The following is a 56,520-nucleotide window of genomic DNA, read 5'->3' on the forward strand; positions in this document are numbered from 1 at the left end:
CGTCGGGCTCAACCCCGAGCACCTCAACCGCTACCCGCACCAGTTCTCCGGCGGCCAGCGCCAGCGCATCGGCATCGCGCGGGCGCTCGCCCTGCGGCCCAAGGTGATCATCTGCGACGAGCCGGTGTCCGCATTGGACGTCTCGATCCAGGCGCAGGTGATGAACCTGCTCGGCGACCTCCAGGACGAGTTCGGGTTGTCCTACGTGTTCATCGCGCACGACCTTTCGGTGGTGCGGCACCTGTCCAACCGGGTCGCGGTGATGTACCTCGGCAAGATCGTCGAGATCGGGACGGACGAGGAGATCTACGAACGACCGTCCCACCCGTACACCCAGGCGCTGCTGTCCGCGGTGCCGGTGGCGGACCCGTCGGTCCGCGGGCAGCGGCAGGTGATCCGGCTGACCGGGGACGTGCCGAGTCCCCTGGATCCCCCGTCCGGGTGCCGGTTCCGCACGCGCTGCTGGAAGGCGCAGGACCGGTGCGCCACCGAAGTCCCGGAGCTGGTGCCGAGGACGGACGGGCATTTGTCAGCTTGTCACTTCGCGGAGCAGAAGTCGGTTGTTCCGTAACGTACGTTTGGCCGTTGTAAGCACAATGTCCGATCTATACGGTGCAGGAACCGCTTTCCCGAGGAGGAGAATCGTGAAGAGACCCAGGCTTCTCGCCGCGGCCATGGCCGTCCCGCTGTTCGGGGCGATCTCGGCCGTCGCGGTCCCGGTCGCGTCGGCGCAGCCCGCGCTGTCCGGCCCGGCCACCGAATTCACCGTGCTCGCCAAGGACACGCAGAGCATCGGCGCCGTCCAGCAGGCGATCAAGGCCGCGGGTGGCACCGTGCTGGAGACGAACACCGCCGTCGGCCTCGTCAAGGCCAGCGCACCGGCCACCGGGTTCACCGAGCGCGTCTCGGCGAACCGGGCCGTGTTCGGCGCGGCCAAGGCCCAGGTCATCGGCTCGCTGCCGAAGAACGGCAAGAAGGCCAAGAACGACAACGCCGAGAAGGAAGGCCGCGGCACGGCGTCGAAGAAGGCGGCCGCGAACAAGGCCGTCGGGATGGACCCGCTGGACGACCAGCTCTGGGGCCTCAAGTCCGTCCGCTCGGACCTCTCGCGCACCAAGCAGCCGGGCAGCAAGCAGGTCAAGGTCGGCGTCATCGACACCGGCATCGACGGCACGCACCCGGACATCGCGCCGAACTTCGACGCGGCCGACTCGCGCAACTTCACCAAGGACATCCCGTTCGACGTCAACGGCGTCGAGGTCGACGGGCCGTGCGAGTTCCGCGGCTGCGTCGACCCGGCCAACCACGACGACGGCGGCCACGGCACGCACGTCGCCGGCACCATCGCCGCCGCGGCCAACGGCTTCGGCGTCTCCGGTGTCGCACCGAACGTGACGCTGGTGAACATCCGCGCCGGCCAGGACTCGGGCTACTTCTTCCTGCAGCCGACCGTCGACGCGCTGACCTACGCCGGCGACGCCGGCATCGACGTCGTCAACATGTCGTTCTACACCGACCCGTGGCTGTACAACTGCCAGGCGAACCCGGCCGACTCGGCCGCGGAGCAGGCCGAGCAGCGCACGATCATCGAGGCGACCCAGCGGGCGCTGAACTACGCGCACCGCAAGGGCGTCACCATGGTCGTCGCGCTGGGCAACCAGCACACCGACCTCGGCGCGCCGCAGCCGGACACCACGAGCCCGGACTACCCGGCGAACGCGACGCACCCGCGTCAGGTCGACAACAGCTCCTGCCTGAGCCTGCCGGTCGAGGGCAACCACACGATCGGCGTCAGCGCGTTCGGGCCGTCGCAGGCGAAGGCGGACTACTCGAACTACGGCACCGAGCAGATCTCGGTTTCCGGGCCGGGCGGGTACTTCCGCGACGGTTTCGGCACGCCGTGGTTCCGCACGGTCGAGAACGAGATCCTGTCGACGTACCCGAAGAACGTGGGTGTCGCCGAGGGCAACATCGACGCGGCGGGCAACGTGACGCCGGAAGGGGTCGCGCTGGGCGTGCAGAAGGCGACGGCGGCCGACGGCCGGGTCGGCTACTACCAGTGGCTCCAGGGCACGTCGATGGCGACGCCGCACGCGACGGGCGTGTCGGCGCTGATCGTTTCCCAGTACGGCAAGAAGACCCACGGCGAGTTCGGCCTGGACCCGGACAAGGTCCAGCGCGTGCTCGAGGGCACGGCGTCCCAGATCGCCTGCCCGGTGCCGCGCACGGTGGACTACCTGGACGAAGGCCGCGGGCCGGAGTTCACGGCGACGTGCGTGGGTGACCCGTCGTTCAACGGCTTCTACGGCCACGGCGCCGTCGACGCCTACGCGGCGGTGACCCACGGGTCGCAGTACCTGAAGTAAAGAAAGTTTCAGGGAACGCCCCGGGAAGCCAACCTTTCCGGGGCGTTCCGCGTGTACACCGGGATCGAGGGGGGATTCCGGGGTGGATGTGCGTGAGCCGGCGTTGCCGGTGGACCCGAGGTTGCCGGGCGAACCGACGCTCGCGGAGGTGACCGTCGCGCGGATGTGGCTGGGACGGCGCGGGGTGGTGGTCTGGCTGCCGACCCGCGTGCTGGCCCTGCGCCTCGGCGCGCGCGACGGTCGGACCCGGGGGCTGCCCGTCCACGCGATCGTGCTGCCGATGCTGGGGTGGTTCGGCTGGGTGTGGCTCGAGTCGCTCGAGCTGCCGGGGAGGGTCGCCTTCCCCATCGTGCTCCACGCGGTTTACCAGGTGGTTCGCTGGCGGCAGGCGCAAGGCCGCGAGCAGGTGGCCGAGTGGTGGGCGGGTACGTCGCCGCCGGCCTTGAGCACGGCGGCGAAGCTCGTCGGCGGCTGGTACCTGGCCTCGACGGCCGTCACGTTCGTCGGCGGCGCGGCGTTGTGCGCGGCGGCGTTCACGACCGAGTCGTCGATCGCGGTCGCGGCGCACACGCTCGCGCTGGCGGCCGGTGCGGGAGCGACGGCATTGGTATTGGGCCGGGTGCTGCGCGCCCCGGTCATCGCGGAGGACGCGGCATCCCACCTGGTCGACGGGCTGCTGCGCGCGGAGGACGCGTACCGGTTCGCGTCGCCGGCGCCGTACGTGCTGGTCGTGGCGTCGCTGCCGGTGGTCGACTGGCTGGAGCCCGGCCCGCTGGAGTGGTTCGCGCTCGCCTACCTGGTCGTCGTGCTGGGGCTGCAGCTGACCGGCTGGCTGCTGGTCCGCCGCCGGTACCGGTGGCTGCCGCCGGGCTTCTACGGCCGGTAAACCCTTTCGGCACCTCGCGCGTGTAGTGCGCGACAGGGGAGGGGTGCGGCCTGATGATCGTGATGTCGGCGGAAGAGCGGGTGGCGGCCAAGTGGCTCCGCCGCCGCGGCGTCCGGGTCGCCGAGCCGACCACGGTGCTGACCGCGCGGCTGAGCGTCCGCGGCGGGAAGCCGGCGCCGGAGGCCTTCACCGTCGTCTTCCTCCTGGGCGCGGTGACGTGCTTCGGGATCTTCGGCTACCAGATGCTGCGGCTCCTGCCCGGAGTGGATCACGGAGACCTGCCGGACGGCGGGGTCTGCTCGTTGATCGCCGCGTGGGCTTTGCTGCGGACGTGGCTCCACATCCGCGCCGGCGACCGGCGGGCGGCGGTGCAGCTGGGGGACCGGCGCCTGGACCGGCCGCCCCCGCCGTGGCCGGAGGTGGTGAGCGGCTGGTACCTCACCGCCCTCCTGATCACCTTCGGCGGCGGTGCCGTCCTCGGTGTTGCGCTGGCGGCCCGGGGTTCGGTCTGGGCGCTGTTCTGGCTCGGCTTGCTCGCGCTCGGCGCGGTCGTGGACGGGGTGATCCTGACCGGCGTGCTCCGGCGGCCCGTCCTCGCCGAGGACGAAGGCTCGCTGGCGGTCGACGCCGTGACGCGGAGGGAAGACGTGCTCCTCGCCCCGCCGTCGGTCTTCGCGGTGCCGGTGGTCCCCGACCTCGTGTTGGAGGATCTGCCGGGCAGCCCGTGGTTCCTCGGTTACGTCGCGCTCGCGGTGGCCACGCACGCCGTCGCGTGGTTCGTCCAGCGGCGCCGGGCGCCCGCATTGCCCGCCGGCGGCTACTACGGGGAGACCGGATGACCGAGCACGAATCAAGCCTGCGCTGGCTGGCAAGCCGCGGCCGGCCCGTGGCGCGGCCGACCCCGTACATCGGCGCCCTGCTGGCCACGCGCAACGCCGGCACGATCCGCGTCCTGCCGTGGTTCCTGCTGTTCGGGGTCCTCGCGCTCGTCGCCGGGATCGCCCACGCCCAGCTCTTCGGCGCGACCGCCAGCCTGCCCGCGTACGCTGTGTGCTTCGTCGCCCAGCTGACGATGTGGCGGGCGGTCAGGTCCCGGCAGCGGGAGCTGGCGAAGCACACGAGCCCGTGGCCCGGCCCGCCGGCGAAGCCTCTCGACGGCTGGTTCACCGCGTCCGCCGTGCTGGCCTACGGCGGCGGCGCGGCCCTCGCGGTTTCCCTGCTCCCGGCGGCCCGCGCCGCCGGCTGGCTGACGCTGCTCGGGATGAGCGCGCTCTGCGCCGGCGCGATCCTGACCAGCTTCCTGCGGGCTCCGGTGCTCGCCGAGGACGAGGCTTCGTTCGCGGTCTACCGCGGCCTGCTGGCGGAGAACCTCCACGCGGCGTCACCGTCCTTCGCGGCGGTCCCGCCGCTCCTGGACGTCGTCACGCACCGGCTGCCGCCGGCGTACGGGCCGTGGCTGGTCGCGTACGTCGCGCTGGTCGTGGTCACGGAGCTGGTCGCGTACGTCCGGGGCCGCCGGCCACTGCCACCCGGCCACTACGGCGACCCGCTGCCGCGCGGGACCGCCGTCGACTGGTCTCCACCGGAAGCCCGGTGAAGACCAGCCGGCCGGTCAGCGGTTCGAGGCCTTCTTGACGAACTTCGCGAGGTCCTTCGCCTGCTGCACCCGGGTCGGCTCGTGGACGTACATCATGTGCCCGGCCGGGTAGTACGCCGTGTCGATGTTGTCGCGCAGCTCCTCGGGGATCTGCAGGTGGGCCAGCACGTGCTCGGCCGCGAAGTAGGCCGTCGCGCCGTCGTAGTGGCCGAACGCCACGTGAACCTGCAGGTGCGGGTTCGCGCGCATCGCCGCGCTCATCGAGTCGACCACCGACACCGAGCGGCCCTCGAAGTCCGAGTACGACCACGCCTTGAACGTGTCCTCGTGGATGAGCTCGTACGGCAGGTCGTTCTCGTACCCGAGCTCGGCCCGCACGTAGTGGTTGAACGACGCCGCGTACGCGCCGATCACGCGAGAGATCGACGGGTCGTCGCTCATGTGCTCGCGGCCGCCGTCGGGCTCCCAGGTCGTGAAGCGGCCGTCCATCCGGCCGACCGTCAGGCCGCGGTCGCGCAGCAGCTCGGTGAAGAACCGCACGTGCTCGATCCGCAGGTTCACCCGGTCCACATAGGACTCGCTGAGCCCGGTCAGCGACGCCAGCGTGGCGACCGCCTCGGCCCGGTCCTGGGTGGACAGCCGCGCGCCGCGCGAAAGCACGTACGGCAGCTCCTTCGCCGCGAAGTCCTCGGCGTCGGCGAGGACGTCGTCGAGCGGGCGCTCGCCGTGCAGGCCGTGGTAGTGCGCGATGGCCGCGTACGTCGGCACGTACAGCGAGTACGGCAGGTCGTTGCCCTCGGTGAACCGCAGCGTGCCGAGGTCGAGCACCGACGAGATCAGCAGCAGCCCGTTGAGGTACAGCCCGTGCCGCTCCTGCAGGTGCGCGGCCAGCCCGGCGGCGCGCAGCGTGCCGTACGACTCGCCGGCCAGGAACTTCGGCGACAGCCAGCGCTGGTGGCGTGACACCCACAGCCGGATGATCTCGCCGACCGACTCGATGTCGCCCTTGAAGCCGTGGAAGTCCTTGGTCTCGCCGCCGTCGGACGCGCGCGAGTAGCCGGTCGACACCGGGTCGATGAACACGAGGTCGCTGTGCGCCAGCAGCGTCTCGGGGTTGTCGGCCAGCCCGTAGGGCGGCGGCACGAGGTCGTCGACGTCACCCGAGAGCACCCGGCGCGGGCCCAGCAGGCCCATGTGGAGCCAGATGCTCGACGAGCCGGGGCCGCCGTTGAAGGCGAACGTCACCGGCCGCGTACCCGGGTCGGCGTCGTCGAGGGTGTAGGAGGTGAGGAACACCTCCGCCTTCGCCTTGTGCCCCTCCGACTTGCCGTCCTTGACGATCTCCTTGCGGAGGACGATCCGGCCCGCCTTCGCCGTGTACGCGAGCTTTTTGCGCTTCACGGTGATCGTGTGCTGGGTCGTGACGATGTCGTCGGTCGGCTCGGCCGGGATCTCCGTCGCTTCCGAGGGAGATCCAGCCTTCTTCTCGGGGGCCTCTTCGGGGGTCGTGTCCGCCATGGACCCAACCTAGTTGTGGCAGGGTGACTTGGTGCACACCGGGGACTGGCCGAAGACGGCCGAGGACGCGCTCGCCGTGCAGGAACGGCTGCGCGGCCGGGTCGACCTCGCCGACGACCTCCCGGAGCTGCCGCCCACGGTGACCGGTCTCGACGTCGCCTACGACGGCGCCGACGGGATCGCCGCGGCCGTCGTCACCCTCGAGACCACCGGGCTGACCGTGGTCGAGCAGCGGACGCACCGCGCGCGGGCCGTCTTCCCGTACGAACCGGGCCTGTTCGCCTTCCGCGAGCTGCCACCGCTGCTGGCCGCGCTCGAGCGGCTGGACCACGAGCCGGACGTCCTGGTCTGCGACGGCCACGGCCTCGCCCACCCGCGGCGCTTCGGCCTCGCGTGCCACCTCGGCGTGCTGACCGGGCTGCCCGCCTTCGGCGTCGGCAAGACGCGGTTCGTCGGCTCGCACGCCGAGCCGGGGCCGTCCCGGGGCTCGGCGGAGCCGCTGGTCGACGCCGGCGAGGAGATCGGCGCGGTGCTGCGGACCCAGGACGGCGTCAAGCCGGTGTACGTCTCGGCCGGGCACCGGATCGCCCTGGCCCACGCCTGCCGGCTGACCCTGGCGCTGACCCCGCGCTACCGGCTGCCCGAGACGACGCGGCGGGCCGACCGGCTGTCCCGGACGACGCTGCGATGAGGTCCCTGGCCGAGCTGGACGCCGCCGTGGCCGGGTGCCGCGCCTGCCCGCGGCTGGTGAGCTGGCGCGAGGGCGTCGCGGGCACCAAAGCGGCCTTCCGCGGCGAGGAGTACTGGGCGCGGCCGGTGCCGGGCTTCGGGCCGCCGGACGCGTCGATCGCCGTCGTCGGGCTCGCGCCCTCGGCGCACGGTGCCAACCGCACCGGCCGGATGTTCACCGGCGACCCTTCGGGTGACTTCCTCTTCCGCGTCCTGCACGAGGTGGGGCTCGCGTCGCAGCCGACGTCCGAGCGGATCGGGGACGGCCTCGAGCTGTACCGCACCCGGCTCGTCTCGCCCGTGCGCTGCGCGCCGCCGGAGAACAAGCCGACGCCGGCCGAGCGCGACACGTGTCGTCCGTGGCTCGCCGAGGAACTGGTGCTGTTACGTCCGACACTGCGGGCGATCGTCGTGCTCGGCGCCTTCGGGTGGCAGGCGTTACTGCCCGTGCTCGCCGAGGCCGGTTGGCCGGTGCCGCGGCCGCGTCCGGCGTTCGCGCACGGGGCCGTCGTGGAACTGGACGACCTGCGCCTTTTCGGCTGTTATCACGTGTCGCCGCGGAATGTCCAGACTCGGCTCGTGACCCACGCCATGGTGGCCGGCGTCTTCCGGGCCGCGGCCTCGGTGACTGCGCCGAACTGAATCGTTACGGAAACCGCAGCGACCCTGGTCACAGCGAGATGGGGTCCCCGAGCGAGGCGCTCCGGAAGGTGTCACCATGAGGACATGGCTGCTGCGAAGTCGAAGTCGGAACCGACTCGGATCCTCGTCCTCGGTGGTGGGTACGTCGGGCTCTACACGGCGTACGGCCTCCAGAAGATGCTCCGGGCCAACGAGGCCTCCGTGACCGTCGTTGACCCGCAGCCCCACATGACCTACGCGCCGTTCCTCCCGGAGGCCGCGGCCGGCGCGATCGAGCCCCGGCACGTCGTCGTGCCGCTGCGCCGCGTGCTCAAGCGCTGCCACGTGCTGACCGCGCGCGTCACCAAGATCGAGAACGACAAGAAGTCCGTCACGGTCGAAGCCGCCGACGGCCACATCGAGCAGCTCGGCTACGACGTCCTGGTCGTCGCGCTCGGCGCCGTCGCGCGCATCCTGCCGATCCCGGGCCTGGTCGAGCAGGGCATCGCCTTCAAGACCATCGGCGAGGCCATCTACCTGCGCAACCACATCATGACCAAGCTCGACGAGGCCGCCAGCACGCTGGACCCCGAGCTGCGCAAGCGCCTGCTGACGTTCACCGTCGTCGGCGGCGGGTTCGCCGGCATCGAAGCGCTGGCCGAGCTCGAGGACATGACCCGGTTCGCGGTCGAGAACTACTACCCGAACATCCAGCCGGCCGACGTCCGCTGGGTGCTCGTCGAGGCCGCCGGGCGCATCCTGCCCGAGGTCCGCGAGACGCTCGGCGTCTACACGGTCGAGCAGCTGGAGAAGCGCGGCATCGAGGTCTACCTGTCGACCGCGGCGAAGTCGTTCGAGAACGGCCACGTCGTGCTTTCGGACGGCACGGAGTTCGACACCGACACGCTCATCTGGACCGCCGGCGTGAAGGCCAACCCGGTGCTGGCCAACTCGGACCTGCCGCTCGACAAGCGCGGTCGCCTCGAGGCGACGGCCGCGATGCAGGTCGTCGGTCACCCGGACGTGTGGACCGCGGGCGACAACGCCGCGATCCCGGACCTCTCGCGCACCGAAGAGGACCCGACGGCCACGTGCCCGCCGAACGCGCAGCACGCGGTTCGCCAGGCGAGGCTGCTGGCGAAGAACATCATCAAGGTGATCCGCGGCGGCAAGCCGAAGGACTACTTCCACAAGAACCTCGGCGCGGTCGCGAGCCTCGGCCTGCACAAGGGCGTGGCCGACGCGCTGAACCTGAAGATCAAGGGCTTCCCGGCGTGGCTGTTCCACCGCGCGTACCACCTCAAGGCGATGCCGACGTGGAACCGCAAGATCCGCATCCTGTTCGACTGGATCCTCGGTGGGCTGTTCCGGCGTGAGGTGATCTCGCTCGGGCAGATCAACAACCCGAAGGACGAGTTCGCGCGCGTTTCGAAGTCCTGACGTTCTTTCGCGGAGAGCCCCGGTCCTGGTGACCGGGGCTCTTTTGCGTGCCCGGCCGGTATTCTCGGCCGGTGAAACCGCCGATCCAGTCCGACCCGCCGACGCCGGGACTGTCGCCGCTCGAGCTCGCCCAGGACGTCCTGGCCCGGATCGAGAAGGCCAACGAGTACGCGCGAAACCGGAAGTCCCGCTTCCGGCGCCGGGCGGTGTCGATCCGGCTGGTGGCGCTGGCGCTGTCGGCGACGTCGACGATCATCCTCGGGCTGCAGAACCTCGACGGGTGGACCGGGACGGCGTTCGCGCTCGTCGCGATCGTCACCGTGGTGAGCGCGCTGGAGCCGTTCTTCGCCTGGCGGTCGCTGTGGGTGCTGATGGAAGAGGTGCAGTCGCGGTTCTACCGGCTGCGCGACGACCTCGGCTTCTACGTCGCGTCGACGCCGCCGGAGCAGCTCGACGTCGAGGTGATCCGCGCGAAGTTCGACGACTACCAGCGCGTCTGGGATCTCGTCGGGCAGCGCTGGCTGGAGTACCGCCGCGCCGACGAGTCGTCCGGGAAAAGCGGCGGATAAGGGCTTTTTGGGGCTATTGCGGGGAAAAATCCGGCTGTGTGCCGGTGAGCGACATGGTCTGGACAACTGGGCCGGTGAGCGGGTAAACCCTTTCTTCACAACGCGGAATAAGTCCGCTCCGGCTCCTCTCCCCACGGTCCCCCTTGGAGCTTTGCCATGCCCTTTTCCCGTACCAAAGCGGCACTCGTGGCGGCGCTGCCCGTCGTCGCCGCGCTCGCACTGACACCGTCCACCGCCGCCGCGGCCACGCCCGCCTTCCCCGCCCACTACGCGGCGCCGTACCTGCAGATCAGCGACGGTGACGCCGGCCAGATGGCCGCGGACATGAACGCGACCGGCACGAAGTTCTTCACGCTGGCGTTCCTGACCCCGCAGTCCGGCTGCACGCCGGTCTGGGAGGCGAACGGCACCGGCGTCGGCTCGTTCAAGTCCCAGATCACCGCACTCCAGTCGGCGGGCGGCAACGTCATCCCGTCGTTCGGCGGCGCGGAGGGCGGCGAGCTGGCCCAGACGTGCACGAACACGTCGAGCCTGACCGCGGCGTACGCCAACGTCGTCAACACCTACGGCACGCCCCGCCTGGACTTCGACATCGAAGGCGGCGTCCTGAACGACACGGCGTCGAACCAGCGCCGCAACTCCGCGCTGGCGGCGCTGCAGCAGCAGAACGGCGCGGTCCAGGTCGACTACACGCTGGCGGTCGACCCGACGGGCATCCCGTCGAACGAGCTGGATCTCCTGCGCGACGCGAAGAACAAGGGCGTCAAGGTCAGCGTGGTCAACCTGATGGTGATGGACTTCTACGACGGCCAGCCAGTCCTGAGCGACGCCCTCTCGGCGGCGCGCGCCTCGGCGTCCCAGCTGTCGAGCCTGTACGGAATCTCGACCTCGGCGGCGTACGCGATGATGGGCCTGACCCCGATAGCGGGCCGCAACGACGACGGAGCGCAGTTCAGCCAGTCGGACGCGCAGCAGCTGGAGACGTTCGCGGCGTCGAACGGGGTGGCGGAGCTGTCATTCTGGGAGCTGCAGGACTACGACCGCGCGACGGGCTATGCGTACTCGCGCATCTTCAACGCCATCACGGGCGGCTCGACGACTCCGCCGCCTTCTTCGGGCGGAACGATCACGGGCTACGGCGGCAAGTGCGTGGACGTGGCGGGTGCTTCTACCGCCAACGGGACGACGGTCGATCTGTACACGTGCAACGGAACTGGCGCGCAGCAGTGGACGGCCACTTCGGGCACGTTGCGGGCGTTGGGCAAGTGCCTGGACGTGAACGCGGCGGGCACGGCGAACGGTTCCAAGGTCCAGCTGTACGACTGCAACGGAACGGGCGCCCAGCAGTGGACGGCCTCGGGCAGCCAGCTGGTGAACCCGGCGTCAGGCAAGTGCCTGGACGCGACGGGGCCGAGCTCAGCGGACGGAACGCCCCTGCAGATCTGGACCTGCACAGGCGCGGCGAACCAGTCGTGGACGCTGCACTGACCCGGCTGTAGTACGAGACGAGGCCGGGCCGTCGCTGGACGGTCCGGCCTCCTCGTGTCCGCCGGCGCGATCGCCTAGAGTGGGCAACGCCCTCGTAGCCCAATCGGCAGAGGCAGTCGACTTAAAATCGATTCAGTGCGGGTTCGAGTCCCGTCGAGGGCACCTCTGCGAGACTGATCGGCAGTGGTGAGCGCTTCCGAGTGCGGATGGAGTCATCCGGAGCTCTGCGACTCGGGCAGAGTACTGGCCGGTCAGAGTGGTCTTCCCGGGGTTGTGCGAGGTAGCGAGCCATCTCGTTCCGGGGTCTGAGGAAACGAATTTCAGTTTCCCGTGCTACCGCCGTCGCCGTTGCCGCCGAAGTGGAACGTCATGGAACACTCCTTTCAATCACCCTTGCCATGCGGTGGCGGGAATCAAGGCCACAAGATGGAAATACCGTAGTTTTCGCGCGGCTGACACTGCCCGGCAAAAGTGTGTTCGACGCCGCCGCCCAGAACAGGTAAGATCCGGGGATCGTCAGCCTGCGGCTGCACGCCCCGCTCGCGTTCGGTTTGCTCTGCGTACCACCAGCACATCTTGGGTAGGCAGGTATCGTCGAAACGGATCCGTATGGTCAGGCCACTGGCAGGAATCCTGCCGTCTAGCAGGACTCCTGGGGCAATGCCGTGGTGATCAACCTCGACATTGACCCAACGTCGATCTTTAGTTGTGTCCTCATCGATGGCTTCGGATGAGAAGAAGTGTTTTTCGCCACGTTGGAGCGCGCGATGGAACCTTAGCCTAGTGAGAGGAGCCTCCCCTTCGGGGGTGCCCTTCACCGGCTCGCTGCGGCAGTTCCACAGGCCAGCGACGGGCACGCTGGCGTGGTAGCCGGTCGATCCGGCCAGCGCGGTCGCGGTGTAGCCGTCCACGCCGTCCTCCTGCGCGGTTATCAGACGTTCGGTGATCCGACGGTAGACGGCTTTTCGTCTCATAAAGACTGTGGTGACGAATAAATTGAGAAAAACTGGTTGTGCGCCTCTGGATGGAGTCCGATACCCGAGCATCGAAGAATTGAACTCGTTGCCAATGCGTTCTTCTGTTGCTCGTGCGATCTCAATATACTGATGCCAATCTGTGGAATTTTGTGCCAGGTCGGACAATCGACTGTGGAGCATTGGTGCGAGTTTTTCGGCGACAGCATTCTTCCATGCTCGATGCATCGGCATGGTAGTGCTGGGTCGGGGGTTGCCGAAAACCCCGGGCAACTGCATGAGTTGATTAAATCGATCGTCAAGGCTTGACTTCCATGGTTCAGGTATCGCCGGAGGGCGGGAAAGCCGGAATGCGGCCAACAGCACGTTCCGTCGGCGTGACTCGGTCGACGACCCGACTCTGTCGATCTCGTGCACGAGCAGGCCCCACACGGCTAGGGCTCGCACTTCGGGACTTGCGCCGACCAAAGCGGCCGTTGGCGTGATCAGCGGCTCCAGCACTTCCGCAGAGGCAGTCCTCGGGTCTTCGATGGCGTGCGCGAGCAGCTTCGGGGCTCGAGAGTGTCTCCTGGTGGCAAGCCACCGCAGCGCTTGCTCGATGGGTGGCACCGACCGCGGGCGGCGGTGGATGCTGTGCGGCTCCGGCAAGATCCTCCGTTCGGCTCGAGTCGCTCGTTCGGCAATGCCACAGCAAGCGGCGGCAATGAGGTGCAACCGTCGGCGATGTCCGTGCACTGAAGTACGACCGACGGTTGCGAAAGATCAGATTCGCGCACTCGGTCTTGCGGACATGCGGACGTACCTTGAGTTGGACCGTTTTGCCAGTTGACCCTCCTCCTCGCGTACCGCCCTAGATCGGAGGACAACACCATCTTGTTACCCAGCGGAGCACTTTAACCCCATTGTCGGTCGGACGAAAGGACGTCGCCGATGAGCAAGGACATCAACACCTCGAAGTCGGCGAAGTCTTCCGGACGCGGCCGTGGTTCCAAGGATGCCTTGAACTTGGTCAAGAGCATCATGCTCGGCGTCGGCACTCTCTACCTGACGACACGGTCTGTCGTCGTGACAGTGATCGGCGCGGGGGTCGCAGTGATCTTGCTGGCCATAATCTTGGCCAGTCGCTGAGTGTCGCCGTTCGCGTTCTCGGTTACTCGGACGGGGCCAAAAGTATCGAGTGGGGAGTCGCCGATCGACCCTGGGCCGTCGGGGCCAGTGGTGCCTTCCCGGTCAGCCCTTCACGGTCACCGGGAACTTCGACGGCCCGCGCAGGTTGATGCGGCCGTTCCACTCCAGCTTGCCCGCGAAACCCAGCCCCGGGAACCGCTGCACCAGACGGCTCACCGCCACCTGGCCCTCCAACCGGGCCAACGCCGCGCCCAGGCAATGGTGCGGACCCGCTCCGAACGACACCTGGTGCCGCGCCTCCGGGCGGTCCAGTCGCAGCTCCGAAGCGTCCGGGCCGAAGAACCTCTCGTCCCGGTTCGCCGACCCCAAGCACGCCAACACGAACGTCCCCGCCGGGATCTCGCGACCCGCCACCGCGTACGGCGACGTCGTCACGCGGCGAGTTTGCTGGACCGGGGAGTCGTACCTCAAGAACTCCTCCACCGCGTTCGACGCCAGGTCCGGCCGGTCTCGCAGCAGGGCCAGCTGCGACGGGTTCCGCAGCAGCGCGTTGACGCCGTTCGCGATCAGGTTGACCGTTGTTTCGTGGCCCGCCACGTACAGCAACACCACCTGGGCCACCAGCTCGTCGCCGTCCAGGACCTGGCCGTCGTGTTCCGCCGCGATCAGGGCCGTCAGCAAGTCGTCCGCTGGGTTGCGACGCTTCCACTCGATCACCTCGCGTGTGATCGCCGTCAGCTCCGCGTCCGCCGCCATGATCGCGCGGGCCGTTTCCTCGTCGGCGACGATCTCCAGGGAGCGCACCAGGGTTCCGCTCAGCTCGCGGACGCGGGAGTGGTCCGTCGGGGGCATGCCCAGCATCTCGGAGATCACCGCGAACGGGAGCGGGAACGCCAGCTCCTCGACCAGGTCCGACTCGCCCTTCTCGGCCATGCGGTCCAGCGCCGCGTCGACGAGACCGACGATCTTCGGCTCCAGTGCCGCGATCGCGCGGCGGGTGAACACCTTCGTCACCAGCGAGCGCAGCCGCGTGTGGTCGGGCGGGTCGCGATCGAGCATCGACCGGTTGAGCGCGCCGGCGTCTTCGTCGGCGTCGAAGTACTCGAACGGCGACTCCGCCAGGTTCGTGACCTCCACGGACAGCCCGGCGCGAAGCAGCGCCGAGACGTCTTCGTAGCGCGAGACGAACCAGAAGCCCAGCGGGTGCTCCTGCGCCGGGTCACCGTCGCGCAGCTTCTTGTACTGCGCGTACGGGTTTTCGAAGAAGCCGGGCTCGAACGGGTTGAACAGCAGTTCGTCTACGTCGGTCATGGCAACCCCCACATGCGCCGTGTCGGTGACATACGCAGTGTATGTCCTATGCTTTGCGCATGTCGACCCTCAAGAGCCGGCGGGAGCAGTACTCCGAGGCCACCCGGGCCGCTCTGCTGGCGGCGGCCACGCGCCGGTTCGCCGAACACGGCTTCGCCGGTACGTCGCTGGAAGACATCGCCGGCGACATCCAGGCCACGCGCGGCGCGATCTACCACCACTTCGCCAGCAAGACGGCGTTGTTCGAGGCGGTCTTCGCGCAACTCGAGACCGAGGCGATGGAGCTGTCCGCGGCCGCGGCGGCGCGGGGGACGGATCCCTGGTCGGCGGCCTTCGCGGCGCTCGACGTCTTCCTCGACCGCTGCTGCGACCCCGGGTACGGCAAGCTCGTCTGGCGGGAAGCGCCGCTCGCGCTCGGCTGGCTGCGCTGGCAGGCGGCCGAGGAGCAGTACGCGTACGGGCTCGTCGAGCAGCTGATCAAGGCCCTGGTGGACGGCGGCGACATCGACGACCAGCCGCTCGAGACCACGACCCGCCTGGTGTTCGGCATGCTCGGCACGGCCGGGATGGCGCTGGCCGAAGCGTCCGATGTGGACAAGCCGCGGCTGAAGGCGGAGTACGCCGCCGTCATCGGGCGGATGGCCTCCGGGTTGCGTCCGGCCGTCGGCGAAGTGACCGCGCGATAAATCGTCAATTGCACTTTTTGACTGACCGATTTACACGATTCTCCAACTCTTTCGAGTTAATGGGGACACCTCGCGTAGCGCTTGTTGGGTCCGTGTAAGCTCCCGTCTCGCTTGACCGGGTGATCGCTCACCCGAATCGGTGGCCGCCTGCGGGGGTGTGCGGTTACCCCGTCGTGGTTCGGGCTCGGATAGGAGATTTATGCAGGTCAGGTCCACTCTTGTGCGTGGCGGGATCGCGGCTCTCGCCGCGGCCGCCGCGGTCATGATCGGTTCTCCGGCCGCTCTCGCCGACGATGGCGCCGCGCGCGGCCGCGTCGACGAGCACGCCGGCACGGTCGGCTACCGCCTCAACCTCGGCAAGGGCGGCGACTACATCGCCGAACTGTTCGAGATGAAGCTGTCGAACGGCAGCACGCTGAAGCTCTACTGCGTGCAGATCACCGTCGGCCTGCGCACCGACGTCGACATGGTCGAGCGCCCCTGGAACAAGTACCCCGCCGAGGGGCCGTTCACGGCCAACAGCGCGAAGATCAACTGGGTGCTGCACAACGGCTACCCGGGCACCGGCCTGGACGCGCTGGGCAAGGCGCTGAAGAAGGCCGGCGTCGAGGTCCACGACGGCGTCTCCGAGCGCGAGGCCATCGCCGCGACGCAGGCCGCCGTGTGGCACTTCAGCGACGGCGTGAACCTGGACGCCACCAAGCCGCTGGCCGAGGAGAACTCGGCCGACGCCAACGCCGACGTCGCCGCGCTCTACGCGTACTTCACCGGTGACCAGAACAAGGGCATCGGCGAGCAGCCGAAGCCGACGCTGAACATCGCCGCGGACAAGACCGAGGGCACGGCCGGTGGCAAGATCGGCCCGTACAGCGTCGCCACCAGCGGGGACGTCACCTCGCTGACCAGCCAGCTGCCCGAGGGCGTCAAGATCACCGACGCCGACGGCAAGGAGCTGAAGGGCACCGACGTCAAGGACGGCAGCAAGCTGTTCGTCGACGTCCCGGCGGGCACCACGCCGGGCAAGGGCGCCTTCACCCTCAAGGCCACCGGCGAACTGGACACCGGGCGCCTGTTCGTCGCCGACAACTACGCGAAGAAGCCGGCGCAGTCGCTGATCGTCGCCGACTCGGAGAAGACCGAGGTGACCGCGAACGCGCCCGCCAGCTGGACCGAGGCCGGCGTCCCGACCACCGCGCCGAGCACCACCCCGGCCGGCTCGAACGGCGGGGGCGGCGAGCTCGCCAACACCGGTGTCGACGCCGCGGTTCCGTTCACCGTCGGCGGCCTGCTGCTCGGTGGCGGCGCGCTGATGCTGCTGGTGAACCGGCGTCGCAGCCGCGCATAAGTACCAGTCAGTACCCGGAACGGGGCCGGTCCACTGTGGACCGGCCCCGTTTTCGTGCGCCAGGGGACCCGACCATCGGATTGCGATCATCGGGGCAAAAGCGGCGAACCCCCCGTGCATTGGTCTAGACTTTTCGCCCGGACGGCGAAGGGACGACGTCATGCGCGGTACGACCGTTCCGCCCGGGACGCCCTGCCCGCCACCGCGGGCGGGGGAGCTGCCGATGCACCGGCTGGAGGTGCCGGCCCCGCACGCGCCGCCGTTCGCCGTCGGCACGTTCGACGCGATCGGGCCGCTCTCGCGCGCCGAGTTCCCGCACCGGCACACCTTCCACGAGCTGGTGCACGTCACCGGCGGCACCGGCGCGCACGTCGTCGACCTGACGCGCCGGCCGCTGCGGCCGCCGCACCTGGGCGTCATCGCGCCGGGGCAGGTGCACCAGTGGGCCGATGCGCGCGGCCTGACCGGTCACGTCGTCCTGTTCACCGACGACTTCCTCCTCGACCACCCGGCCGACCGCGAGCTGCTGCGGCGGCTGAGCGAACAGCCCCTGCTGGAGCTGGACCCGGACGCCGACGCCGGCGTCACGCGGCTGGTCGCGGACCTCGTGGAGGAGCACCGCCACGGCGACGAGTCGGTCCTGAGGGCGCTGCTCCACGTCCTGGTCGCGCGGGCCGGACGGCTGCTGGGGACACCGCCGCCCGCACCCGCCGGAGCGGTGGCGGCGGAGTTCGCCCGGCTCGCCGGCCGCCCGGACCTCGGGCTGTGGTCGGTGTCCGCGCACGCCGCGCGCATCGGCGTCACGCCGGGCCACCTCACCGAGGCCGTGAAGGCCGCGACCGGCCGCACCGCCGCGCAGCTGCTGCGCGAGGCGCGGACGCGGGAAGCCCAGCGGTTCCTGCTCCGGACGGACCTCACCGTGCGCCAGGTCGCGACCCGCGTCGGGTTCGCCGACCCGGCCTACTTCTGCCGGTTCTTCCGCCGCGAGACCGGGCTGAGCCCGGGCGACTTCCGCCGCGGCGGGGAGAATCACCACGACTGACCGGCCCAGTCCATCGTCGCGCACCCGGTGCGCTGCCTACGTTCGAGGGGATTCCCGACGCCCCCACGAGGAGCAGGCATGGACGAGGACACCAAGCTCAGCCGCAAGACGGTGCTGCGCGCCGCGCTGGCCGCGGGCGTCGCCGCGCCGGTCGCCCTGATCGGCGGGCCGGCGCTCGCCCGCACCACCGCCGCCACCGGCGCCGCCCCCGAACTGACCCCGGCGTGCCACGACGGCGACGAGCCGACGATCGAGCAGACCGAAGGCCCCTACTTCAAGCCGAACTCGCCGGAACGGACCGACCTGGTCACGCCCGGCACCCCGGGCACGCGCCTGACGGTGTCCGGCTACGTGTTCGGGCGGGCCTGCCTGCCGGTGGGCCGCGTGCTGCTGGACTTCTGGCAGGCGGACGTCAACGGCGCGTACGACAGCGCCGGCTACGCGTTCCGCGGCCACCAGTACACCGACGCCCAGGGCGCGTTCCGCCTCTCGACGATCGTGCCCGGCCTCTACCCCGGCCGCACCCGGCACATCCACGTCAAGGTCCAGGCGCCCGGCCGGCCGATCCTGACCACCCAGCTCTACTTCCCGAACGAGCCGCGCAACAACACCGACACGATCTTCGACGCGCGGCTGCTGATGACCGTGCGGGACAACGGCTCCGCGAAGGAAGCCGCGTTCGACTTCGTGCTGAACGTCCCGCAGAACCCGACGTCCACGACGTCGGCGCCGCCCACCTCCACGCCGCCCGGGGGCACCACCTGGGCGGCGGGCACGGCCTACACGGCCGGTGCCCGGGTCACCTACGGCGGCCGGGGCTACGTGTGCTTGCAGGGGCACACCGCCCAGCCGGGCTGGGAACCCCCGGCCGTTCCCGCGCTGTGGCGGGCGGAGTGACCCCCTGAGGAGGGAGGGAACGGGCGGGCCCCGGCACGGGGCCCGCCCGGCTTCCGCACGCTAGGCGTCGACCCGGTCCGCGCGGGCCTGGGACATTCAGCGGTATGACGGACTCCGTGGGGTGGCTCCGGCGTTTCCACCCGGCGGCGCCCGGCGCGCCGCGGCTCGTGTGCTTCCCGCACGCCGGCGGCGCGGCGAGCTGCTTCCACCCGCTCTCGGCCACGCTGGCGCCCGCGGTCGACGTGCTGGCCGTGCAGTACCCGGGCCGGCAGGACCGGCACGCCGAACCGCTGGTGGACGACCTGTTCCTGCTCGCCGACCGGCTGGCGGACGTCCTCGCCGCCGAGGGCGCCGGACCGGTGGCGTTCTTCGGCCACAGCATGGGCGCCAGCCTGGCCTTCGAGGTCGCGCGGCGGCTCGGCACCGGGCTGCTGGGGTTGTTCGTGTCCGCGCGCCGCGCGCCGTCGGCGTCCCGCGTCGGGCGGGTCCACGAGCGGGGGGACGACGAGCTGCTCGCCGACGTCCGGCAGCTGGGCGGCACCGACGTCCGGGTTCTGGAGCACCCGCAGCTCGCCCGCATGGTGCTGCCGGTGCTGCGCAACGACTACAAAGCGGCGGACGCCTACCGCTACCGGCCCGGCCCCGACGTGAGCTGCCCGGTCTTCGCGCTGATCGGCGACCGCGACCCGACGGTCACCGAAGCGGAGGCGGGGCGGTGGGCGGCGCACACGTCCGGCCGCTTCGAGCTGAAGTCGTTCCCGGGTGGCCACTTCTACCTGAACGACCACCTCGGGGAGGTGAGCCGCCTGCTGGGCGAGCGGCTCACCGGTCGGGAAGGTGAGCCGCTCGCGTCAGGTCAGCAGTAGAGGTTGGCGCCGGGGTCGACGCCGAGGATGGACGTGATCTGGCGGTACTTGTCGACGCGGCTCTGGACCTGCGCCGGGTTGCCGCCGTTGCACTCGATGGAGCCGTTGATGCTGCGGATGGTCTCGCCGAAGCCACGGCCGTTGACGATCGCGTTGTGCGGGGTCATCGTGCCGGGGCCGCTCTGGGTGTTCCAGTACCAGAGGCCGGTCTTCCACGCGACGGCCGCGTTCTGCTCGACCTGCCAGGGGTTGCCGAGCAGGTCGATGCCGAGTGCGTCACCGGCGGCCTTGTAGTTGAAGTTCCAGCTGAGCTGGATCGGGCCGCGGCCGTAGTACGCGGCCTGGCCGGCGGGGCAGCCGTAGGGCTGGCCGTAGTCGCAGTAGTGCGGGTAGTTCGCCGTGTTCTGCTCGACGATGTAGACCAGCCCGCCGGTTTCGTGGTTGACGTTGGCGAGGAATGCCGCGGCTTCCTGCTTCTTGACCGTGTCGCTGCCCGTGTTGGCGAAGCCGGGGTAGGCGGAAAGGGCCGCGGTCAGGCCGCTGTAGGTGTAGAAGCCGTTGCGGCCGGGGAAGATCTGGTTGAACTGCGCCTCGCTGACGACGAACGAGCCGGGGTTGCCCGGGTTGCCCGGGTCGGTGCCGCCGCCGCAGGAGTAGGGCTCCCAGTACCAGGTGCTGATGATGGGGTCGTAGCCCGGGTTCGCGTTCTTGGCGCGGTAGTAGCCGCCGTTGGTGTACCTGACGACCGCGCCGACGTCGTACCACTGGCCGGCCACCCAGTTCGGGGCGTTGCAGGTGGTTCCGCCGCCGCCGCCGTCGCAGCTGTAGGGCTCCCAGTACCAGGTGCTGATGATCGGGTCGTAGCCCGGGTTGGCGTTCTTGGCGCGGTAGTAGCTGCCGTTGGTGTACTTGACGACCGCGCCCACGTCGTACCACTGGCCCGCGACCCAGTTGGGCCCGCTGCAGGCGGCGGCGGCCGCCTGCGGGACCTGACCGGTGGCGGCGGGCACGCCGAGCACGAGTGCGGCGGCGGCGGCGAATGCTGACAGGACCGCGACAAAACGTCTTCTCAAGACTGGCTCACTCCTTCGGCCACGACGGAGTCCGGACGCGGGGGCGCCCGGTGTCGGAGGGGGTGTGCTCGACCGGCCGGAACGAGGGTGACACCGGTCACTAGAGCAGATTGGTCTAGTCCAGTCAAGGAATCGGGCGGAGCGGGCAAGGGGTGTGCGCGAACGACTCCCGAGTTGAACCGTGCCGCGACAGGGTTCCGGCGACGGGGTTCCGGCGCTCGGGTGTGCGGAATCCGGTCGCCGCCACCGAATGCGGTGCTCCGGGTGCCGGACCCGCGTGAAGCTTCGGCGCCGGTCGTGTGGAACTCGGCCGCCATCGCCGCCGTATGCGGCGCCTCGGGCACCGGACTTGCGTGAGCCTTCGGCGGCGGGGTTTCGGTGCCCGGTCGCCCGCGGAATTCGGCCGTCGCCGCCGAATGCGTTGCCCCGGGCGCCGGACTTGCGTGAACCTTCGGTGCCGGCGCTACTCCGCCGCGGACTCTCCGGCGGGTTTCCGCGCCAGCACCCGCCCGTGCGGCACCCGCGCCGCCGGGTCGCGCAGCACCTGGGTCAGGATCTCGAACCCGGCCTCCTTCACCAGCTCGCTCACCCGCTCCACCGGCTGCCGGTAGGCGTCCAGCGAGAGCCCGTCGTGGCCCTGCCAGCCGGTCAGGTGCTGCCGCTCGTCGCCGACCTGGAACGCCAGCTGCAGGTGGCCGCCCGGGCGCAGGACCCGGAACAGCTCCGCGCACACCTCCGGCAACCGGGCCGGCGGCGTGTGGATGATCGAGTACCAGGCCACCACGCCCGCGAGACCACCGTCCGGCAGGTCCAGCCCGAGCAGGGACCCCTCGGAAAACCGCAGTTCAGGGTGGTCGCGGCGGGCCACGGCGAGCATCTCCGGCGACAGGTCGATGCCCGCCACTTCGAGCCCCGCCGAGGCGAGGTACGCCGTCACGCGGCCGGTTCCGCAGCCGAGGTCGGCGACCGGGCCGCCGCCGTCTTCGCGGACGAGGTCGGCGAACGCCGTCAGCAGCGCGCGGTCCTGGAGGTCTTCGGCGATCGGTGGCGAGAGGCGGGCGTAGCTCTCGGCGACGATCGAGTAGGCGTGGCGGGTGGTGGTCAGGAAGTCGGTCACGGCGCGCACGGTACCGGCGGGCACCGACAGTTTCCGCCATCTGTCCTAAGTGGACTCCGCGTGGCCGAGGTGGTCGAGCATCGAGCGGACGGCCTCGAACTCCCTGACCTCCTGGCGGCAGTCCGGGCACGCCGAAAGGTGCCGCTCCACCCGTGCCGTGTCGACGGCGTCGAGCAACCCCAGGCTGTACGCCCCGAGGTCGGTCCGGTCGTACCGGGCCATGGATCGCGTCTCCGTTTCCGCGTCCCGCAAGGGAACGCCCGCACTACCGGACGTCTCCAGAGTCCAGACGCGGACGCGGCACCGGCACTGTTCTCCGGTTTTCCACCCGATCGGCCGACAACTTGGGGCGGCGAACAGCCCATGTGAGTGAAAGCTGATCGTCACGGTACTCACCGGTCCGGACACGGAAAGCTTTTCCGCCCCTAATTTCGGAGTTTCCGCGTCATGGGTCGGGGGCGGGTTCGTCCGACCTGCGTCAGACCGGAATTTTCCGGCCTCGACCAGGGCGAAGGCGATCCGGAACGAGGAGAGCGAGAGAGCGATGACCGTACGGAGCCACCGGGCGGACCACGTCGTCGAAGAAGTCGGAGTGTGGCTGGCGGGGGAGTTCGTGGGGCGGCTCCCCGCCGCGGAGATCGACCACGTCGTCAAGGTGACGCGGCTCGACCTCGAAAGCAGTATCGCGCCGGAGGAGCTCGGGGAGATGCTCCACCGGCTGGGCCGGGCCCGGTTGCAGCGCATCGTGCAGCTGTCCCCGGCCGCCCGGGTGCGGATCCCGCAGACGCGCTGACGGCACTTTCACGGGAAAGCGGCGTTTCAGCGGGACGCGGCCGCTTTGATCGTCCGGAGGACCGGAGCCGTCTCCAGGGTGCGGACGGCGTCGAGCGCCCCCAGCCGCCGGGTCAGGTAGTGGTGCAGGGCCGCCGCGTCCGGGCAGAGCGCGTGCGCGACCAGGTTGGCCGGCCCGGTCGTCGCCGCGACGAGCGCCAGCTCCGGGTGGGTGGCCAGCTCCCGGGCCACGGCGTCGAGGTGGGCGGGGGCGACCGACATCCACAGCAGCGCGTGCGTGGTGGCGCCCAGCGGGGCCGGGTCGATTTCGAGGTCGAAGAACACCGTGCCGCCGGCCTGGAGGTCGGCCAGCCGGCGCGCGACGGTCGCCGCGGACCAGCCGGTGGCCGTCGCCAGCTCGGCCAGGCTTGCGCGGCCGTCGCGCTGCAACGCGGCCATCAGCGCGTCGTCGTCGCCGGTCAGCGGCTTGCCGTCACCGGAGAACTCCGGGGTCAACGCCGCGACCTGCGAAGCGTCGAGGGCGTTCGCGCGCCCGAGCCACGCCGTCGGGCCGCCGAGGTAGCGGTGCAGCAGCTGGTGCGCCGACACGGCCGTGATGCTCGCGGAGCGCGGGATGTCCCGCAGCAGCAGCGAATGGTCGCTCGTGGCCGGCATGGACACGTTCACGCAGATCTCGGTGCCGCCCGACACGAGCTTGACCCACGCGGTGTCGGCGCGCCGCGCTAGGGCGAGCGCGACGTCGCGCGCGGTGTTCGGGGTCGCCGTCAGCCGGACCATCCACTCGGCCTGCCCCGCGCGTTGCGGGTCCGGCAAGCCGACGACGCGAAGCGACGCTTCGGCGCGTAGTCGGCGGTAGCGCCGCGCCACCGTCTGCGTCGAGACGCCGAGGACGTCCCCGATCTTCGTGAACGGCGCTCGCCCGTCGAGATGCAGCGCGTGGATCACCGCGCGATCGACGTCGTCGAGGATGGTCATATCCCTCATCAAAGCGCACAGCGTGGAAGAAATCAGCCAGCCGTCCGCGAGAAGTGGAAGTCCCAGCCGGAGGCGGGACAAGGTCGGTGCCGACGAAAGGGGGCACCTCATGCCGACCACGACCCGCTACCGGCACCGCTGGGCCGCGCTCGCCGTGCTGCTCACCGCCGAAGCGATGAACCTGCTCGACGCCACGATCGTCCAGGTCGCCGGCCCGGTGATCCACGACGGCCTGCCCGGACCGGCCGCCGACATCCCGTGGTTCAGCGCGGCTTACACGCTGCCGTTCGCGGCCCTCCTGATCACCGGCGGCCGGCTCGGGGACGTGTTCGGCCGGGCGAAGACGTTCAAGATCGGCGTGACGGCCTTCGTGCTCGCGTCGCTGGCCTGCGCGGTCGCGCCGGACGCGGGCCTGCTGATCGGCGCCCGCGCGGTGCAGGGCGCGGCCGCGGCGCTGATCATCCCGCAGACGATCGGGCTCATCCGGGCGCTCTTCGACGGCGACGAACTCGCGAAGGCGCTCGGCACCATCGGCCCGGTGATGGGCCTGTCCGCGGTCGCCGGGCCATTGGTCGGCGGCCTGCTGACGCAGGCGCTGTCGTGGCGGGCGGTGTTCCTGGTGAACGTCCCGCTCGGCCTCGCCGTCCTGCTCGCCGCGCGGTTCCTGCGCGAGGACAAGGCCGCCACGCGCCCGAAGCTCGACGTCACCGGCACTCTGCTCGTCGCCGCGGGCGCCGGGCTGCTCGTCTACCCGCTGATCAGCCCGGGCGGGACGGCGTGGCCGCTGCTCGCGGCCGGTGCCGCGCTGCTCGTCGGGTTCGGGTTCCAGCAACGCCGGACGGCGGCGCCGCTGGTCGAGCCGAGCCTGTTCGCCCACCGCGGGTTCCCGGCCGCGCTCGCCGGGTCGCTGCTGTACTTCGCGGTGATGACCGGGCTGATGCTCCTCGTCCCGATGCGGCTGCAGCTCGGCGAGGGCGTCGACGTCCGCACCGCGAGCCTGACGCTGCTGCCGCTTTCGGCCGGGCTCGCGGTGTCGTCGTGGGTCGCCGGGTCCTGGCTGGTGCCGAAGTTCGGCTCCCGCGTGATGTTCGCCGGACTGGGCCTGCTGCTGGCCGGGATCCTCGCCGTCGCCGCCGGGGTGACGGCGGCGCTCGCGGTGTGCGGACTCGGGATGGGAACGTTCACGGTCCCGTTCTTCACCGCCGCGCTGCAGCGCGTGCGGCCGCACGAGACGGGCTCGGCCGCCGGGCTGCTCAACGCCGTGCAGCAGCTCGGCGGCACCCTCGGCGTCGCTCTCCTCGGCGGGCTCTACCTGAGCAGCGGCTCGGCGACCACGGCCTTCGGCGTCGCCGCCGGGCTGACCGTGGCCGCCGCCATCGCCGTCGTCCCGCTCAGTAGTCGTCGCGGCCGGTGAACTGCTGCTCCAGCAGCTCCGCCGCGCCCGCCACCAGCTCGAGGGGGTCGATGAACTCGTTGATGTCCAGGTGGATCAGCGGCAGCGAGTGGCGCAGCACGAGGTGGTCGCCCATCACCGCCAGCCCGCCCACGACCGTCGAGTTGCCGACCTCGGTCAGCACGTCGAGGAGGTCGACCTCGTCGTGGCGGGCGAACGGCGTCGCGATCTGGACCCAGTCCTCCTGCTGGTCGAGGATCTCGTGGGCGATCACCATGATCTGGGCCCGCTGCTCGGTGTCGGGGTCGTCGCCGAAGCTCAGCCGGATGCGGATCTCGTCGGGTTCGTCGCGCACCACCCGGTACGCCTGCCTGATGTAAGCGACCAGGTCGCCCCACTCGGCCATCAGGCGGCCCCGATCCGGTCGAGGTCGGCCAGGACGTCGGCCGGCAGTTCCAGCGAAGCCGCGGCGAGGTTCTCGCGCAGGTGCTCGAGCGACGACGTCCCGGGGATGAGCAGCATCGACGGCGACCGCTGCAGCAACCACGCGAGCGCGACCTGCATCGGCGTCGCGCCGACGCGGGCGGCGCAGTCGTCGAGGATGCCCGACTGCAACGGGCTGAAGCCGCCGAGCGGGAAGTACGGCACGAAGGCGATGCCGTCGGCGGCGCACTTGTCGACGAGGTCGTCGTTTTCGCGGTGCGCCAGGTTGTACTGGTTCTGCACGCAGACGACGGGCGCGATCGCCTTGGCCTCGTCGAGCTGCTCCGCGGTGACGTGGCTGACGCCGAGGTGCTTGATCAGGCCCTGCTGCCGCAGCTCGGCGAGCACGCCGAAGGGCTCGGCGAGCGACATCCGCACCGGGTAGTCGCCGGCGGCGTTGCCCAGGCGCAGGTTCACCACGTCGATGGCCTCGACGCCGAGGTTCCGGAGGTTGTCGTGCACGGCCTGGATCAGCTCGCCGGCGGACAGCGCGGGCGGCCACGCCTTGTCGGGCGTCCGCCGCGCCCCGACCTTGGTGACGATCGTCAGCGGGTCCGGGTACGGGTGCAGGGCTTCCTTGATCAGCGCGTTCACGGTGTGCGGGCCGTAGTAGTCGCTGGTGTCGATGTGGGTGACGCCGCTTTCGACGGCCTCGCGCAGCACGGCGACCGCGGTGTCGTGGTCACGCGGCGGTCCCCAGACACCGGGCCCGGCCAGCTGCATGGCCCCGTACCCCATCCGGGTCACCGGGACTTCCCCGCCGAGGCTGAAAGTGCCGCCCAGGTTTGCCATTCCGCTCCTCAGGTAGGTGGCGTTCCGCCGAGGAGTCTAGGGAGGATCAGCCGCACGCGCCCTTGCTGCGCAGCACCCGCGTCACCGACTCCTGCACCCGCGCCTTCGGCAGCTCGCCGAACTGGACGGCCTTCACGAGCCGGTTCAGCACCTCGTCCACCCGGCCGCCGGACGACCACAGCGCCTCGTCCGCCCCGGCCTGCAACGCTTTCAGCACGGCGTCCGGCAGCGAGTACTGGGCCGTGATCGCCTTCATCGCGCCGAGGTCGTCGGTCAGGACCAGGCCGGTGAACTTGAACTCGGTGCGCAGCAGCTGGTAGGCGGCCGGCGAGATCGACGCCGGGACGCCGCCGGTCAGGTCGGGCACGTCGAGGTGGCCGACCATCACCGAGACCGGGCCGTAGTCGGCGAGGTTCCGGTACGGCACCAGGTCCACCGTCCGCAGCTGCGCGAGCGGCGGGGTCACGACCGTGCCCTTGTGCGAGTCGCCCGAGCCGTGACCGTGGCCGGGGAAGTGCTTCAGCACCGGCTGGACCCCGCCGTCGCGCAGGCCCGCCGCGAACGCCGCGGCGTAGGTCTTCACGCGGTTCGGGTCCGGGCTGAAGGAGCGGTCGCCGATGACGTCGTCGTCCGGGGCGTCGGTGACGTCGGTGTCCGGGGCGAAGTCGACCGTCACGCCGCGAGCGCGCAGCTGGCGGCCGCGGTCGGCGGCCAGCGTGCGGACCTGGGCGGGAGTCTTCGTCGCGGCCATCTCACGGGCCGACGGGATCTCGCCGTCGAGGTCGTCGATGCGCTGGACGCGGCCGCCCTCTTCGTCGACCGACACGGCTACGGGCAGCTTGGCCGCGGCCTGGACGGCGTCGAGGGAACGATCTTTCAACAACGCTGTTGCGTTACCGCCGATGAAGATCCCGCCGACCTGGTTGTCGCGCACCATGGACACCGTGGTGCCCGGGTTGTCGCCGGACACCCCCACGATGACCAGCTGCGCGACCTGGCCGCGGACGTCGAGGCCGTTGACCAGCGACGCGCAGTCACCGGACCGGGTCAGGCTCGACGTCGGCGCCGGGGAAGCCGGCGTGGCCATCCGGGAAGGTGAAGGCGGCGGAGGAACCGGTGACCGGGGGATCGCCAGCCCGGCCACGGTGTCCGATTGGCAGCCCGTGACCAGGGAACTCACGACAGCGATGCAGAGCGCCACCCCCAAGGCGGCCGGACGTCGGTGGTTCATCGGTCCCTTCGGTCGTCGGTGTGCCCCACGACGGTAGTCGACGGCCCGGCTTCACGATGTGAAGAAGGCCTGCACCGCGGTTAGAGAATTCGTGAAGGCGACCTCAGCAGACTGGCACCACCGGAACACGGACAGTGGGGAGGGGTCGCGATGGACCAGGTTCGAGTGGCGGCGTGGGCGTCGGACCCGATCGCGCTGACGGGGCTGACCAATCATCTGAAGTCCCGGCCGGAGCTGCTGGTCGTCCCCCGCGCCCGGCGGGCCGAGGCGGCCGTGCTGGTGTTCGCCGTCGGGCAGGTCGACCGCGAGGCGATCGCCGCGCTGCGGGCCGCCTCCGCCGAGTCGCCGGCCGCGATCGTGCTGGTCGCCGGGCACGTCGACCCGGGGCACCTCGGCCTGCTCGCCGACTGCCACGTCTCGGTCGTGCTGCCGCGGACCGCGCTCGACCGGCTCACCGACAGCGTGCTGGCCGCCGCACGGGGGCGCACGACGTCACTGCGCGACCAGGTCGACGCCCTGGCCCACGAGGGCACCACCGCGGCGCTGACGCCGCGCGAGGTGGATGTGCTTCGCCTGATGGCCGAAGGCTGGGACACTGCCGAGATCGCGGGCAAGCTCTGCTACTCGGAGCGGACCGTGAAGAACGTCATCTACGCCATGACCAACCGGCTCAACCTGCGCAACCGGCCGCACGCGGTCGCCTACGCCGTGCGGGCCGGTGTGATCTGAGGAAGCCCGTTGCGCACGATCGTCCGCCGGACCGCCGTCGCGGTCGCCGCGTTGATCCCGCTCGCCGCCTGCAGCCCCGGTGACGGCGGGGGCCCGACGAAGCTCACCATCGCCACCTTCGGCGAATTCGGCTACGCGCCCCTGATCGCCGAGTACCAGAAGCTGCACCCCGAGATCACGGTGCAGAACCGCGTCACCGACTTCGACACCCACCACAAGGGCCTCGCGACGCAGCTCGCCACCGGCCACGGTGCCGCCGACGTCGTCGCGATCGAAGAGCAGTACATCCCGCAGTACCGGAAGGCGAAGGACAAGTTCGTCGACCTCGCCTCCTACGGCGCGCGGGACCTCGAGAAGCAGTGGGCGCCCTGGAAGTGGGCGCAGGGCACCGACGGCGCGTTCGTCCTCGGCCTCGGCACCGACATGGGCAGCCTCGCGCTCTGCTACCGGCGGGACCTCTTCCAGGCCGCGGGCCTGCCGACCGACCGTGACGAGGTCGCGAAGCTGATCCCGGACTGGGACGCCTACGCCGCCGCGGCCGACCGGTTCACGGCGAAGACGCCGGGCGTGAAGTTCGCGGACTCCGCCGGGACCGTCTACACGGCGATGCTCAACCAGTCGCCGGAGAACTACTTCTCCGCGGCCGACGACTCCTTCATCGGCGACCGCAATCCCAGCGTGCGCACCGCGTTCTTCCTCGCCGGCGGCATCGCCGCGAAGGGGGAGACGGCGGCCGCGACCACCTTCACGCAGGCCTGGAACGTCGCGATCAAGCAGGGCTCCTTCGCGACCGTCGCCTGCCCGGCGTGGATGCTCAGCCAGATCAAGGAAGCCGGCGGCGACGGCAACAAGGGCAAGTGGGACGTCACGACCGTGCCCGGCAAGAGCGGCAACCAGGGCGGCTCGTTCCTGACCGTGCCGAAGCAGAGCGAGCACCCGAAGGAGGCGTACGAGCTCGCGCGCTGGCTGACCGCGCCGGAGCAGCAGAAGAAGCTCTTCCTCTCCGACGGCATCCTGCCCAGCGAGCCGTCGGTGTACGCGGACCCGCAGGTCGTCGCGCACACCGACCCGTACTTCGGGGACGCGCCGATCGGGCGGATCTTCGCCGCGTCGGCGGACCAGCTCCGGCCCAACTACCGCGGCCTGCGCGACGCCGACGTCCGGCCGGAGTACGGCCGCGCCCTCGGGCGGATCGAAGACAAGACCGACGGCGTCGACCGGGCCTGGACGGAAGCCGTCCAGCAGGCGCAAGCCGCCCTGAAGTAGCGCGCGTGCAGCACCGGCTCGCCCGTTTCGACCGCAAGGCCACGCCGCTGCTGTTCGTCGCGCCCTTCTTCGCCCTGTTCGTCGTCTTCGGCGCCTTCCCGCTGCTCTACACGGCGTGGGTGTCGCTGCACGACTGGAACCTGCTCGAAGGCGACCAGGGCTACCTCGGCCTGGCGAACTACGGCGACCTGCTCGCGGACCCGAACTTCTGGAACGCGCTCGCCAACACCGTCGGCATCTTCGTGCTGGCCGCGGTCCCGGAGTTCCTGCTGGCGCTGGGCATCGCGGCGCTGCTCGACCGCCCGCTGCGCGGCGCGACCTGGTGGCGGACCGGGATCCTGCTGCCGAACGTCGTGTCCGTCGTCGCGGTCGGGCTGGTGTTCGGGCAGCTGTTCAGCCGCGACTACGGCGTCGTCAACGAGGTGCTGGGCTGGTTCGGCGTCGCGCCGGTCAACTGGCAGGCGTCGAGCTGGACGTCGCACTTCGCGGTGGCGTCGATGGTGCTCTGGCGCTGGACCGGCTACAACGCGCTGATCTACCTGGCCGCGATGCAGGCCGTCCCCGGCGACCTCTACGAAGCCGCCGCGCTGGACGGGGCTTCGCGCTGGCGGACGTTCTGGTCGATCACCGTGCCGGGCATCCGGCCCGCCTTGGCCTTCACCGCCATCGCCGGCACGGTCAACGGCCTGCAGCTGTTCGCCGAGCCGCAGCTGTTCGACACCGGCGGGTCGGGCGGCACCGGCGGCAACGACCGCCAGTTCCAGACGCTCGTAATGTACTTGTACGAGAAGGGGTTCACCCACTTCGACGCCGGCTACGCGGCCGCGCTGACCTGGGTGATGTTCGTGGTCTGCGCGCTGTTCGCCCTCGTGAACTACCGGCTGGTGCGCCGGTTCGTGAGGTCGTCGTGAGGCGCCCCGGCGGCTGGGTCTACGCGGTGCTGGTGGGCGTCCTCGGCGCGTCGATCTTCCCGCTGTACTGGTCGTTCGTCGTGTCCACAAGGGACAACGCGGCGATCGGGGAGACGTCGCCGCTGCTGCTGCCGGGCGGGCACCTCGTCGAGAACGTCCGGCGCGTCTTCGACACCGTCGACTTCTGGCTGGCGCTGGGCAACTCGCTGATCGTCGCGGGCACCGTCATGGTGTCCAACGTCGTGCTCGCGAGCCTGGCCGGGTTCGCCTTCGCGCGGCTGCGGTTCCGCGGGCGCAACACGCTGTTCCTGCTGGTCGTCGGCTCGGCGATGGTGCCGGCGCAGCTCGGCGTCATCCCGCTCTACCTGGTGGTCGGCGAGCTCGGCTGGTACGGGCGGCTCGAAGCGGTGATCGTGCCGGGGCTGCTCAGCGCGTTCAGCGTGTTCTGGATGCGCCAGGCGTGCGAGAACGCGATCAGCGCCGAGCTGGTCGACGCGGCGACCGTCGACGGCTGTTCGATCCTGCGCACCTACTGGCACGTGGCCGTGCCCGCGTTGCGCCCGGCGGCCGCGGTGCTCGCGATGCTGACGTTCATGGCCGCGTGGAACGACTACTTCTGGCCGCTGGTGGTACTCGACCCGAACGAAACACCGACCGTGCAGGTCGCCCTGTCGCAGCTGGCCAGTGGTTACTACACCGATTACGCGCTCATGCTCACCGGGGCGACCGTGGGCGTGCTGCCCGTGATCGCACTGTTCCTGCTGCTGGGCCGCCACATCGTCCGGGGGATCCTGAAAGGGGCACCAGTATGACCTTTCCGACGGGCTTTCTGTGGGGCGCGGCGACCGCGTCCTACCAGGTCGAAGGCGCGGTGGCCGAGGGCGGCCGCGGACCGTCCGTCTGGGACACTTTCGCGGCTCGCCCGGGCGCGGTCCTCGACGGCGCGTCCGGCGAGGTGGCGTGCGATCACTACCACCGCTTTCCCGAGGACATCGGGCTGCTGGCGGATCTGGGGCTGGGCGCGTACCGATTTTCGGTCGCGTGGCCGCGGGTGATGCCGGACGGCCGGACGCCGTCGTCCGCCGGTCTGGCGTTCTACGACCGGCTGGTGGACGAGCTGCTGCGCCGCGACGTCGTGCCGGTGCTGACGCTGTACCACTGGGACCTGCCGCAGGCTCTCGAGGACGCGGGCGGCTGGCCCGCGCGCGACACGGCTTACCGGTTCGCGGACTACGCCGCTCACGTCCACGACGCACTGGGCGACCGGGTCGAGCAGTGGACGACGATCAACGAGCCGTTCTGCGCGGCGTTCCTGGGGTACGGCAGCGGGGTGCACGCGCCGGGCGTCCAGGACTACGACACGGCGCTGGTGGCGGCGCACCACCTGCTGCTCGGGCACGGGCTGGCGACCCGGGCGCTGACTTCGGCGGCGCGTCCGGGGCAGGAGTTCTCGCTGGCGTTGAACTTCGCCCCCGCGTTGCCGGACGGCACGTCGCCGGCGCACCTCGAGGCGGCCCGGAAGTTCGACGGGATCCACAACCGGTTCTTCCTGGACCCGGTGCTGGGGCGCGGTTACCCGGAGGACGTCGTCGCCGATGTGGCCCACCACGGAGGCCGGTTCGCGGCTTCTGTGCTGGATGGTGACACGGACACCATCGCGGCGGCGATCGACTGGCTGGGCGTGAACTACTACGCGCCGGCGCGGGTGACGCCCCTCGAGGACCTTTCGGTGCACGGCAACTGCCCGCTGCCGGGGTTGCGGGGCGTGGACGTGCTGCCGGCCGTGGGGCCGGTGACGGGGTTCGGGTGGGAGCAGGCGCCCGAGGTGTTCACGTCGCTGCTGGGCTGGATCTCGTCGCGGTCGGGCTTGCCGTTGGTGGTGGCGGAGAACGGTGCGTCCTTTGTGGACAAGGTGGTGTCCGGCCGGGTGCACGACGCGGCCCGGGTGAACTACTTGCTGGAGCACATCCGCGCGGTCCACGAGGCGATTCGGCTGGGTGCGGATGTGCGGGGGTACTTCGCGTGGTCGTTGCTGGACAACTTCGAGTGGGCGATGGGGTACTCGCAACGCTTCGGCCTGGTGCACGTGGACTTCGACACGCAGGTCCGGACGGTCAAGGACTCCGGCCGCTTCCTGGGCCGGGTCGCGAAGGCCAACGCACTGACGGACTAGCCGTGTCGACCCCTGAATCACGCGTGTCGACCTCCTGATCACGCGTGTCGACCCTTCCCGCACGTGAGCGCCGCGGCCGACCGTCGGACGGGTGTGACGGGAAGGTCGACACGCGTGATTGGAGGGTCGACACGCGTGATTTTAGGGTCGACACGGCGTCAGGGGCGGTGGCGGAAGGCGTCGGCGACGCCGGAGCGTGACGGCGTCTCCAGCTTGCCCAGGAGGCGGGTGACGTGGGCCTGGACTGTTCGCCGCGGCAGCGACAGCTCTGCCGCGATGTCCGGGTTCGAGCGGCCCTCCGCGACCAAGGCCGCGATGCGGACCTCGATCGGCGTCAACGACTCCCAGCCGTGGCCCGGCCGGACCGCGGAGAACAACGCCCCGCGCCGGACACCCAGCCGCCGGAGGCGGGTCTCCGCCCGGCGCAGGTCCCAGCGCGCGCCCAGCGTCGTGTAGATCTCCGCCGCCTCCTCGAACGCCGCGTGCGCCGCGTCCAGACGGCCCGCGCGGGCCAGCAGGTCCGCCGCGTCCTCGAGGACCGATGCCAGCTCCGGGCGGCGGCCGACCGCGCGGAAGTGCTCCGCCGTCGCCAGTACCGCCGCCGGGTCCTCCTCGATCAGGCCGCGGCACCACGACACCGCCGCGTGCGCCCGCGCCGGACGTCGCTCCTTCGCCGCCTCCTCCTCGCAGACCTCCAGTGCCCGGCGGGCGCGGACGACGTCGTCCTGCTCCATCGCCAGCCGCACGAACGTCGGGAGCCACTGGTGGCGCAGCATCATCTGCGCGTACGTCGGGTTCAGGATCGGCTCGAGGACGGCCATCGCGCGGGCCCGGTCGCCGCGCTGCTCCGCCGCGAGCGCGTCCGCGACGAGCAGGAAGTCGAAGCTCTCGCGCTCGGCGCCGGTCGCCGGGGCGTACTCCTCCGCCGCGTCGAGGTGGGCCGCCGCCTGGGCCCGGTCGTCGCGGCGGCCCGCGATCAGCGCCGCGACGCCGTGCAGCAGCAACGCCGCCGGGCCGGGCTCGCGCAGGCCGTAGAACGTGATCGCCGGGCCGTCCTCGGTGACCGTGTCGAGCTCGACCAGCGCCTCGTCCCAGCGCCCCTCCCAGTACCGGTGCACCGCGACGGACACCTGCAGCCCCACCGGCATCGAGTGCCGGGCCGCGACGTCGCCCGCCGCGCGCAACGCCGCGTCCGCCTCGGCGAGCCGGTCGAGGTTCTGCAGCGTGAACACGCGGTTGTCGAGCAGGTCGAGGTGCAGGTCGGCCAGCTCGTGCTCGTCGCCGACGGCCTCGATCGCCGCGTCGATGTGCGTCAGCGCGGAGTCGTGCTGGCGGCGCACGGACTCCACCAGCCACAACGACTGCAGCGCGTGCGCGGTCAGGTACCGGTCGCCGCCGGCGAACGACTTGGTCTCGTACGCCGCCTTTTCCGCGGTGTCCAAATCGGACAGATCGCCACGGCGGAAGTTCGCCAGCAGCTGCCGGTGCTTGACCCGCCAGAGCTCCGGCACGGCCGGGTCGTCGGCCGACGCGGCGAGGATCGCGACCGCGCCCTCGGTGTCCCCTCGGCGGTGCTTCAGCGCCGCGAGGACGTGCCGCATCTCCTCGGCGGACTCCGGGTCGGTGGCCACGTCGAGAGCTTGCTGCGCCAGAGACTCCGGGTTGCGTTCCAGCCGGAACAGCACCTTGACCAGCGCCACGAGCAGGACTTCGCGCCGTGGCCCGGCACCCGCGGCCAGTGCTCGTTCGAGCAGTTCGACGGCGATCAGCGGCGCCCGGTTGGACACGGCCGCGTGGTGCGCGGCCAGCCAGTCCAGCACCCATTCGTCCACAGTGGCCGGTGCGGCGACCAGCTGCTCGGCGACGCGCTTGACCGGTGCGCCGATCCCGGCGAGCGCTTCCGCGGCCTGCCGGTGCAGGGCTGCGCGCGTCCCGGCCAGCAGCCGGTCGTACAGGGCCTGGCGCAGCAGGGGATGGCGGAACGCGAGCTGCGTCCCGGTGTCGATGAGGACGTTCGCGGCGACGGCTTCTTCCAGCGGTTCCAGCAGGTCCGACGGCCGCGTGCCGAGCACCGCGGCGATGTCCCCGACGGCGAACTCCATGCCCAGCAGCGCGCCCCAGCGCAGCACTTCCTGCGTGCGGGCGGGGAGGAAGTCGAGCCGCCGGTCGACCGCGGCGACCAGCGACCGCGGCGCTTCGAACTCCGCCGGGTCGTCGACGTCGGCCTCGCCGCCGGAGACCTCGACGGCGCCGGCGCGCAGCAGGACGTCGACCATCTCCTTGACGTACAACGGGTTCCCGGCGCCACGAGCGGCCAGCTCGCGCAGCCCGGGCCCGGGGACGGCGCCGATCTGGTCCTCGATCAGCCGTCCGACGTCTTCGCCGGTCAACGGAGCGAGGTCGAGCACCACGCCGTCGCGCGCCTGGACGCCACGGCGCAGCTGGGCCAGCTCGGCGCGGTCCGGCGCCGGCCGGGTCGCGGCCACCAGGAGCAGCGGCAGCTGCCGGGTCGCCGCGCAGAGGCGGTGCCAGACCAGCACGGACGCCTCGTCCGCCCACTGGAGGTCGTCGACCACCAGTACCTGCGGCGAGCGCGCGCACAGCTCGTCGACCAGGGCCAGGAGCCGGTCGACGGCGCCGAGCACCGGGTCGGCCGGGCCGAGGCCGCGTCGCACCGGGCCCTCACCGGCGAGTTCCTTGGCCACCTTCGCGCGGCGCGGGTCGGCCGAATGCGCGTCGATCGCCAGGCACTCCAGCATCACCTGCAGCGGAAAGCGCGTGCTCAGCTCGTCGGCGGCGGCCCAGAGCCGCTGGAACCCCGGGCCGTCCGGCAGGGTGCTGGTGAGCAGCTCGGACTTGCCGATGCCGGCTTCGCCCTCGATCCACACGGCCCGGCCGCGCCCGGCCCGGACGTCGGCGACGAGCTCCGCGAGCCGGGTCGTCTCGGCTTCCCGGCCGAACAGCCGGTGCCCGGTGACCTCGACCGGCGCCGCGGGCGCGTCGAGGCCCGGATCCTGGGCGAGGATCTGCTGGTGGAGGCGCTGCAGCGCCGGGCCGGGCTCGACGCCGAGCTCCTCGACGAGGGTGGCGCGGGCGTCGCGGAAGACGTCGAGGGCGTCGGCGTGCCGGCCGCTGCGGTAGAGGGCGAGCATGAGCGACTCGCGCAGCGACTCCCGCAGGGGGTGCTCGCCGGCCAGCACGGCCAGCTCCGGCGCGAGGTCGAGGTGCCCGCCGAGGGCCAGCAGCGCCTGGGCCCGCCGGTCGAGGGTGTTCAGCCGCAGCTCGGCGAGGTATTCGCGGTGCCGCTCGGCGAACCCGCCGGGCACGCCGGAGAGCGCTTCCCCCTGCCAGAGCGCGAGGGCGGCGTCGAGCTCGGTGACGGCCGCCCGCGGATCCCCGCGGTCCAGGTGCTGCTGCGCGCGTTCGCGGTGGCGTTCGAAGACGGCGGCGTCGAGCGCGTCTTCGTCGAGCAGCAGCGAGTACCCGGCGGGGTCGGACACGAGGACGCTGGCGGCCGACCAGCGCGACCGGTCGGGTTCGAGCGCCCGCCGCAGCCCCGAGACGTAGGTGTGGACGCTGCCCTCGACGCTCGCGGGCGCGGAGTCGCCCCAGACCCCGGCGATCAGCTCGGCCCGCGGGACCGGGCGGCCGGCGTTGACCGCGAGCACGGCGAAGATCGCGCGCTGACGAGCGGGGCCCAGGCCGATTTCGGCCGCCCCGCGCCAGGCCCGCAGAGGTCCCAGCAAGCCCACTCGCAGACCGGTGTCCGCTTCCCCTCGCATGTCCCTGCCGTTCTTCAGGGGACGAACCCGCCGGGGGCGGGCCCCCAGGACCCCGGCGGACATCTTCGCTGCCGACTACTCCGGCGAGCTTACTGACGTGGCAAGCCCGGACCGGGTTGCCCGGTCCCGGGTGGGTCACGACTTCGGTAGGGGCCTGCGCCGCGCGCCCGGACGAGAGCCGGTCCGGGCCGGCGTCACTCCCCGGCGACCGCCCTGGACCGCACCGCGCCCGCCCGCCGGATCCCGAACGGCTGCATCCGCGTCTCCGCGCGCCGCAGGTCCCAGGTCGCGCCCATCCCCGTGTACGCCGTCAAGGCCACGCGGAACGCCGTCCGCGCGTCATCGAGCCGGCCCGTCTCCGCCAGCAGGATCGCCGCGTCCTCGGTCGCCTTGGCCCGTTTCAGCAACCGGCCCGCCACCCGGTAGTGCGAGACCGCCGTCAGCACCGGTTCCGGATCCCCGGTGACCAGCCCGCGGCAGTGCGCGGCCGCGGCCGCGTGCGCCGGCGGGACCTCGCCCTCCGGGGTCAGCAGGCGCACCGCCTGCCGGGCGAGGTCGGTCTCGCCGAGCCACAGGCTGAGTCGCACCAGGTCGGGCAGCCACTGGTGGCGGGCCGCGGGCGGGTAGTGCTCCTCCAGCAGCGGCAGCAACGCGGCCAGCGCCGCCTCGGGCCGGCCGTCCTGCTCGGCCAGCAGGGCGCGGGCCGCGAGCAGGAAGTCGCCGCCGTCGGGCTCGAGGCCCGGGGGCCACTGCTGCCGGCCCGCCGCGTCGAGGTGCGTGCCGGCCAGGACCCGCTCGCCGCGGTGCCCGGCGATCAGCGCGCCGACGCCGTGCACCAGCAACGCCGAACCGGGGCTGCGCAAGACGTACGACGCCGTTTCCGCGCCGTCGCGGATCACCGCGTCCAGCTCGGCCAGCGCCTTCGGCCACCGGCCCAGCCAGTAGTAGTGCACCGCGCCGGCCAGGTGCATCTCACCCGGTACCGCCCGCGTCGCGGCGATCCGCCGGGCGGCTTCCAAGGGCTCGGTGGCCTCGTCGAGGCTGTCGAGGGTCGGCACGGACAGCGCGGCGTCGTCCAGCGGGTGCAGCCCGGCCGGGGCCAGGGCCGTCTCCTCGCCGAGCCGCTCGAGCGTGGCCAGCAACGACTCGTGGCGCCCACGCCACATCTCCGGGACCTCGGCGTCGTCGAGCGTCCGCTTCAGCTCGGCCGTCGCCTCGGCGAAGTCACCGCGGCGGTAGTAGACGTAGGCCAGGATCCAGCGCATCTCGGCGGCGCGCCTGCTGTCGGACGTCCGCGCGACGACCGACCGCGCCTCCGCCTCGGGCTCGCGGCCGAGCCAGAACAGCAGCCGCGCGAGCGTCGCCGTCAGCGTCTCCCGCGCGTCCGGCGGCAGCGTGCCCTGCGTGACGGCGTGGCGCAGCAGGTCGACGGCGACGCGGGGGGTCTCGGTGGCGACCGCGCCGATGTTGTCCAGCAGCCACGTCGTCACCCACGGGTCGACCTGCGGGGGCGCGGCGGCGAGCTGCTCGGCGACGCGGTCGGCGGGGGCGCGCGCGGCGGCGAACGCCTCGGCCAGCTGCCGGTGCAGCGCCACCCGCATCGCCGCGGGAGTCTTTTCGTAGAGCACCCGGCGCAGCAGCGAATGCCGGAACGTCAGCCGGTCGCCCGATTCGACGAGCACGCCGGACGCGATGGCCTCGTCCACCGCGCCGACCAGCGCCGTCGGCGGCCGCTCGGTCGCGATCGCGATGTCCGACAGGGAGAACTCGCGGCCCAGCAGCGCGGCCCAGCGCAGCGTGTCGCGGGTGCCGCTGGAGAGGAAGCTCAGGTACAGCGTGATCCGCGACGCCAGCGGCGCCGGGATGGTCCGGAACGAGTTGCCGTCCAGGTGCGCGTGGACGCCGTCGAGCACGATCATCGACTGCGCCAGCAGCGTTTCGACGATTTCCCTGACGTAGCGCGGGTTTCCGGAGCCGTAGGACACCAGCGCCCGCAGCCCGGGCCCGGGTGGCGCGCCCGCCAGCTCGGCGGCCAGCTCGAGCGTCTCCGCCTCGGCCAGCGGCGGCAGCGCGAGCACGGATGTGACATCGTTGTCGAGTTCGGCTCGCAGCTCGTCGAGCGCGGCCGGTCGTGGCACCGGCCGGCACGCGCCGACCAGCAGCAGCGGCAGCTCCCGCGCCTCCCGGCTCAGGTACCGCCAGACGCGCAACGTGGTGTCGTCGGCCCACTGCAGGTCGTCGACCGCGAGCACCAGCGGCGCCTCCGCGCACAGCTCGCGGACCAGCCCCAGCAGGCTGTCGACCGGGTCCTCGCCGGTCCGCTCGGCGAGCCGGGCGGCCAGGTTCGCGCGGCGCTCGTCGGTGGCCCGCGGGTGCACGCCCAGCGCGTCGAGCAGCGGCCGCAGGGCGAACCGCTGGTCCAGCGCGTCCGCGGCGGCGAAGGCGGGCCGGAAGTCCTGGGTCATGGCGAGCAGCTCGGCCAGCAGCGCCGTCCGGCCGCTGCCCGGTTCGCCTTCGAGCCACAGCGAATGCCCGGTGCCCGCACCGAGCTCGTCGACGGCTTCGCGCAGCCGGGCCAGCTCGGCTTCCCGGCCGACGAAGACGTCGGCGCGGTCCGGCATCGACGTGACGGGCGAGCGCGGCACGCGCACGGTCGGCGGCGGTTTCGGCGCCGGCTTGTCCCGCAGCTCGTCGTGCAGCCGGCGCAGCGCGGGGCCCGGCTCGGTGCCCGAGGACTCGACGAGCCTGTCCCGGACGTCGGCGTAGACGGCGATCGCCTCGGTCCGCCGGTCGGAGCGGGCCAGCGCGCGCATCAACAGGCCGCGCAGCGTCTCGCGGAAGGGGTGCTCGCGGGTCAGCGCGGTCAGCTCGGCGATGAGTTCGGCGTGCCCGCCCGACTCCAGCACGATCTCGGCGCGGCGCTCGATCGTCGCCAGCCGCACCTCGGCCAGCCGGGCGCGCTGGGCGGCGGCGAACGGCCCGGGCAGGCCCGACAGCGGGACGCCGTGCCAGAGGTCGAGGGCTTCGTCGAGGACTTCGCGCGCACCGCGCGGGTCGCCGGCCGACTGCTTGCGCTGGGCCAGTTCGCGCAGGGACTCGAACCGGTGGACGTCGATCGCGCCGGCGTCCAGGCGCAGCGAGTAGCCGGACCCGATCGACGCGAGCAGCTGCGGGCCCTCGCCCTTGGCGCGGCCGGGTTCGAGCGCGCGGCGCAGGCCGGAGACGTAGGTGTAGATGGAGCCCTGGGCGCTCTGCGGCGGCGCCTCGCCCCAGACGGCGTCGATCAGCTCCTCGCGCGAAACCGTGCGGTTCGGGTTCATCGCCAGTACGGCGAGAACCGTCCGACGGTGCGCGGAGCCGAGGTCGAGCTCCGTTTCGCCCTGCCACGCCTTGACCGGGCCGAGCATTTGGAGTCTCGGTGCGGAGCCGTCCGCAGCCGACATCGGTCTCCCTTCGTGCGCTGACGAACCGTCACGCGCCGGATGCCTGACGTGAGCATACGCGGCCACCGTGAACCGCCAGGCAAGGATGGCGGACATTCGGGCAACGGCGGACGAGCGGGGTTCCGCATGGCCGCGGCGTGCGCGACCCTCGGTCCGCCGAGACCTCGAGGAGGCCCCGAAATGGCCGCAGCCGAGCCGACGGAGGACATGAAGCGCGCCGCCGTCCGCATCGCGTACGCCATCGAAGCGGCGGGTGCGCACCTGCGTGATGTCAACAGCGAGATGGCGACGGCCCAGGCGTCGTGGCGCGGCGAGGCGTCGGTGCGGTTCGGCCAGGCGATGAGTGACTGGGAGCAGGAGTTCGACGTGATCCACTCGCGGCTGGTCCGGCTGTTCGAGCTGACGGGCGGCGGCGTGCCGAGGCAGCGGCGGTCATGACCCGCCGCGAGCTCGAGTTCGGCTTCGCCGACCTGGTGCTGGACCGGATGGGGGCGATCACCGGCGAGCTGGGCGACCTGCTCGCCGAGCTGGAGTCCACTGTGGAGCCGGAGCTGGCCGGCTGGACCGCCGAGGCGCGCGAGGAGTACCTGCGCGCGAAGCGCGACTGGGGCCGGGCGGCCGAGCGGATGCCGGGATGCCTGGAGCGGGCGCGGGAGGCGGTCGGGGAGCTGGCCCGCGGCGGCCGGTGACGTCTTCACGCGCGTGAAGACGGAATAGGGAAGGCGTGAAGACCGGCCGTCCACACTGCTGCCATGAAGCCCGTCGAAGTGACCGTCCTCGCCTCGGACCCGATCACGCACGCCGGCGCGGTGACCCTGCTGGAGAGCCATCCGGACGTCCGGATCACCGATCTGGTGCCCGACGTGCTGCTGGTGATGGAGGAGCACGTCACCGAGGCGGTGCTGGGCGAGATCCGGGCGGCGAAGGCGTCGCACGTCGTGCTGGTGGTCGAGCACTTCCGCGAGAGCGACCTGATGTCGGTGCTGGAGAGCGGCGTGGTGGCGATCCTGCCGCGCCGTGAGACGGGTGGCGCCGAGCTGGTGACGGCGGTGCTCGCCGCGGGCGACGGCACGGCGAACCTGCCGCCGCGGCTGCAGGGAGCGCTCCTTTCGCAGGTCCAGCGGATGCGCAAGGACGTCCTGGAGCCGAACGGGCTCACGCTCTCGGGGCTCGCCGCGCGCGAGTGCGACGTGCTGCGGCTGGTCGCCGAGGGCTTCGGGACCGAGGAGATCGCCGCGAAGCTGTGCTACTCGGAGCGGACCGTGAAGAACGTCCTCTACGGCCTGATGACGCGCTGCGGCCTCAACAACCGCGCCCACGCCGTCGCCTACGCGCTGCGAGCGGGCGCGATCTGAGACGTTTTCTTTGCCACTGTCACCTTTTCGTGGGCTAGGGTCGCGATCATGGTGTCGACCGCAGCAGAGATCGCGGCTTCCGTCCGCGCCGGGGAGCTCGACCCGGTCCAGGTGACGAAGGAAGCCCTCGACCGGATCGCCGCGGCGGACGGCGTCGTCGGCGCGTTCCGCCGGGTGCGCGCGGAGGAGGCGCTCGCGGAGGCCGCCGCGGTGGCCGCGCGGCCCGATCTCGCTTCGTTGCCGCTGGCCGGGGTGCCGGTCGCGGTCAAGGACGTCACGGAGATCGCGGGCGAGTACGCGTCGCACGGTTCGCTGGCCGGGCCGTCTTCGCCCGCCGAGGAAGACGGCGTGATCGCGGCGCGGCTGCGGGCGGCCGGCGCGGTGCTGGTCGGGCTGACGCGGGTGCCGGAACTGTGCGTCTGGCCGATGAGCGACACCCCGGACGGCATCGCCCGCAACCCCTGGGACCCGACGTACGCCTCGGGCGGCTCGTCGGGCGGCAGCGCGGCGGCGGTCGCGGCCGGGCTGGTCCCGCTGGCGCACGGCACCGACGGCATGGGCTCGGTCCGGCTGCCGGCGGCGATGTGCGGGCTGGTCGGGCTGAAGCCGGGCGCGGGCGTGCTGTCGGAGGGCGGCTGGTTCGGCATGTCGGTGCACGGCCCGCTGGCCACGACGGTCGCCGACGCGGCGCTGCTGGTCTCGGTGCTGGCGTCGGATCCTTCGCTGGCCGTGGTATCGCCGCCGCCGGCTTCGCGGATCGGGATGTCGACGACGGTGCCGCTGCTGCGCACGCCGGTGCCCCGCGAGCTGGTGGCGGCGGTTTCGCGGGCGGCCGAGCTGCTGACGTCGGCCGGTCACGCGGTTTCCCCGGCGGCACCGCGCTACCCGGCGATGATGGTCCTGGGCATGACGGCCCGCTGGTGCGCGGGCCCGGCCGAGCAGGCTCGCGACTTCGACTTCGGGCGGTTCCAGCGGCGCACGCGTACCCACGTGCGGGTGGGCCGGCTGATCGAGCGAGCCGGCCTGATCCGCTCGCGCACGCGTGACCGGTGGATCGCGCGGGCCACGGAGTACTTCGAGTCCCACGACGTCCTGATGACGCCGACGTTGTCGCACTGGCCGGTGAAGGCGGGCCGCTGGCACGAGAAGCGCTGGCTGACGAACGTCCTGCCGTCGACGCGCCTGGCCGGGTTCACGGGCCAGTGGAACCTGGCGGGCTACCCGGCGATCACGGTCCCGGTGGGCCGCTCGGTCAGGTCGGGGCTGCCGACGTCGGTCCAGCTGGTGGCGAAACCGGGCGGCGAGTCATTGCTGCTGGGCTTGGCGGCCCAGCTGGAGGCCGCGAACCCCTGGCCCAGGACGGCCCGCGGCTGACGTTGTCCACAACGACCGCACCCTGGGGACAACTCGGCTCCCGGACCCCGCGGACCGCCGGAACGGTCAGCGCCCGCCGGTAGCGTGGAAAACGGGGGCTGCTCAGCCCCGGAACGCGACGAAGGCCGCCCCGAAACCTCAGGGCGGCCTTCGTGCCGAACCTCAGGAACCCGGCTTGCTCGCCGTCGGTGACAGCGGCTTCACGCCGTTCCCGTTGCCGTTCGCCGGCTTGGTCGCCGGGCCGTGCTGCCTCGGGGCGCTGGCCGGCTTCGCGGCCTGAGCGGGCTTCGGCGCAGCGGCCTTCACCGCCGGCTTCGCCGCGGCCGGGATCGACGGCTGGACCACCGGCACCACCGGGGCCGACGGCGTGGTCGCGGACTCGGGGGAGTCGCCGCCCACCAGCTTGGACGCCTGGGGGATCACCGCTTCCTCCGGCAGTGTCGCCAGCTGGGTCTCGCTGCGGTTGAGGATGTCCTCCGCCGCCGCCAGACTCTTGCGGGCCTGCTCGCGGATCTCCGCCAGCCGCTCGACCTTGCGGTTCGCCGCCGTCGTGCGCTGGGCCGCCTGGGTCGTCGCCTCGTCGAGCCGGCGGCGGGCCTCCGCCGTGGCCTCGTCGAGCCGCCGCTTGGCCTCCGCCGTCGCCTCCGCGAGCCGGCGCTCGGCCTGGTTCTTGCTCGCCGTGCGCTGGTCGGCGACGTGCTTCTCCAGCGCCGCCTTCTGGGCCGCGAGGGACGCCTCGAACTCGCGCTCGAGCTTCCGCCGCTTCCGCTCGGCTTCGTTGTCCAGCAGCTCGCGCCGCTGGGCCGCCTCGACGGTCAGCCGCTGCACCTCCGCGCGCGTCTCGGCGAGCGCGTTCTCGTGCTCCGAGTGCAGCAGGTCGGCCTGCTTGTCCAGCTCCGCGACGAGCTTCGTGTACCGCTCACGCAGCTTCGTCGACGCCTCGGTCGAGCCCGCCCACGTCTTCTCCGCGGCGGCCTCGGCGCGCTTGATGATCTCGTCCGCGCGGGCCTGCGCGAGCGTGACCGTCCGCTGCATCCGCTCGTCGAGGTCCTCGAGCCGCTCCGGCGGCTTCTTCAGCTCCTCGACGCGCGCTTCCAGCGAAGCCATCTGCGCGCGGATCGACTCGGCTTCGCGGGTCGCGGCGGCGGCCTGCGCCACGGCGGCGTCGCGGTCGCTGAGCACCCGGCGCAGCTGGGCCTCGACGTGGTCGAGGTACTGGCGGACCTCGTTGCGGTCGAAGCCGTGCCAGGCCTGCGTGTATTCACGACGAAGGGGGAGGAGGCCGTTGAGGGCGGTTGCGGCGGGGTCGCGCTCAGGAACCATGCGCCCGACCGTACCCGGGCACCGTCCGCTTACGCCGGTCGGCTTAACAAATCACCAACACGTGTCGCGGGCCGGGCGGCGCGTCGCCGGAATGGCCGTACCCGGAAAACGCTGCGTCACCAATGGAAGCCGCGCGAAAGCCGGGCGAGAGCCATCGCCGCGCGCGAGAGGTGTTTCTCGCCACGCCCGATCTTGAGCCCGCCCGAACCGCCCGCCGCGGTCGAATCCGGGAAAATCCGGAAACCCTGGTACGCGACGGCGTCGGTGAGGCCCGGCGTGAGCGTGTACGCCAGCCCGATCGCCTGCCCGGCCGGCGTCCCGATGTGCTTGGGCCGGTCGACGAGCGCCTTCATCACCATGTCCGCGGCCTGCTCCGGCGACTTCGTCGGGAACGCGTCGTAGATCTTCGTCGGGCGGATCATCGGCGTGCGCACGAGCGGCATGTGGATGGTGGTGAACGTGATCCCGTCGCCGTGCGTCTCGGTCGCCGCGATCCGCGAGAAGTAGTCCAGCGCCGCCTTCGACGCCGCGTACGCCGAGAAGCGCGGCGCGATGCCCTGGACGCCGATCGACGACACGTTCACGATGTGCCCGAACTTCCGCTCCGACATGTGCGGCAGCACCGCGAGGATCAGCCGGACCGCGCCGAAGTAGTTGATCGCCATCGCGCGCTCGTAGTCGTGCATCCGGTCGTACGACAGCCGGATCGACCGGCGGATCGACCGGCCGGCGTTGTTGACCAGCATGTCGATCCGGCCGTGCTCGGCCAGCATCGCGTCGACGGCCTTGTGCACCGAGTCCTCGTCGGTGAGGTCGGCCGGGTACACCGACGCCGTGCCGCCGGCGGCGACGATCTCGTCGCGGACCTCCTCCAGCTCGTGCTGGCGGCGCGCGACGAGCAGCGGGACGCCACCCGCGGCGGCCACCTTCAACGCCGTCGCCCGGCCGATGCCCGAGGACGCGCCGGTGATGATCACGCGGCGGCCGTCCAGCTCGCCGCGCGGCCCGTGCTTGCGCGCGCGGAACGGGTCGAGGTGCTCGCGCCAGTAGCGCCACAGCGTCGGCGCGTATTCCTCCAGCCGGGGGACCTCGACGTTGCCGGCGAGCGCCTTGCGCGTTTCGGCCGAGGAGAACACCGACGGGAACGCCATGGTCTCCAGCAGCACCGGCGGGATGCCGAACCGCTCCATCACGGCGTCGCGGGCGATGGTGACGCCGGGGATGTGCTCGGTCAGCTTGACCAGCCCGACGATCCGCTTCGAGAGCCCCTCGCCGAGCTGCACGGTGATCGTCGGCGCGCCCGCGGCCTTCGCGAAGGCGTTGTAGACGGAGACGACCGGCTGCGGCTCGGGGTTGACCAGGTGGAAGGCGTGGCCGTCCAGCCCGGGCTTGACGACCAGCTCCAGCAGCGCCTTGGCGACGTAGTCGACCGGCACGATGTTGGTGTCGCCGAGGTCCGGGCCGACGAGCGGCAGGACGTCCGGCAGCCCGGCGAGCCGGTTGATCGCGGGGAAGAGGTAGTACGGGCCGTCGATCTTGTCCATCTCGCCGGTCTCGGAGTGCCCGACGACGACCGCGGGCCGGTACACCCGCCACGGCACCTGGTCCTGCTCGCGGACGATCTTCTCGGCCTCGAACTTGGTCCGGTGGTACGGCGTGACCAGCCGCTGCCCGGCGTCGAACATCTCCTCGGTGAAGACGCCTTCGTGGTCGCCCGCGACGGCCACCGAAGACACGTGGTGCAGGCAGCCGGCGCGCAGGTCCGCGGCGAGGCCGACGACCTCGCGCGTGCCGTCCACGTTGGCCTTGATGCTTTCTTCGTCGTCGGCGGTGAGGTCGTAGAGCGCGGCCAGGTGCACGACGTGGTCGACGCTGCCGCGCAGCGCGTCGCGGTCCGTTTCGGACACGCCGAGCAGCGGCTCGCCGAGATCGCCGGTGACCAGCGTGACGCGGTCGGAGTGCGGCCACTGGTCGACCAGCGCGGCCAGCTTCGCCTTCGACGACGCGCGCACGAGCAGCGCGACGCGGTCCTCGTCGGGACGGGAGAGCAGCAGCCGGGTGAACTGGCGCCCGATCAGTCCGGTCGCCCCGGTCACCAAGAACGTCGCCATCGTCTCCACACCTCTCACCGCCGTCGCCTGACCCTGGGCATTCTGCTGCATGGCGACGTCACTGACCACCGTGCCGAAACGTGATGTTACCCACGAGTAACTTATGCGGGGTCCGCGATGACGACGCGGTTCTCCTCGTAGCCGTCCGAACCGCCCACCCAGCGGCCGCCGCACGTCACCAGCACCACGCGGTGCGGGCCGGACTGGCCGAACAGGTCGTCGGCCCGCGCGGGCAGGTCGTCCTTGTGCACGGTGACCAGCTGGGAGACGCGGTACCGCCAGGTCTTGCCCGCACTGTCCACAATGGTCACCACGCCGCCGATCCCCGCGTTCCAGAGCTCGGCGAACGGCCCGGTGGCGCCCCGCCAGTTCACGTGCCCGGCGAAGACGCTCGCCCCGCCGGCGGCGTCGAGCCCGGCGCCCCACCAGGTCGCCTGGCCGAGGTCGTCCGGGATGGGCAGCTCACCGCCGGGGCCGAGGTCCTTGCGCACGAGCGCGGCGGTGCCCCCGGCGGGCAGCCGGACGGTGCCGGGCTTTTGCGGAGGCGGAGCCGGCGGCGGTTTCGCCGTCTCGGCGGCCGGCGCGGCGGGCGCGGCACTCGTGGTCGCCGGCGGCGGCGCGGGTGTCGAGGGGCGGGCCGCCGGAGCGGCAGCGCCCGCGGCGGGCAGCGCGGTCCCGCCCACGACGGCGACCGGCGGCGAGGTGACGACGGTGGAGCCGAACTGGACGGCGAGCACCGTGGCCGCCCCGAGCGCGAAGCCGGCGACCATGCGGCCCCGCTTCGGCTTCGGCCGCGCCCACGGGTCAGCGCGGCCGCTCGCCGGGACCCGTCCGGGTCCGGTCCAGCCGCCGGTGCCGCCTGCGCTGTCGGCTGTCGTCGCGCGGCTGCCGTCGCCCGCTCGCGGGTTGCTTGCTTGCCAGTGGGCGCCGGGCTGGGCGCTGTCGGTTCGCCAGTCGGCGCCGGGCTGGGCGCTGTCGGCTTGCCAGTCGGCGCCGGGTTCCCTGCCGTCGGCTCGCCAGTCGGCACCGGGCTGGGCCTCCTCGGCGCGCCCCACCCCCCGATGCCACTCGTCGATGAACCAGCTCTCGCCCTGCCAGTCTTCGCTCGCCATCCCGGACTACCTGCGCGAAGCCCGCCGCGCGGCGAAGCCGGCCAGTCCGGCGCCCAGCAGCACCAGCAGGCCGAGCCCGGCCAGGCCCGGCGTGGAGTAGCTCGTCTCGACCACGCCCCGCGCCCGCACGACCGGCGCGTCGCCGGCCGGGATCGCGCGCGGCACCTCGTTCGGCTTGTTCACCACCGTCAGCGCGAGCGTCTCGCCCGGCTTCACCGTGCCGCACGCCGATGGCGGGTTCTTCGGGTCGTACGCGTTCGTGTACCCCGGCGGCGGCCCGGCCTCCACGACGCAGATCTCCTGCGGCGCGCGGAGGTTCTCGACCGTCACACCGCCGGTCGTGCCGTCGGTGGTGACGACCGCGGGCTTGCCGTCGGCGCCGGTGAGCGGCTTGCCGTCCTGGCCGAGCGCGGCCGTCGCCTTGTCCTTGCCGGTGATCCGCAGGACCGCGCCGCCGACGCCCTTGCCCGTCGTCGCGTCGGTCTTCGTCACCTTCACCTGGCCCGGCTTCGCCACGCTGACCACACCCTGCGCGGTCAGCTCCTTCTCGCCGCCGGTGGAGACGACGCGCTGCTTCGCGGTGTCGACCGGCGCCCGCACGTACGGCCGGTCGGCCGGCGCGGCCAGCGACGCGACGAGCTTCGGCCGCTCACCCGTCGGGGTCAGCTTCACCTGGACGGTGCCGTCGGCGCCGGTCTTGAGCGTGACGTCCTTCGCGGCGGCCTGCGGACTCGAGTTCCCCGCGGTGGCGGGCGGGTCCTCGCCGGCCGTCGCGGCGGTGGCCGTCAGCTTCACCGGGACGTCCGGGACGCCCTTGCCCTTCGCGTTCTTGACGGTGACCGTCCAGGCGGCGGGTTCGCCGAGGTGCTGCTCGCCTTCGGGGGTGGTCACCGACGCCGTCCACGGGCCGCGGCCGGCTTCCGCCTCGGTCCGCAGCTTTTCGACGGCGGCCTGGGCGCCCGCGGGCAGGCGCGTCAGGTGGTACGGCGCGTCGTAGCCGAGCTTCGCGGCGGGCAGCGACGGGTCGAGGTCCGCGGGCGTGCGCGGCGCCGACGTCCAGGAGTGCAGCAGGTGGGCCAGCGCCGCGGCCTCGTCCGGGTCCTTCGTGCCGCCGTAGCGCAGCAGCAGGTAGGAGATGTCCGCCGCCTGGCCGGACGGCAGCTTCGTGCCCCACTTCGTGAGCAGCTCGTCGCCCGGCTTGTACTTCTCGTCGGTGTCCGGCGCCTTCAGCTGGAAGCTCACGCAGAACACCTGCTGACCGCCGACGACGTAGGACCCCAGCCAGTTGCGGGACCCGGTGCCGTCCTGGCCGGGCTCGACCGCGTGGCCGATGCCTTCCCGGCTCGCGGCGGACGCGGCGGGGGCGCCGGCGGTGATGGAGAGCGCGCCGAGCAGGGTCGCGGCGACCAGGCCGGTGAGCGCGCGGCGGCCCGCGCGCGGGCGTGTTGACCACCTCATGGTGTGCAGGCTCCTTGTTCGGGACGCGCGGCGACGGCGAATGCGTCTCCGCAGGTCACACGATTGATCAACTCCCCGACGCGCGTTCGGTGAACAACCGGGCACGCGAAGTGAGCGTCGCGCCGAGAGGGCCGGACTGTCTACCGCCCTTCGGGTGGCGGCGGTCGAGCGGTCGTGATCTCGGTCGCATACGGTGTCTGCCGTGGCCACGGGCCTGCCGTCGAGTAAAGTCGTCTTTACTCGACGGGAACCGCACGTACCCGGCGGTCGTTGAACCCGATGCAGCGTCGATCCACGAAGCAGCAGATCCAGGAGGATCAGGTGCGTTCCAGTAGCAACCCGGCGTTCCGCAACCTGCCCCACGGCGGAACCCAGACTCAAGGGCAGTACGGGCCCCCGGTGGGCTTCAACCAGACTCAGGGCGGCGTGCCCGGGTACGGACCCGGGCAGGTCACCTCCGGCGACGACGACCGCCCGATGACCGTCGACGACGTCGTCGTCAAGACCGGCATGAGCCTCGGCGTCGCGCTGCTCGTCGGGGTCGTCACCGCGATCTGGGCCCAGAACCAGCTGGCCGAGACCGGCCGGCTCTCCGGTGCTCTCATCGGCGCGATGATCGGCGGCCTGATCGTCGGGCTCGTCATCTCGCTGGTGATCATCTTCAAGCAGAAGCCGAGCGGCCCGCTGACGCTGGCGTACTCGGCCGCCGAAGGCCTCTTCCTCGGCGCGTTGAGTGGCGTGTTCGAGGCGATCTACCCGGGCATCGCGCTGCAGGCGATCATCGGCACCGTCGGTGTCTTCATCGGCATGCTGGTGGTCTACAAGACCGGCGCGGTCAAGGTGACGCCGAAGCTCACCAAGTGGATCGTCGGGGCCGTCGTCGGCGTCGCGGTCCTGATGCTGTTCAACCTGATCAGCTCGTTCGCCTTCGGGTTCAACCCGCTGCGCGACGGCAGCCCGCTCGCCATCGCCTTCAGCATCCTGTGCATCGGCATCGCGGCGTTCAGCTTCCTGCTCGACTTCGACCAGGCCGACCGGATGATCCGCGAGGGCATGCCGTCGAAGTGGGCCTGGTACACGGCGTTCGGCCTGATGACGACGCTCGTCTGGCTGTACCTGGAGATCCTGCGGCTGCTGTCCTACCTCCGCGATTGACCTGGCTCACCGTTTCCGGCTGATTACTCAGTGAAGGCGCTCCGTAACCAACGGGGCGCCTTTTCTGTGGGTAATTCGTGCATATGGGGACCCCGGTGCGGAGTGTGCTCACCCTCCGTGTTGGATATGCCGGTCGGTTCTCAATTTCACATGTGTGAGGTTCACAGTGAGCGTTCCCCCTCCGGCCCCCGGGGGCCAGCAGCCGGTGGGTCAGCCCGATCCCTATGGGCCGCCTCCCGGCGGTCAGCCGCAGCAGCAGTACGGCCAGCCGGGCCAGTACGGCACCCCGCCCGGCACTCCGCCGCAGGGCATGCCCGGCCAGTACGGCCCGCCGCCCGGACAGCCCGGCTTCCCGCCCGCGCCGCCGGTTCCGCCGAAGAAGTCGAAGGCGCTGTGGATCCGCCTCGGCATCGTCGCGCTCATCGTGATCGTCGGTGGCATCGTGGCGGTCGTCAAGTTCACGAGCGCGCCGGAAAACGCCGCGGTGGGCGAATGCCTGAGCGTCGCCGAGTTCACCGAGATCACCAGCAAGAACATGCCGGAAAAGGTCGCGTGCAGCGATCAGTCGGCGAACGTGCTGGTCGCGGCGAAGCAGAACGGCACGGGCGCCCAGTGCCCGGGCGACGGCTACATCGAGCTCACCGTCGACCGCCCGGCGAGCACCATGTGCATGATCCCGAACGTCAAGCAGGGCGAGTGCTTCACGAACTTCCCCGACGGGCCGAAGGCCTTCAGCCGCGTGGCGTGCACCGACCCGTCGGCCTCGGCCGAGTTCGTCAAGGTCGCGGCGGTGAACGACCGGGCCCAGTGCGACGGAACCGACGCCGACGGTGTGCTCGCCTATTCGACCCCGCCCACGACTTTCTGTTTCAAGACGAAGAAGTGACCCGGGCCGGGTGACGCGTGGTCCAGGGAAATCCCGGCGTCGGGGCCGGGATTCCCCTGGATTCGCCGTCGCCGGTGTTCAGGGGGAACTAGAACGAGTAGACGTCACAGACCACCTTCGTGGACACGTCGTCCCACTCGGCCGGGGCCCAGGACACGAAGTACGTGCGGAAGTAGTGGTACGGCGCGGGAATCCCGCTCGGTACGACGTGCTTGTACTCCGAGTGGAACTCCCACTGGAGTGGCGTCTGAACCTGGTTGACCGGGTCGCACTTCGGTGGCGGGATCGCGCCCGGTGGCGGCCGGAAAGCCGCGTCGGCGCCGGCGGCGTCCGAAACGCCGGTGAGCAATGCGAGGGCGCCGGTGGTGGCGGCGATTACCGCCCCGGTGCGCCGAAGGAAAGTCTTCAAGAAACCCCTCATTTCTTGACCCTTTCTCGAATGTGCGCACAAGAATGCGCGCACCTCTCGACCTTATTTCGGCCTGGCAAGGCTGTCAACAACTCTCGTGATCTTGACTCGGGTGGTCTATCACCAACCAGCTCGGCACTCGGATCGAGCTGAAGCCCGCGTCGGCGCCGGCGGCGTCCGATGCCGGCCGACAGCATCCGCCGAGACGCGTTTTGTCGGTGGCCCCCGGTAGCCTCGCGGACGAATCCACGAAACCGGGGGAATTCTCCACATGACTACGCAAAGAACCAGCTCGGCGCCGAACGGTGACGCGCTCGACGCCGGTGTGCTCAAGGTGGCCTCCGTGGTCGTCCTCGGCGCCATCATGGCGATCCTGGACACCACGGTCGTCAACGTCGCGCTGCAGAAGCTGACGATCGAGTTCTCGACTTCGTTCGACGTCATCCAGTGGGTCGCCACGGGCTACCTGCTGGCGCTGGCGACCGTGATCCCGGTCACCGGCTGGGCGTCCGACCGCTTCGGCACCAAGCGCCTCTACATGCTCGCGATCGTGCTGTTCCTGGCCGGCTCGATGCTCGCGGGGGCGGCCTGGAACATCGAAACGCTGATCATCTTCCGCGTCCTGCAGGGCTTCGGCGGCGGCATGCTGATGCCGTGCGGCATGACGATCCTGACCCGCGCGGCCGGCCCGCAGCGGATCGGGCGCGTGATGGCGGTGCTGGGCGTGCCGATGCTGCTCGGCCCGATCGGCGGCCCGATCCTCGGCGGCTGGCTGGTCGACGCGGTCAGCTGGCGCTGGATCTTCTTCATCAACGTGCCGATCGGCATCGTCACGCTGCTGCTGTCGTGGCGGCTGCTGCCGAAGGACGAACCGGAAGCCGCCGGGCGCTTCGACTTCATCGGCATGCTGATGGTTTCGCCGGGGCTGGCGGCGCTGATCTTCGGCGTCTCGAAGATCCCGTCCGCGGGCGGCTTCGGCGCGGTCGAGGTGTGGCTGCCGGTGCTGGCCGGGGTGGTGCTGCTGGTCGCGTTCGTCGTGCGCGCGCTCCGCGTGCCGAACCCGCTGGTGGACCTGCGGCTGTTCAAGAACCGGTCGTTCACGATCGCGATGGTGACGATGTCGCTGTTCTTCGTCGCGTTCCTCGGCGGGATGATGCTGCTGCCGACGTACTTCCTGCTGGTGCGCGGCGAAACGACGTTGCACGCCGGGCTGCTGCTCGCGCCGCAGGGCTTCGGCGCGATGATCATGATGCCGATCACCGGCCGCCTGGCCGACAAGGTGGGCGCGCGCCGGATCGTGCTGCCGGGCATGGTGCTGCTCGTCGGCTCGATGGCGATGCTGACCCAGGTCACGGCGACCACGCCGTACTGGATCCTGCTGTCGGCGCTGTTCGTGATGGGCCTCGGCATGGGCTGCACGATGATGCCGATCACGACGTCGGCCCTGCAGACGCTCCAGCCGAAGGACATGGCCCGGGCCTCGACGGCGACGAACATCGTCCAGCAGACGGCGGGCGCGATCGGTTCGGCGGTGATGGCGACGATCCTGGCGGCCCTGCTGGCGGGCAAGTTCGGCGTCCCGACGGCCCAGGGCCAGCTGGCGGCGACGGCGGCGATCTTCAACCCGGAGACGCACACGGCGGCGACCGGCCTGGCGGCGGACGCGTTCTCGACGACGTTCGTGTGGTCGCTGGTCCTGGTGGTGCTGTGCGTGATCCCGGCGCTGTTCCTGCCGAAGTCCCGCCCGGCCGTGCCGTCGTCCTCGGAAGGGGACGAGGTCACCCCGCCGGTGATGGTCCAATAGCGCCGAAGGCCACCTCGAGTCGCCTCGAGGTGGCCTTCGCGCAGGGCTCAGCAGGTCAGGAGAGGCGTTCGATGATCAGCGCCATGCCCTGGCCGCCGCCCACGCACATCGTCTCCAGGCCGAACTGCTTGTCGTGGTGCTGCAGCGAGTTGATCAGCGTCGACGTGATGCGCGCGCCCGTCATGCCGAACGGGTGGCCCACCGCGATCGCGCCGCCGTTGACGTTCAGGCGGTCGAGGTCGATGCCCAGGTCGCGGTACGACGGGATCACCTGCGCCGCGAACGCCTCGTTGATCTCCACCAGGTCGATGTCGCCGATCGACAGCCCCGCGCGGGACAGCGCCTGCTTGGACGCCTCCACCGGGCCGTAGCCCATGATCTCCGGCGAAAGGCCCGTCACGCCGGTCGACACGATCCGCGCCAGCGGCGTCAGGCCCAGCTCGCGCGCCTTCGTGTCGGACATGATGACCAGCGCCGCCGCGCCGTCGTTGAGCGCGCAGCAGTTGCCCGCCGTCACGCGGCCGTCCGGGCGGAACACCGGCTTGAGGCCGGAGACGCCTTCGAGGGTGACGCCCGCGCGCGGGCCGTCGTCCTTCGAGACGACCGTGCCGTCCGCGAGCGTGACCGGGGTGATGTCCTTGGCCCAGAAGCCGTCGGCGATGGCCTTCTCGGCCAGGTTCTGCGAGCGGACGCCGAACTCGTCCATCTCCTCGCGCGTGACGCCCTTCTGCCGCGCCAGGTTCTCCGCGGTCTGGCCCATCGCGATGTAGACGTCCGGGACGTCCCCCGAGGTGCGCGGGTCGGTCCAGCTGTCGGTGCCGGACTCGGCGGTCGCCGCGGTCCGCTTCTCGGCGTCGGCGAACAGCGGGTTGTGCGTGTCCGGCCACGAGTCCGAGCTGCCCTTGGCGAACCGCGACACGGTCTCGACGCCGGCCGAGATGAAGACGTCGCCCTCGCCGGCCTTGATCGCGTGGAACGCCATCCGGGTGGTCTGCAAGCTGGACGAGCAGTAGCGCGTGATGGTGCAGCCGGGCAGGTGGTCGTAGCCGAGCTCGACGGCGACGGCGCGGCCCATGTTGAACCCGGACTCGCCGCCCGGCAGGCCGCAGCCCAGCATCAGGTCGTCGATGTCGGTGGGGTCGAGCTGCGGCACCTTGGCCAGTGCCGCCTGGATCATCTGCACGGTCAGGTCGTCGGGCCGCATGCTGACCAGCGAGCCCTTCCCGGCGCGGCCGATCGGCGAGCGAGCGGTGGAGACGATGACGGCTTCAGGCATGACGTGACACATCCTCGTATCGCGAGCTAAGCGTGCTAAGCGGTTGCTCACCATACTGCCGCGCCGGGCGCCGCCGGAAAAGCCGAACGCGGTGTGAGCTTCTCCGCCGGCCGGGGGTGACTCGCACGGCCGGACTGCGCGGTTCAGGCGAAAACGCCCGTTCATCACGTCGGCTGACGTCCGCCGCTGGCAAGATCGCCGGCCATGGGGACCGAAGCGCGGGTGCTGCGGACGAGGACGATCCTGCTGTGGGGCGCCGGGCTGCTGGTGGTCACCGCGCTCGCCGCCACCCTGTTGCTGACCCTCCTCGGCGGCGGTCGCCCGGAGGACTCCGCCCGGCTGGACGCCCTCAGGACCGCCGCCAACATCGTCGTCGGCACCGGGGGCGCCGCCGCGTTGCTGCTCGCCGCGCGCCGGCAACGCTCGGCCGAGCTGGACCTCGTGCAGAAAGACCACGACGCCACCGAACGGCGGATCACCGAGATCTACGGCAAGGCCGCCGACCAGCTCGGCAGCGACAAGGCGCCGGTCCGCCTCGCCGGCCTCTACTCCCTCGAACGGCTCGCCGCGGGGTATGCCGAAAACCGGCAGACGATCGTCAACGTCCTCTGCGCCTACCTGCGGATGCCGTTCGCGGCCGGCGATCAAGACCTCGAGGAGCTGCAGGTCCGCAAGACCGCGCAGCGCATCCTCCTGCTGCACCTGCGGCCCGGCCCGCCCGAGGCGCCGAGCGGTGCCTTCTGGCCCGACGTCGACCTCGACTTCTCGGGCGCCGAGCTGGTCGGGCTGAACCTCACGCACTGCGTGATCCGGTCGATCGTCTGCTACGAGACCACGTTCTCCGAACTGACGTCCTTCCGCGGCACCGAATTCCGCACCAAAGCGGATTTCAACAAGGCCAGGTTCACGGACCGCGTCGATTTCCGCGGAACCGTTTTCGGCGGCGAACGCGATTCCTTCAACGGCGCCGTTTTCGCAGGTCCGGCCGATTTCGGCAAGAAGTCCGCCGCGCGGCTCGCGGGTGCGCGGGCTCAACGGGGGTTTCCCCGGACCTGGCCCCAGGATTGGGAAGAACGGCCGCTCGCGGACCAGCCCGACCAGGCGGAATTGACACGAAAGGGTGATCCCGGGCAACCGCCCGCCCGATAGCATCGTGTCCTCAGTGAAGTCGCCGTTCCACGACACGGGAGGTGAACTGGCGATGATGACCGAATGGGCCGCCCGCGGGGCGTCCCCAGTGCTGCGGACGGGCTGCCGCGTGCCGATCGGCGCCGGGCGGACCCTCCGGGACGGCATGACGGCTCAGCGTGCGGCGGCCCTCGGGCCGAATCCGGCGTGGACGGGTTGCTTGGTGGCGGCCTGAGCTCTTCGCCGGGCGGTCCGACCTCGCCACCGCTGCCCGGCATCGCCGACGCGCACCCGGAGGCCCCCGGACCCCGATCCGGCGTGAGGTGGACAACGCCACCGGTGCGCCGTTTAGGCTGGCGGTCGTGGAGTACGCAGAGCACATCGCAGACCTCGTGGGCAACACCCCGCTGGTCAAGCTGAACTCGTTGACCAAGGGGCTCAAGCCGCTCGTGCTGGCCAAGGTCGAGTACCTGAACCCGGGTGGCTCGGTCAAGGACCGCATCGCGCTGCGCATGATCGAGGCCGCCGAAGCTTCGGGCGAGCTGCGCCCCGGCGGCACGATCGTGGAGCCGACGTCCGGCAACACCGGCGTCGGGCTGGCCATGGTCGCGCAGCGCAAGGGCTACCAGTGCGTCTTCGTCTGCCCGGACAAGGTGAGTGAGGACAAGCGCAACGTCCTCAAGGCCTACGGTGCCCGCGTCGTGGTGTGCCCGACCGCGGTGGCGCCCGAGCACCCGGACTCCTACTACAACGTCTCCGACCGCCTGGTCCGCGAGATCGACGGCGCCTGGAAGCCCAACCAGTACGCCAACGCGCAGAACCCGGAGAGCCACTACCTCTCCACCGGCCCCGAGCTGTGGAAGCAGACCGACGGCAAGATCACCCACTTCGTCGCGGGCGTCGGCACCGGCGGCACGATCTCCGGCACCGGCCGCTACCTCAAGGAGGTCAGCGACGGCCGCGTGCGGGTGGTCGGCGCCGACCCGGAGGGCTCGGTCTACTCCGGCGGCAGCGGCCGGCCGTACCTGGTCGAGGGCGTCGGCGAGGACTTCTGGCCGGAGACCTACGACCGCAACGTCGCCGACGAGATCATCCCGGTCTCCGACGCCCACTCGTTCCAGGTCACCCGGCGGCTCGCGCTCGAGGAGGGCCTGCTGGTCGGCGGCTCCTGCGGGATGGCCGTCGCCGCCGCGCTGGAGCTCGCCGAGCGGCTCACCGAGGACGACGTCGTGGTCGTGCTGCTGCCCGACGGCGGCCGCGGCTACCTGACGAAGGTGTTCAACGACACCTGGATGTCCTCCTACGGCTTCCTGCCCCCCGACTCCTCGGGCGCGACGGTCGCCGACGTGCTCACGAAGAAGAGCGGCTCGCTGCCGTCGCTGGTGCACTCGCACCCCAACGAGACGGTCGCCGAGGCCATCGCGATCCTGGCCGAGTTCGACGTCAGCCAGATGCCCGTGGTCAGCGCGGAGCCGCCGGTGATGGCGGCCGAGGTCGTCGGCGCGG

At 71.4% G+C, this 56,520-nt stretch carries 50 protein-coding genes and 1 tRNA gene (1 of these 51 only partly in view); 33 read left to right on the forward strand and 18 right to left on the reverse strand.

The genetic code is table 11. From position 1 onward, the window contains the following. From ABZ342_RS33980 to ABZ342_RS34000, 5 genes are all read left to right on the forward strand, one after another. Positions 1–571, forward strand: a 571-nt coding sequence (locus ABZ342_RS33980) for an ABC transporter ATP-binding protein (protein ID WP_360481863.1), incomplete at its 5' end; no start/stop codon positions are given. A 103-nt stretch (positions 572–674) separates the two neighbouring features. Beyond that, positions 675–2,366: a S8 family serine peptidase gene (locus ABZ342_RS33985; RefSeq protein ID WP_360481996.1), complete on the forward strand. Its 1,692-nt coding sequence runs from the start codon at positions 675–677 to the stop codon at positions 2,364–2,366. An 82-nt stretch (positions 2,367–2,448) separates the two neighbouring features. Continuing rightward, positions 2,449–3,252: a hypothetical protein gene (locus tag ABZ342_RS33990; protein WP_360481866.1), complete on the forward strand. Its 804-nt coding sequence runs from the start codon at positions 2,449–2,451 to the stop codon at positions 3,250–3,252. A 53-nt stretch (positions 3,253–3,305) separates the two neighbouring features. Then, positions 3,306–4,091, forward strand: coding sequence for a hypothetical protein (locus ABZ342_RS33995; protein WP_360481869.1), 786 nt, complete (start codon positions 3,306–3,308; stop codon positions 4,089–4,091). Beyond that, positions 4,088–4,849, forward strand: a complete 762-nt coding sequence (locus ABZ342_RS34000; protein ID WP_360481872.1) for a hypothetical protein — start codon at positions 4,088–4,090, stop codon at positions 4,847–4,849. The genes ABZ342_RS33995 and ABZ342_RS34000 overlap by 4 nt, the downstream gene beginning before the upstream one ends. A 15-nt stretch (positions 4,850–4,864) precedes the next feature. Here ABZ342_RS34000 and ABZ342_RS34005 read toward each other — a convergent pair whose 3' ends face one another. Continuing rightward, positions 4,865–6,367: a peptidase S10 gene (locus ABZ342_RS34005; RefSeq protein ID WP_360481875.1), complete on the reverse strand. Its 1,503-nt coding sequence runs from the start codon at positions 6,365–6,367 to the stop codon at positions 4,865–4,867. A 31-nt stretch (positions 6,368–6,398) separates the two neighbouring features. On the opposite strand from ABZ342_RS34005, the gene ABZ342_RS34010 reads away from it, so the two are divergent. The 6 genes from ABZ342_RS34010 to ABZ342_RS34035 all read left to right on the forward strand — a co-directional run bounded on the left by ABZ342_RS34010 (position 6,399) and on the right by ABZ342_RS34035 (position 11,376). Then, entirely contained in the window at positions 6,399–7,058 is a 660-nt protein-coding gene (locus ABZ342_RS34010) for an endonuclease V (protein ID WP_360481877.1), read from the forward strand. Next, entirely contained in the window at positions 7,055–7,738 is a 684-nt protein-coding gene (locus tag ABZ342_RS34015) for a uracil-DNA glycosylase (protein WP_360481880.1), read from the forward strand. The genes ABZ342_RS34010 and ABZ342_RS34015 overlap by 4 nt, the downstream gene beginning before the upstream one ends. Positions 7,739–7,822: 84 nt before the next feature. Further along, positions 7,823–9,157, forward strand: coding sequence for an NAD(P)/FAD-dependent oxidoreductase (locus ABZ342_RS34020; protein ID WP_155540951.1), 1,335 nt, complete (start codon positions 7,823–7,825; stop codon positions 9,155–9,157). Between the two features lie 71 nt (positions 9,158–9,228). Then, the gene (locus tag ABZ342_RS34025) at positions 9,229–9,726 is read left to right on the forward strand and encodes a DUF4231 domain-containing protein (protein ID WP_155540952.1); all 498 of its coding nucleotides are present in this window, start codon (positions 9,229–9,231) and stop codon (positions 9,724–9,726) included. A 156-nt stretch (positions 9,727–9,882) separates the two neighbouring features. After that, entirely contained in the window at positions 9,883–11,214 is a 1,332-nt protein-coding gene (locus ABZ342_RS34030) for a ricin-type beta-trefoil lectin domain protein (protein WP_360481886.1), read from the forward strand. An 88-nt stretch (positions 11,215–11,302) separates the two neighbouring features. Further along, positions 11,303–11,376, forward strand: a tRNA-Leu gene (locus ABZ342_RS34035). A gap of 251 nt (positions 11,377–11,627) precedes the next feature. On the opposite strand, the gene ABZ342_RS34040 is transcribed toward ABZ342_RS34035, so the two are convergent. Further along, positions 11,628–12,689, reverse strand: a complete 1,062-nt coding sequence (locus ABZ342_RS34040) for a hypothetical protein (protein WP_360481889.1) — start codon at positions 12,687–12,689, stop codon at positions 11,628–11,630. A 429-nt stretch (positions 12,690–13,118) separates the two neighbouring features. Here ABZ342_RS34040 and ABZ342_RS34045 point away from each other — a divergent pair, with 429 nt between their 5' ends. Continuing rightward, positions 13,119–13,316 carry a hypothetical protein gene (locus ABZ342_RS34045; protein ID WP_360481892.1) on the forward strand — a complete coding sequence of 66 codons (198 nt, stop codon included), beginning with the start codon at positions 13,119–13,121 and terminating at the stop codon, positions 13,314–13,316. 102 nt (positions 13,317–13,418) lie between these two features. Here the strand turns inward: ABZ342_RS34045 and ABZ342_RS34050 are convergent, their stop codons facing one another. After that, positions 13,419–14,627, reverse strand: coding sequence for a cytochrome P450 (locus tag ABZ342_RS34050; protein ID WP_360481895.1), 1,209 nt, complete (start codon positions 14,625–14,627; stop codon positions 13,419–13,421). A gap of 59 nt (positions 14,628–14,686) precedes the next feature. Here ABZ342_RS34050 and ABZ342_RS34055 point away from each other — a divergent pair, with 59 nt between their 5' ends. The 5 genes from ABZ342_RS34055 (at position 14,687) to ABZ342_RS34075 (ending at position 19,463) form a co-directional block, all read left to right on the forward strand. Next, on the forward strand, positions 14,687–15,313 hold the full coding sequence (locus tag ABZ342_RS34055) for a TetR family transcriptional regulator (RefSeq protein ID WP_360481898.1): 627 nt from the start codon (positions 14,687–14,689) through the stop codon (positions 15,311–15,313). 199 nt (positions 15,314–15,512) lie between these two features. Further along, positions 15,513–16,658 (forward strand): thioester domain-containing protein, encoded by a 1,146-nt coding sequence (locus ABZ342_RS34060; RefSeq protein WP_155540959.1) that lies wholly within the window; start codon positions 15,513–15,515, stop codon positions 16,656–16,658. Positions 16,659–16,818: 160 nt separating this feature from the next. Beyond that, the gene (locus ABZ342_RS34065; RefSeq protein ID WP_360481901.1) at positions 16,819–17,700 is read left to right on the forward strand and encodes an AraC family transcriptional regulator; all 882 of its coding nucleotides are present in this window, start codon (positions 16,819–16,821) and stop codon (positions 17,698–17,700) included. 78 nt (positions 17,701–17,778) lie between these two features. After that, a complete protein-coding gene (locus ABZ342_RS34070) occupies positions 17,779–18,597 on the forward strand; it encodes a carbohydrate-binding protein (RefSeq protein WP_360481904.1) in 819 nt (272 codons plus the stop codon). 104 nt (positions 18,598–18,701) lie between these two features. Further along, the gene (locus ABZ342_RS34075; RefSeq protein ID WP_360481907.1) at positions 18,702–19,463 is read left to right on the forward strand and encodes an alpha/beta fold hydrolase; all 762 of its coding nucleotides are present in this window, start codon (positions 18,702–18,704) and stop codon (positions 19,461–19,463) included. Here ABZ342_RS34075 and ABZ342_RS34080 read toward each other — a convergent pair. From ABZ342_RS34080 to ABZ342_RS34090, 3 genes are all read right to left on the reverse strand, one after another. After that, complete coding sequence (locus ABZ342_RS34080; protein ID WP_360481999.1) at positions 19,454–20,482, reverse strand: glycoside hydrolase family 19 protein; 1,029 nt, start codon at positions 20,480–20,482, stop codon at positions 19,454–19,456. The genes ABZ342_RS34075 and ABZ342_RS34080 overlap by 10 nt on opposite strands. A 517-nt stretch (positions 20,483–20,999) precedes the next feature. Further along, on the reverse strand, positions 21,000–21,653 hold the full coding sequence (locus tag ABZ342_RS34085) for a class I SAM-dependent methyltransferase (protein WP_360481910.1): 654 nt from the start codon (positions 21,651–21,653) through the stop codon (positions 21,000–21,002). A gap of 45 nt (positions 21,654–21,698) precedes the next feature. Further along, positions 21,699–21,875: a zf-HC2 domain-containing protein gene (locus ABZ342_RS34090; RefSeq protein ID WP_360481913.1), complete on the reverse strand. Its 177-nt coding sequence runs from the start codon at positions 21,873–21,875 to the stop codon at positions 21,699–21,701. Between the two features lie 322 nt (positions 21,876–22,197). Here ABZ342_RS34090 and ABZ342_RS34095 point away from each other — a divergent pair, with 322 nt between their 5' ends. Further along, a complete protein-coding gene (locus ABZ342_RS34095) occupies positions 22,198–22,446 on the forward strand; it encodes a hypothetical protein (protein WP_155540964.1) in 249 nt (82 codons plus the stop codon). Positions 22,447–22,472: 26 nt separating this feature from the next. Here ABZ342_RS34095 and ABZ342_RS34100 read toward each other — a convergent pair whose 3' ends face one another. Further along, positions 22,473–23,420 (reverse strand): AsnC family transcriptional regulator, encoded by a 948-nt coding sequence (locus ABZ342_RS34100; protein ID WP_360481916.1) that lies wholly within the window; start codon positions 23,418–23,420, stop codon positions 22,473–22,475. 109 nt (positions 23,421–23,529) lie between these two features. On the opposite strand from ABZ342_RS34100, the gene ABZ342_RS34105 reads away from it, so the two are divergent. After that, complete coding sequence (locus tag ABZ342_RS34105; RefSeq protein ID WP_360481919.1) at positions 23,530–24,834, forward strand: MFS transporter; 1,305 nt, start codon at positions 23,530–23,532, stop codon at positions 24,832–24,834. Here the strand turns inward: ABZ342_RS34105 and ABZ342_RS34110 are convergent. From ABZ342_RS34110 to ABZ342_RS34120, 3 genes are read right to left on the reverse strand one after another with little or no spacing between them, the layout of a single operon-like run. Next, positions 24,812–25,219 carry a hypothetical protein gene (locus ABZ342_RS34110; protein ID WP_155540967.1) on the reverse strand — a complete coding sequence of 136 codons (408 nt, stop codon included), beginning with the start codon at positions 25,217–25,219 and terminating at the stop codon, positions 24,812–24,814. The genes ABZ342_RS34105 and ABZ342_RS34110 overlap by 23 nt on opposite strands. Continuing rightward, on the reverse strand, positions 25,219–26,088 hold the full coding sequence (locus tag ABZ342_RS34115; RefSeq protein WP_360481922.1) for an oxidoreductase: 870 nt from the start codon (positions 26,086–26,088) through the stop codon (positions 25,219–25,221). Before ABZ342_RS34115 ends, ABZ342_RS34110 begins: the two co-directional genes overlap by 1 nt. Before the next feature lie 46 nt (positions 26,089–26,134). Continuing rightward, the gene (locus ABZ342_RS34120) at positions 26,135–27,319 is read right to left on the reverse strand and encodes a glycoside hydrolase family 3 N-terminal domain-containing protein (protein ID WP_360481925.1); all 1,185 of its coding nucleotides are present in this window, start codon (positions 27,317–27,319) and stop codon (positions 26,135–26,137) included. 150 nt (positions 27,320–27,469) lie between these two features. Between ABZ342_RS34120 and ABZ342_RS34125 the strand changes: the two genes are divergently transcribed. Genes ABZ342_RS34125 through ABZ342_RS34145 form a run of 5 tightly spaced genes read left to right on the forward strand, consistent with a single transcriptional unit; the run spans position 27,470 to position 32,398 of the window. Further along, complete coding sequence (locus ABZ342_RS34125) at positions 27,470–28,048, forward strand: LuxR C-terminal-related transcriptional regulator (RefSeq protein WP_155540970.1); 579 nt, start codon at positions 27,470–27,472, stop codon at positions 28,046–28,048. 9 nt (positions 28,049–28,057) lie between these two features. Continuing rightward, positions 28,058–29,314 (forward strand): extracellular solute-binding protein, encoded by a 1,257-nt coding sequence (locus ABZ342_RS34130; protein WP_360481928.1) that lies wholly within the window; start codon positions 28,058–28,060, stop codon positions 29,312–29,314. A gap of 5 nt (positions 29,315–29,319) precedes the next feature. Beyond that, a complete protein-coding gene (locus ABZ342_RS34135; protein ID WP_360481931.1) occupies positions 29,320–30,225 on the forward strand; it encodes a sugar ABC transporter permease in 906 nt (301 codons plus the stop codon). Further along, entirely contained in the window at positions 30,222–31,037 is an 816-nt protein-coding gene (locus tag ABZ342_RS34140; protein WP_155540973.1) for a carbohydrate ABC transporter permease, read from the forward strand. Before ABZ342_RS34135 ends, ABZ342_RS34140 begins: the two co-directional genes overlap by 4 nt. Continuing rightward, the gene (locus tag ABZ342_RS34145) at positions 31,034–32,398 is read left to right on the forward strand and encodes a GH1 family beta-glucosidase (RefSeq protein ID WP_360481935.1); all 1,365 of its coding nucleotides are present in this window, start codon (positions 31,034–31,036) and stop codon (positions 32,396–32,398) included. Before ABZ342_RS34140 ends, ABZ342_RS34145 begins: the two co-directional genes overlap by 4 nt. 158 nt (positions 32,399–32,556) lie before the next feature. Here the strand turns inward: ABZ342_RS34145 and ABZ342_RS34150 are convergent, their stop codons facing one another. Beyond that, the gene (locus ABZ342_RS34150; RefSeq protein WP_360481938.1) at positions 32,557–36,180 is read right to left on the reverse strand and encodes a BTAD domain-containing putative transcriptional regulator; all 3,624 of its coding nucleotides are present in this window, start codon (positions 36,178–36,180) and stop codon (positions 32,557–32,559) included. A 194-nt stretch (positions 36,181–36,374) separates the two neighbouring features. Beyond that, positions 36,375–39,623 carry a BTAD domain-containing putative transcriptional regulator gene (locus tag ABZ342_RS34155; protein WP_360481941.1) on the reverse strand — a complete coding sequence of 1,083 codons (3,249 nt, stop codon included), beginning with the start codon at positions 39,621–39,623 and terminating at the stop codon, positions 36,375–36,377. A 180-nt stretch (positions 39,624–39,803) separates the two neighbouring features. Here ABZ342_RS34155 and ABZ342_RS34160 point away from each other — a divergent pair, with 180 nt between their 5' ends. From ABZ342_RS34160 to ABZ342_RS34175, 4 genes are all read left to right on the forward strand, one after another. Then, positions 39,804–40,061, forward strand: a complete 258-nt coding sequence (locus ABZ342_RS34160) for a WXG100 family type VII secretion target (protein ID WP_155540976.1) — start codon at positions 39,804–39,806, stop codon at positions 40,059–40,061. Further along, on the forward strand, positions 40,058–40,312 hold the full coding sequence (locus ABZ342_RS34165) for a hypothetical protein (protein WP_155540977.1): 255 nt from the start codon (positions 40,058–40,060) through the stop codon (positions 40,310–40,312). The genes ABZ342_RS34160 and ABZ342_RS34165 overlap by 4 nt, the downstream gene beginning before the upstream one ends. A gap of 63 nt (positions 40,313–40,375) precedes the next feature. Beyond that, positions 40,376–40,978 (forward strand): response regulator transcription factor, encoded by a 603-nt coding sequence (locus ABZ342_RS34170; protein ID WP_155540978.1) that lies wholly within the window; start codon positions 40,376–40,378, stop codon positions 40,976–40,978. Between the two features lie 48 nt (positions 40,979–41,026). Further along, positions 41,027–42,352 (forward strand): amidase family protein, encoded by a 1,326-nt coding sequence (locus tag ABZ342_RS34175; RefSeq protein WP_360481946.1) that lies wholly within the window; start codon positions 41,027–41,029, stop codon positions 42,350–42,352. 162 nt (positions 42,353–42,514) lie between these two features. On the opposite strand, the gene ABZ342_RS34180 is transcribed toward ABZ342_RS34175, so the two are convergent. The 4 genes from ABZ342_RS34180 to ABZ342_RS34195 form a co-directional block, all read right to left on the reverse strand. Next, positions 42,515–43,675, reverse strand: a complete 1,161-nt coding sequence (locus ABZ342_RS34180; RefSeq protein WP_360481949.1) for a cell division protein DivIVA — start codon at positions 43,673–43,675, stop codon at positions 42,515–42,517. Positions 43,676–43,791: 116 nt separating this feature from the next. Beyond that, positions 43,792–45,786, reverse strand: a complete 1,995-nt coding sequence (locus ABZ342_RS34185; protein ID WP_360481952.1) for an SDR family oxidoreductase — start codon at positions 45,784–45,786, stop codon at positions 43,792–43,794. A gap of 101 nt (positions 45,787–45,887) precedes the next feature. After that, the gene (locus ABZ342_RS34190; protein ID WP_360482002.1) at positions 45,888–46,556 is read right to left on the reverse strand and encodes a class F sortase; all 669 of its coding nucleotides are present in this window, start codon (positions 46,554–46,556) and stop codon (positions 45,888–45,890) included. A 348-nt stretch (positions 46,557–46,904) separates the two neighbouring features. After that, positions 46,905–48,356, reverse strand: coding sequence for a hypothetical protein (locus tag ABZ342_RS34195; RefSeq protein WP_360481955.1), 1,452 nt, complete (start codon positions 48,354–48,356; stop codon positions 46,905–46,907). A 321-nt stretch (positions 48,357–48,677) separates the two neighbouring features. Between ABZ342_RS34195 and ABZ342_RS34200 the strand changes: the two genes are divergently transcribed. Then, positions 48,678–49,511, forward strand: a complete 834-nt coding sequence (locus tag ABZ342_RS34200; protein ID WP_155540983.1) for a Bax inhibitor-1/YccA family protein — start codon at positions 48,678–48,680, stop codon at positions 49,509–49,511. 166 nt (positions 49,512–49,677) lie between these two features. Beyond that, complete coding sequence (locus ABZ342_RS34205) at positions 49,678–50,397, forward strand: hypothetical protein (RefSeq protein ID WP_360481958.1); 720 nt, start codon at positions 49,678–49,680, stop codon at positions 50,395–50,397. 88 nt (positions 50,398–50,485) lie between these two features. On the opposite strand, the gene ABZ342_RS34210 is transcribed toward ABZ342_RS34205, so the two are convergent. Continuing rightward, positions 50,486–50,806 carry a hypothetical protein gene (locus tag ABZ342_RS34210; RefSeq protein ID WP_155540985.1) on the reverse strand — a complete coding sequence of 107 codons (321 nt, stop codon included), beginning with the start codon at positions 50,804–50,806 and terminating at the stop codon, positions 50,486–50,488. Between the two features lie 271 nt (positions 50,807–51,077). Between ABZ342_RS34210 and ABZ342_RS34215 the strand changes: the two genes are divergently transcribed. Then, entirely contained in the window at positions 51,078–52,610 is a 1,533-nt protein-coding gene (locus ABZ342_RS34215; protein ID WP_360481961.1) for a DHA2 family efflux MFS transporter permease subunit, read from the forward strand. A 55-nt stretch (positions 52,611–52,665) separates the two neighbouring features. Here the strand turns inward: ABZ342_RS34215 and ABZ342_RS34220 are convergent, their stop codons facing one another. Further along, positions 52,666–53,886, reverse strand: a complete 1,221-nt coding sequence (locus ABZ342_RS34220) for an acetyl-CoA C-acetyltransferase (protein WP_360481964.1) — start codon at positions 53,884–53,886, stop codon at positions 52,666–52,668. 204 nt (positions 53,887–54,090) lie between these two features. Between ABZ342_RS34220 and ABZ342_RS34225 the strand changes: the two genes are divergently transcribed. After that, positions 54,091–55,035: a pentapeptide repeat-containing protein gene (locus ABZ342_RS34225; protein WP_360481967.1), complete on the forward strand. Its 945-nt coding sequence runs from the start codon at positions 54,091–54,093 to the stop codon at positions 55,033–55,035. 341 nt (positions 55,036–55,376) lie between these two features. Further along, a protein-coding gene (locus tag ABZ342_RS34230; protein ID WP_360481970.1) for a cystathionine beta-synthase crosses the window boundary here: on the forward strand, positions 55,377–56,520 show its 5' portion. 227 nt of this gene lie beyond the right edge of the window; 1,144 of the gene's 1,371 nt are visible here — the first part of the coding sequence; the start codon lies at positions 55,377–55,379; its stop codon lies off the right edge, out of view.

This window comes from Amycolatopsis sp. NPDC005961 (genome assembly GCF_040629235.1).
Lineage (GTDB): Bacteria > Actinomycetota > Actinomycetes > Mycobacteriales > Pseudonocardiaceae > Amycolatopsis > Amycolatopsis camponoti.

Bases quoted from the DNA above. Each gene is read 5' to 3' on its own strand.
- ABZ342_RS33985 (WP_360481996.1), top strand. From the start codon at position 675: ATGGCCGTCCCGCTGTTCGGGGCGATCTCGGCCGTCGCGGTCCCGGTC.
- ABZ342_RS33995 (WP_360481869.1), top strand. From the start codon at position 3,306: ATGATCGTGATGTCGGCGGAAGAGCGGGTGGCGGCCAAGTGGCTCCGC.
- ABZ342_RS34000 (WP_360481872.1), top strand. From the start codon at position 4,088: ATGACCGAGCACGAATCAAGCCTGCGCTGGCTGGCAAGCCGCGGCCGG.
- ABZ342_RS34005 (WP_360481875.1), bottom strand. From the start codon at position 6,367: ATGGCGGACACGACCCCCGAAGAGGCCCCCGAGAAGAAGGCTGGATCT.
- ABZ342_RS34015 (WP_360481880.1), top strand. From the start codon at position 7,055: ATGAGGTCCCTGGCCGAGCTGGACGCCGCCGTGGCCGGGTGCCGCGCC.
- ABZ342_RS34020 (WP_155540951.1), top strand. From the start codon at position 7,823: ATGGCTGCTGCGAAGTCGAAGTCGGAACCGACTCGGATCCTCGTCCTC.
- ABZ342_RS34030 (WP_360481886.1), top strand. From the start codon at position 9,883: ATGCCCTTTTCCCGTACCAAAGCGGCACTCGTGGCGGCGCTGCCCGTC.
- ABZ342_RS34045 (WP_360481892.1), top strand. From the start codon at position 13,119: ATGAGCAAGGACATCAACACCTCGAAGTCGGCGAAGTCTTCCGGACGC.
- ABZ342_RS34050 (WP_360481895.1), bottom strand. From the start codon at position 14,627: ATGACCGACGTAGACGAACTGCTGTTCAACCCGTTCGAGCCCGGCTTC.
- ABZ342_RS34055 (WP_360481898.1), top strand. From the start codon at position 14,687: ATGTCGACCCTCAAGAGCCGGCGGGAGCAGTACTCCGAGGCCACCCGG.
- ABZ342_RS34060 (WP_155540959.1), top strand. From the start codon at position 15,513: ATGCAGGTCAGGTCCACTCTTGTGCGTGGCGGGATCGCGGCTCTCGCC.
- ABZ342_RS34065 (WP_360481901.1), top strand. From the start codon at position 16,819: ATGCGCGGTACGACCGTTCCGCCCGGGACGCCCTGCCCGCCACCGCGG.
- ABZ342_RS34070 (WP_360481904.1), top strand. From the start codon at position 17,779: ATGGACGAGGACACCAAGCTCAGCCGCAAGACGGTGCTGCGCGCCGCG.
- ABZ342_RS34075 (WP_360481907.1), top strand. From the start codon at position 18,702: ATGACGGACTCCGTGGGGTGGCTCCGGCGTTTCCACCCGGCGGCGCCC.
- ABZ342_RS34090 (WP_360481913.1), bottom strand. From the start codon at position 21,875: ATGGCCCGGTACGACCGGACCGACCTCGGGGCGTACAGCCTGGGGTTG.
- ABZ342_RS34095 (WP_155540964.1), top strand. From the start codon at position 22,198: ATGACCGTACGGAGCCACCGGGCGGACCACGTCGTCGAAGAAGTCGGA.
- ABZ342_RS34100 (WP_360481916.1), bottom strand. From the start codon at position 23,420: ATGACCATCCTCGACGACGTCGATCGCGCGGTGATCCACGCGCTGCAT.
- ABZ342_RS34105 (WP_360481919.1), top strand. From the start codon at position 23,530: ATGCCGACCACGACCCGCTACCGGCACCGCTGGGCCGCGCTCGCCGTG.
- ABZ342_RS34110 (WP_155540967.1), bottom strand. From the start codon at position 25,219: ATGGCCGAGTGGGGCGACCTGGTCGCTTACATCAGGCAGGCGTACCGG.
- ABZ342_RS34115 (WP_360481922.1), bottom strand. From the start codon at position 26,088: ATGGCAAACCTGGGCGGCACTTTCAGCCTCGGCGGGGAAGTCCCGGTG.
- ABZ342_RS34120 (WP_360481925.1), bottom strand. From the start codon at position 27,319: ATGAACCACCGACGTCCGGCCGCCTTGGGGGTGGCGCTCTGCATCGCT.
- ABZ342_RS34125 (WP_155540970.1), top strand. From the start codon at position 27,470: ATGGACCAGGTTCGAGTGGCGGCGTGGGCGTCGGACCCGATCGCGCTG.
- ABZ342_RS34145 (WP_360481935.1), top strand. From the start codon at position 31,034: ATGACCTTTCCGACGGGCTTTCTGTGGGGCGCGGCGACCGCGTCCTAC.
- ABZ342_RS34150 (WP_360481938.1), bottom strand. From the start codon at position 36,180: ATGCGAGGGGAAGCGGACACCGGTCTGCGAGTGGGCTTGCTGGGACCT.
- ABZ342_RS34155 (WP_360481941.1), bottom strand. From the start codon at position 39,623: ATGTCGGCTGCGGACGGCTCCGCACCGAGACTCCAAATGCTCGGCCCG.
- ABZ342_RS34160 (WP_155540976.1), top strand. From the start codon at position 39,804: ATGGCCGCAGCCGAGCCGACGGAGGACATGAAGCGCGCCGCCGTCCGC.
- ABZ342_RS34165 (WP_155540977.1), top strand. From the start codon at position 40,058: ATGACCCGCCGCGAGCTCGAGTTCGGCTTCGCCGACCTGGTGCTGGAC.
- ABZ342_RS34170 (WP_155540978.1), top strand. From the start codon at position 40,376: ATGAAGCCCGTCGAAGTGACCGTCCTCGCCTCGGACCCGATCACGCAC.
- ABZ342_RS34175 (WP_360481946.1), top strand. From the start codon at position 41,027: ATGGTGTCGACCGCAGCAGAGATCGCGGCTTCCGTCCGCGCCGGGGAG.
- ABZ342_RS34180 (WP_360481949.1), bottom strand. From the start codon at position 43,675: ATGGTTCCTGAGCGCGACCCCGCCGCAACCGCCCTCAACGGCCTCCTC.
- ABZ342_RS34185 (WP_360481952.1), bottom strand. From the start codon at position 45,786: ATGGCGACGTTCTTGGTGACCGGGGCGACCGGACTGATCGGGCGCCAG.
- ABZ342_RS34190 (WP_360482002.1), bottom strand. From the start codon at position 46,556: ATGGTCGCCGGCTTCGCGCTCGGGGCGGCCACGGTGCTCGCCGTCCAG.
- ABZ342_RS34195 (WP_360481955.1), bottom strand. From the start codon at position 48,356: ATGAGGTGGTCAACACGCCCGCGCGCGGGCCGCCGCGCGCTCACCGGC.
- ABZ342_RS34215 (WP_360481961.1), top strand. From the start codon at position 51,078: ATGACTACGCAAAGAACCAGCTCGGCGCCGAACGGTGACGCGCTCGAC.
- ABZ342_RS34220 (WP_360481964.1), bottom strand. From the start codon at position 53,886: ATGCCTGAAGCCGTCATCGTCTCCACCGCTCGCTCGCCGATCGGCCGC.
- ABZ342_RS34225 (WP_360481967.1), top strand. From the start codon at position 54,091: ATGGGGACCGAAGCGCGGGTGCTGCGGACGAGGACGATCCTGCTGTGG.